Origin of the sequence: Georgenia wangjunii (assembly GCF_036421975.1) — a bacterium.
Classification (GTDB): Bacteria; Actinomycetota; Actinomycetes; order Actinomycetales; family Actinomycetaceae; genus Georgenia_A; species Georgenia_A wangjunii.
This window is the reverse complement of the sequence record NZ_JAZGON010000007.1, coordinates 111,846-169,516: the sequence shown is the minus strand read 5'-3', so window position 1 is coordinate 169,516 and position 57,671 is coordinate 111,846. Positions and strand designations below refer to the sequence as shown.

Genomic DNA, 57,671 nt, shown 5'->3' with positions numbered 1-57,671 from the left:
GTCGCCCACGCCCTGCGACGCATGGTCCACGGTGACCTCGCCGGCCTCTTCGACGGCGAGTCCACCGTCCGATTCGACCCCTCCGCACCGATGATTTCCCTCGACCTCTCCAGGGTCTCCGGAAACGACACCCTGCTGTCGCTGGTCATGACCTGTGCGTCGACCTGGATGGAAGCCGCCCTCCTCGACCCCGACGGCGGCCGCCGATGGGTCGTCTACGACGAGGCATGGCGGGTCATGCGCCACCCAGCACTCATCCAACGCATGCAGTCCCAGTGGAAGCTTTCGCGCGCATACGGCATCGCGAACCTCATGGTCATCCACCGACTCTCCGACCTCGACGCCGTCGGCGACCAACGCAGTGAAGCTCGCGCCCTCGCCCAAGGGCTCCTCGCCGACTGCTCCACCCGCGTCGTCTACCGCCAAGAATCCGACCAGCTCACGACATCAGCCGAGGCCCTCGGGCTCACAGACACCGAGCGGGACCTGCTTCCCACGCTCGGCATCGGACAGGGGCTCTGGCGCATCCGCGACCGCGCCTTCATCGTCCAGCACCAGATGACGCAGGGAGAACTCGGGGTCTTCGACACCACCGCGAGGATGGCACGAGGGGCCGCACCGGCTTCTCGTCACCCGGTCGTAGTGTCCGAGCACAGAATCTGAACTAGCAGCGGTCCTCTCGGGAGGACCGCCCGGCGCTCGGACAGGAGATCTGATCATGCCGACGAGGGAGCGCCCTGCATCCTCTCTCCGCGAAGTCTGAGCGGTAGTGTGCGGTGCGTGTCGGACTCGGAAGCTCTACTCGCCACGTGCGCAGGGGCCGGTGCGACGCTAGTCGCCATCGTCGGCGGTCTCCTCGTAAGCCGATACCTCACGCTAGAGAGTGAGGCGTTAGGAGCCAGGAAGCTGGCGCAGTCGCTAGAGGAGAAACTGAACGGCGCACGTCGTCGGGCCACCGAGTCTCAGGGCGACCATGAGCGTTACGCGCTGCGCGAGATCTTGACCGGCGACGACTTTGTTCGGCAGTTTCTCGGAGCTGTCCCCCGCGGTGGCTTGCCGACGGAAGCCGTTGCCGCGAGTATCAGCGTGGCCGGATTGAGCGCCGAGACGATTGCCGAGGTCACGAAGGAGTTTAACGCAGAGGCGAAGCGCGTTCGCGCATTTGACTGGGGGATGGTTCCGCACGCGAATAACCACGCCTACTGGGACGACTTCGCACGGGAGAACAACATTCGTCCTCAGATCGGGGAGATGTGGGAGTACCTCTACATCGAAATCTGCAAAAAGCGGCGGCCGCCAGAACAGCCCGGGCGCCTCGGCCTACCTGCGATGGACATGGCGACGATGGGCATCGTTTCCGTCCCGGAGCAGAACCGACGTCGCGACATTCGAAATCGGCTCATCGATGCCCGCGACCTGGACCGCGCGCAAGTTCGTCGTCTCGAGGTCGAGCTGGCAGCGGCGGTGACGGCGCGCGATTCGCTAGAACAGCCACCTGGACTCGTGACTGGCCTGGCGGTCCTCGCGTTCCTCACGGTCACAAGCGTGATCGTCCCCGTGCTTCTCCTGGCGCCGACGCCAGCCACGCTGACCTACCGCGGGGCGCTTGGGGTCGTAGGGCTCTTCATCGCCGGCATAGCCGTGCTGTTGTTGTACTTGGGAACCCACGTCCACCGCCTCCTGCGCGTCCGCGCCGCGGGATCAGATCACCCGAACGCAGACCGCCGCGGTCGCTAGAGCCTGCTGGCTCGCGCTGGGCAGACACGGCACCGGGATCAGTCCTCACGCCCAACCGCCGTGCCTTCGACAGGCCCAACGGCCGTTAGACGGTGGCCTGGCTCGCGCTCGATCCTGCCGCCAGCTCCGCCATCCTGGAGCCCCGTCGTTCGAGGCTGGACAAAGGGCCGTCCCGCTGTGGACGACACCGACAAGCCTTAGACTGGATGCGTTGGCTCCCACACGGTGACGGGCTTCCAGCACCAGCCAGCCCCCGGGTTGAGGCGCCAAGGGGTCGCCCTGGGGTCCGAACCCCCGGTCCTCGCCCGACGCAGGCAACCCAAATTCGACTGCGGCTAGATGCACTTCGATGGTCGTCAGGTCGAGGCGTACGAATTCCGGCCTCCTGCCATGCCGCGCCGGGCGAAACATTTGCCTTTGCACTGCCCGGCATCGGCGACCTGCGGGCCAGCCGACAGGTTAACTTCTGACGACGCGATCACCAAGCCCTAGGCGAGGAGTGCGACGGTTTCTCCATGATTCTTCTTCCACCAGGCTGCGAACAGTTCGTGGTGCTCGACGACGAGCGCCTTCATACGCTTCAACTGCTTCTGCCTTGCCCAAGGCGGTAGGTCGCCCTCGGGTTCACCGGTCTGGAGATTGATCTTCACGTACTGGCAGTCTGGTTCGGACTTCTTCAAAATATGCACATGTGCCGGCGGATGGTCATCCGGCCACACGTGAACGCTGATCCCTCCATCGAACTTCTTCCCCTCCGCAGTCAAAGCGGTAAGGAACCCCTCCTCGTCGAGGGCCATCGGCCAGTCGTCCTTGTTCTCGCCGAACTCGTACAACGCCATCCTCACGAGTCGCTCCAGGACGTCCTCAGCCTCTAGGCGCCCTTCAGCCTCGGCCAGTTCCCATCCCGCTGCCTCGCCGAGGGCCCTCCCCGCACGCTCGTACGGCGTAAGGTCGTCATCCTTCATCTGCCCAATCTACAGCCAAGGGCTTCATAGCCGTGAACGTTTGAGTGATCGGCGCGAGTTTCCGTCAGTACCGATGGTCACCGTTCCCAGTTCGGGATGCGCACGGCCGGCGGCTCGTCGCCGATGGCTGGTTGATGTGTCGCACGCGGTGCGCGGAACGCCGCCTCTCGGAAGCATGGTCTCCGCAGGTAGTTCACCGCGTTCCGCGCCCACTGGGCTGCATGAGGATCTGACAACGTGCAGCCTGGTTGGGCTCTCGGCTGCGGGAGCGCTAGCCGGTGTGCTTTGGGCGGGGGCGTGGGTCGCCGCAGTGGCGACCGGCAGAGTTCCGCCACGACTTGGCATCGGCGGGGCAGCCGCATTGCTGGCGAACCCAGCAGATCCGGCTGCCGCCTGGGGCACGCCGATGCCCGGCGCGGTCACGTACTGGGCACTCACCTCCGTCGTTCTGATGGCCACTGCGACGGTCATCGTCATAGTTGCGCGGTGGTGGCGCCGTTCGAAGCGCCGCGGTGAGGCGGATCCACGTTCGCTCGCCGGTATCGCGACGGCGGCGGAGGTCACCGCGGCAGCTGGCCTTCGTGCGGTTCGTCGTCGGGCCCGCCATGCTCGTCCCTCGCTCCACCGCCCGGTGGGGGTCGAGGTCGGTTACCGGCTGGGCCGCTCACGCGGAGTCGAGACCTGGGCCTCGGTCGAGGACTCCATGCTCGTTGTTGGTCCGCCACGGTCGGGCAAGGGCTTGCACCTGGTGATTCCGATGCTCCTGGACGCGCCGGGGGCGGTCGTCGCGACGTCGACGCGGCCGGACAACCTCGCCGTGACTTTGCAGGCTCGCCGCGCCGTCGGGCCGGTGGCGGTGTTCGACCCGCAGCGCCTCGCGCCCGGGGTTGCGGGCGGACTGCGGTGGTCCCCCGTCCGGGGGTGCGAGCTGCCCCAGACCGCGATGATCCGCGCCCGGGCCCTCGCCGCCGGCACCGGCATGTCCCGCACGGTCGAGGGCGGGGACTTCTGGCAGGGCCAGACCGAAGCCGTGCTGCGGTCCTTGCTGCACGCTGCCGTGCTCGGCGGGCGCTCCGCTCGGGACCTCTACCGGTGGTCGTTGGACCCGGCGACGGTGGCCGATGCCGTCACGATTCTCGCCCAGAACGGCGCCGCACCAGGCTGGGACGACGCCCTCGAGCAGGCGGCTCACTCTGATCCGCGGACGCGGGACTCGATCTGGCTCGGGGTGAGGCAGGCGCTCTCGAGCTTGGCCGACCCCCGTGTGCTCGAGGCCGTGTCTCCGCGACCCGGGGAGGAGTTCGACCCGACGTCGTTCCTGCACGAGCGGGGCACGTTGTTCGTCCTGGGGACCGCGTCGGGGGCCGGCGCGGCCGGGTCGCTGGTCGCGGCCCTGGTTGAGGACATGGTCGAGACCGCCCGGAGCCTCGCCGCGACCTCGCCCGGTGGGCGGCTCGACCCGCCGCTGCTGCTGGCTCTGGACGAGATCGGCAACCTCGCTCCCCTGCCGTCGCTGCCGTCGCTCATGTCCGAAGGGGGCGGGTCGGGCATCACGACGCTGGCGGTCCTTCAGTCCTTGTCCCAGGCGCGGGACCGGTGGGGTGAGCAGCCCGCCGGGGCGCTGTGGGACGCCGCCATCGCGAAGGTCATCCTCGGAGGCGGCTCCAACGCCCGCGACCTGGCCGACCTCTCCGCGCTGATCGGCGACCGGGATGAGTTCACCGACGCTGTCTCCCGCGGCGCGTACGGCGAGCGGTCGACCTCGACCAGCGTCCGACGGGTCCCCGTCATGGACACCTCCCGCCTGCGCACGCTGCCCTTCGGAACAGGGGTTCTGCTCCTGCGCACCGCTCCGCCCATCGTGCTCGACCTGGCCCCCTGGACCTCCCGCAAGGATGCGCGAGCTCTGTCTGCTGCCCGCGGCAGTGTCGAAGCCCAGCTGCGGACCGCCGCGGACTCCAAGGCCGCCACGGACTGCGCAGCGGGCGGGGGCACTCCCGGCGGTGAGACGAAGGACGAAGTGAGAGCCAAGCCCGCTCAGGACTCCGGCTCCTGCAGAGCCACCGGCGACTACTGACCTTCGAACGTCTGTACGGTTACACCCATGGTGCTCGGCGCAGACGGCGTTACCCCCTGGTGGGCGGCCCGCCAGATCGTCCTGAACGCGCGAGCAGTTCCGGAGCGGTTCGTGCGAGGCGCCTCACCGATCCCCGTGCTCGTGCGGTTGCACTGGTCCGACGACGGGGAGGAGTGGGTGCCGACGGCAGCGAACGCGTGGACCGTCCCGCTGGTCCTCGTCGAGGTCGACGACGCACGCTCCAACGTCCGTGGCCTGTGGGTTCCCGCGCGAGACATCCGCAGACGCGACATCTCGCGCTAGGACTACACGGCCTCAAGTCTCCCCACCCGCCCACAGTCGGGAACGCGGTGACCTGGGCTCCTGCCCAGGACGACATCGCGGGCTCACCTCGATCACTCCGGCTCTCCCTCCCGAACTGCCGTGCGCGATGCGATCGCTCTCCCCTCCGACACGCCCGTACCGGCACGAGGAGCGACCAACCATGACCGAGACACCCGAGTACGCACCGACTCCCGACGAGGGGACTTTCGGTGCCCACCTCGTTGCCCTTGCCCGGGGCCACCTGGCCGCCGCGCTGACGGCACTCCCCCGCACATCCGACGCTGCGCTCGAGGTGTGCGCGGCGTGGTCTGACCTCGAGGAGCCTGGCCGCCTCTCGCAGCTCCAGGAGGTCAGGCCCCTGCAGCAGCCTGCGGACTCACTTCGCCTCGCCCGTGACCTACTGCGCGATGCCACGGGCGCGGCCCTGGACGGCGGGCGTGCGATGGCGTGCGCTCGGGCGGTCCGCCACCTCGACGACGCGCTCGATGCCGTCGCCGCCCGGCCGCAGGCGGGTGGGGCGTGATGTACGAGACGCACATGGCCCGTGCCGCCCGCTACGCCGCGGTCGCACTGGCGCAGCGCCCCTCAGACGGGGCCGACGGCGACGCCCTCACCGTCCTTCACGACGACCTGGCGCTCGTGCTCGCCGAGATGAGCCAGCTCGTCACCGGGCTCGGTGTCCAGCACCAGGAGACCGTGCGCGTGTCCGAGCTCGCCAGCCACCCCGTCAAAATCATGCTCAACCAGCTCCACGCCATGGCCCACCCCGGGCGCCCGGTCGAGCACCGGGAGCCGCCGTCGCAGCGGTGGGCCGGCAGGCCCGAGAGCCCGGCTGCCGTGACCGATCCGCGCGGCGCCTGGAAGGGCCTCGCCGTCGAGGCATTCCTCGCCCGCCACGCACTCGAGAGCGACGACCGACCACTCACCAACACCCGCGCATGGACAGTCCTCGGCGACGTCGCCGCGCTCGCCGAGACCCTCGCCGTGGGCAAACGCGACCTCTTCACCCACACCGGATCAGGCGCCGAGCACACCGGTCGCGCAAGAGCCATACTCGCCTCCCTCGCCGTGGAGGCCCGGGAAGTCGCGCGTCTGGCCGCGGTCGGTGCCAGCACCGCCGATCGCGCGGTTCCCGGGACGGCGAACGCCCGCGGCGTCATCACCGTGCCACGCAGCAGCCGCCTCCCGGACGCCGTGGAGAACCTCGCCCACATCCTCGACCTCGACGATGCCTCCGCCCCCGACCTGCTCGCCGTCACCCGCGTCCTGGCCCAGACCAGCCGCGCCGCAGCCGCCGTCCTCAACACAGCTGCCGCAGCACCGCAGGCCGGAATCCCGGACCACCTCAGGGCAAGCGCCGACGTGCTCCTCGTGCACAGCGACCGCCTCGCCGAGGCCGTCACGGCGTACCAGACCAAGCTCGGCAGCATGAGCGCCGGGTCCCCGCTGCTCATCGCTCAAGCCCGCGAGATCGGCGCCATCGCGGTGCCCCGCCTGCGCTCCCTGGCCCACCGCCCCACCGAGGCGGAGGCGGCCTCGCCCGACCTCCTGCGCTACACCGAGGTCATCGCGGGCGTCACCGACGCCGTCCACGCCAAGTTCACCGCACTCGACTCCCGCCGCGAGATCCTCCTCCGTGACCGGTCGGAGGACGCGCCCCATGGGTGGCGCCGCCCCGACCAGGCCGACCTCGCTCACCTGACGGGCATGCTCAACCAAGCTGCAGCCGCCGCCCGCAACGCGCCGGCGCCGATCCGCACACGTTCCACGCCACCGGTCCCCGCGGCCACGATCGCCGCCGCCGGCGCGGTCCTGGACCTGCAGCGAGCCCTCCTGCACCGACAGAGCCAAGTCCGCCCCCACCGGCCCGCGACGTCGTACGTCGGGATCGACTACCGGCCCCCGCCACCCCAGCCATGAGTTCCGACCCGTCGTTTGCGGATCACCCGGCCGGCGTCGGTCCCGGCGACGCCGACCTCGACGCCCTGGTCGATCAGGTGCTCGGGCAGCGCCCCCGCCCGATCGACTGGTCCCAGCTCCGAGGCGACGAGCTCGAGGAGCAGTGGGAGGTGTTGGACCGGTGGGTGCGCTGGCTCGTCTGCCGCTACGCCCTCGACCACCGAGACATCCCGGCGTGCTGGTACACCCACGGCGACCTCGTCGAGGAGCTCTCCGCGCTGCGCACCGCCCACCACGGGGCGTTCGACCCCTCCGGCCCCGCCTCCGGCCCCGCCGAGTGGCACCAGATCCTCGCCAACACCCGCGCCCGCCTGCAGCTCTGGGTCGCCCGCACGGGCTGCCGACCCGCCGAGCACCGGCCACCCATCGCCCCCACCTGGGCTCACGAACCCGCGCCGCAGCATTACCAGCGCGCCTTTCGCGACCGCGCGACCGCACATGGCGCCGCCGAGGCGGCACTCGACCGTCACTGACGGTGCGCAGAACCGCACCTCTCTCCAGACGAGACAACGACCATCCGGGAGGCTCCGGTGACCACGACCCACACGCCCCGCGTCGTACCGGACATGCGCGAGGCCGCCCTGGCCTACGCGGCCGCCGGGGTGCCCGTGTTCCCCTGCGTCCCGGGCGGCAAGACGCCCCTGACAGACAACGGGTTTCACGGCGCCACGAGCGACCGGGCCCTCCTGACCGGCTGGTGGCGCTGGCGCCCCAACGCCAACATCGCCGCCCCCACCGGCGGCCCGGCCTTCGATGTCCTCGACGTCGACGTCCGCCCGACCGGCAACGGCTTCCACGCCTACAACCAACTCAAGGACGCCGGGCTGCTCGAGGGGTGGACCCGCGCGGTGCGCACCCCTTCGGGCGGGCTGCACCTGTACTTCCCCGGCACCGATCAGCGCAACGGGAGCCTGCCCGCCCACCACATCGACTTCCGGGCCACCGGCGGATACGTCCTGCTGCCTCCCTCGCTCGGGCAGGCGAAGACGTACAGCCGCCGCTACGTGCTCCTCGAGGCCCGGACCGCGCCCGGTCGCCCCCTGGACTGGGCGGCGGTCAGCGCTCTCCTCGAGCCGCCCGCCCGCCGCCGGGAGCCTGCACCTCCCAGCCGGGCGGCGGGTGTGGACCCCGTGCCGTGGCTCGCCGCCCACGTTGCCCGACAGCCCGAGGGCAACCGCGACAACGCGCTCTTCTGGGCCACGTGCCGCGCGGTCGAGGCCGACGCCCACGACCTCACTCCGCTCATCGGAGCCGCCGTCAGCGCCGGCCTCTCTGAGCGCGAGGCGACACGGACGGTCCGCTCCGCCCAGGACACGATCGCCCGCAGCACCGCGCGACCCGCCCGACCGACCGAGCCGCCAGCCGTTGTCCCGCTGGCCCAATGACCAAGGAGACCCAGATGACCGCCGCCGGCCCTGCAGCCGCCGCACCGCCGCGCCTGCTCCTGTCCGTCGCCGAAGTCGCCGCCGAGCTCGGGTGCGGCCGCGACACCGTCTACGCCCTCCTCACCTCCGGCGCGCTTCCGTCGGTCAAGCTCGCCGGCCGACTGCGCCGGATCCGCCGGACGGACCTGACCGCCTACGTCGACTCACTCGCCTCAAGCACCCCGTCGCGATGAGCGCCGATGCCCGCGGCACCCCGGTGACGAAGGTGCTCCTCGGAACAAGCCGCTCCATAGCGGCACAGTCGACGGCATCGAGGGCCTCGGTGTCCACGCGGGCACTTCGATAGCGGACCGCGCTGCCAGACACCTTAGTCTGATGGATGCGGCCCCACTTCAGGGTTGAAGAGTGCGTAGAGAGGCGGGATGTGGCACGAAGTTCGCTGCTGAGATCCCTGTTCGCCTCGTGGGCCTCAGGGAGCGACTCCGCCTTCCTAATCGCCGCTCGTTCAGTCATCGAAGACGAGCGTCGCAAGGGCCACCGCCTCCTGGCGACAGAGTTGGAGGATGCGCTTAGCGACTCCCGTCAGCCTGGCGCTCGCGAATCATTGTCGTTGCGGCCTGTGCCGAAGGGGCGTGATGAACGCCCTCTGCTGAGTCTGCTCAAGGCGCGGTGGTCGTTCGCCGACTTAGCGTACTCGGACGACGTAGCCAGCGCGTTGGACGACCTGGTGCAGGAGAACGAACGTCGGTCGCTGCTAGTCGCGCACGGCCTGCGGCCTCGCCAACGGGTGCTGCTTGTCGGCCCGTCGGGTTCCGGGAAGACGGCGGCCGCTCACGCGATCGCAGCGCAGTTGGGCCTCCCTGTCGCGTCTGCCAACTTGGCTGCACTGACGTCGTCGTACCTTGGAGAAACCGCTCGCAACATCGAAGCGGTCGTCCGCTTCGCGGAGTCAACCCCCTGCGTGCTGGTGCTTGACGAGTTCGACGCCCTCGCATCCGAGCGCGCCACTCCTGGGGATCACGGTGAGTTACGTCGCGTAGTGGCGACGGTGCTGCAAGCGCTCGAAGAAGTGCGCGGAGAATCGCTCGTGGTTGCGACTACTAACCATCCTCAGATGATGGACTCCGCGGTTTGGCGTCGCTTCGACGAAGTGATCCGACTGTCACATCCCTCCCTAGCAACGATTCGGCGGCTTCTCGCTCTGCGCCTGAACGGCCGTGCGGAGGGACTCGACCTCACTGCTTGGTCCCGACGCCTACGGGGCTCGTCGGCAGCCGAAGTTGAGCTGATCTGCCTCGATGCTCTGCGCCGCTCCGTTATCGAGGGGTCGACTCAGGTCTCAGACGCGCAGATTGAAGTGTCGATCGTGCGGCTCCGAGCGCGGCAGAAGGCAGTGCAGGCATCTCACCGCCAGGAAGACGCAAGTAGCTCACAGGTCCTATAGCGAGTCCCCCGTCCCGCTACCCGGGTTTGGGCATACATTCTTCCTGTGACGCAGGCAACCTTCGAATTTCCTGAGACCGCGCACTCACATCTCCGGCTCACCCGGCAGGTCCCGTCCGGACCGCGGGCGATGAAGGGACTCACGTTCGCGCCGACGGTGCGCCATCCCGACCAGCCCAAGCACGCTAGGACATTGCGGGATGACCTCACGCAGTTGCGGGCCATTCACGCTAGTCGTAGGAACGTCCTAGGTGTCAGCCCTGAGAACGTGGCAGTGTTCGAGTTCTCCGCTCCGCCGGATGAGAGCCGGTTGAGCGGCGCGGGCCTGACAGTCCTCGAGTGGTTTACGGATCGCGTTGTCGTCACCGCCCCTGGAGATCCCGGGATGGCCGGGCTGATTGAGCGCCTCGACCAATACCAGACCGGCCCCCGCCCGGCCGTTGCCGCCACCGACGGGGACCCCTCGGCAGAGGGGACCGTTGACAACGGAGAAGCGGATGCTCCGCCACGGCCCGCCCCGCACCAGGGACTGTTCGATGTGATCGAACACGTTCGTGCGCTCAGCATGGACGAGGTCCTAACTCCCGCGGCGAAAGAAGCGATCGCATCGGGGAGTATGACCGAGACGCTTACGCTCGACTTGCAGTGCTGGTGCCCAGAGGACGAGAAGGACGCGCGGCTGCGTCAGGAGCGCACGATGGCCGCTGTGAAGGCGGGTGGTGGCTCGGTGCTCGACAAGACCTTGCGACACCGCAGCGGCCTGTCGCTGATCCGTGTCGACGTCACGGCGTCGCTGGCCAGCGAACTCGTGCAACTTCCTGACGTGCGCCGGGTCGATCGCCTTCCGCGACCGGCGAGGACGCACGCAGAAGCGATTCGCGGAGGCGCCGACCTGTTACCGCTAGCGCTGGCGCCGGCCCGCGACTCCCCACTGATCGCAATAGTCGACAGCGGTGTGCGGTCGTCGCACCCACTTCTGAGTCCGGCGTTCGTGGGATCTTTCGCGGTCCAAAGCCTTGAAGCGGAACGCGACGGCAGCGGCCACGGCACGTTCGTGGCCAGTCTGGCGCTATACGGCAGTCTTGAACCGCTACTGGACCGCCCCAGTGAGCCTGTCACGCCTGCGGGCCGATTGCTCAGCGTGAGAGTCCTCGCCGACAACAACGAGTTCCCGCAGACCGAGTTGTGGGAGAACGACCTGCTGTGGGCACTTGAGACCGCTGCCGCGGAAGGTGCACGCATCATCAACCTATCGATCGGCGACCCGAGGCGACCATATGTGCCAGCCCGCCCTACACCGCTGGCCGCGGCGATCGACGAAGTCATCCGGCGACTCGACCTAGTAGTGGTCATAAGTACGGGTAACACCACCGCGCATATCCACGACATTGAAACACAGAACTACGACTTCACCGCCAGACTCCTCGACTTCGACGACACCGGGATGTTGGACCCCGCGACCAGCGCGCTCGCACTCACCGTCGGTGCGCTCGGGAGCGATGATGGGCAAGGCGCCCGAGAAGCTCGCACCAACATCGACGCTCGCCCTTTCGGCGCGGCTAACGTGCCGTCACCGCTGACCCGTAGGGGCCCAGGAGCGTCGAACATGATTAAGCCGGAGCTTGCCGCGCCCGGCGGCCACCTCGTCCATATCGATGCTGATCGGTACCCGCGTCTGTCGGTGTCCACCGGCGTCCTCGGTGCCAACGGAACTGATCCCGACAAGGTTCTCTCGGTCGATGTCGGGACTAGTTATGCCGCTCCGCTGGTTAGTTACATCGCCGCCCGCGCGCTCGGGGCGAATCCCGGGCTGTCCTCACGAGGGGTACGAGCACTCGTGCTCTCCTCGATCCACCCCCTGGGCCCATACCTGCTTCCCGCCAACGCATCCAGCGCGGAGCAGCAGCGTCGCCTCAACGGGTACGGCCGGGCTGACGCCGAGCGTGCCGCACACTCCAGCGACCACCGCGCGGTGCTTGTCGCGGAGGAGTCGCTCCAGGTCGATAACGTCCATTTATACGTAGTCCCCATTCCGTCAAGCTTCTTCGATTCCAGCGGCTGGCGCCGCGTGACTGTCGCCGTCGCTTTCGACCCCGAGACGCGGTCTACACGGCTGAACTACCTCGGCTCGAGGATGCAAGTTCACGTGTACCGCGGAGTAACGGTCAACGCAGTCGCCGACGCCTATCTCGCAGAGCGCCAGGCGCCAGTCAGTGCGCAGGAGGTTGCCGAGGACGATTCCCCCGACGACGCCCGGGTGACTGGACCAGCGGCGATTGCTCAGTTCCAGTTGGAACTGCAGCCGGTGCCGAAGTTTCGGAGCCGCGGCGCTCACCTGTACGGCACCGCACTGCGAAAGACGCGACTCGATCGCTCGGACGGGGAGGAGTACGTCATCGCCGTGCAAAGCTTGAACCGATGGCGCCCCCCTGAATCCATAGATCGTTACGCGCTAGCCGTCGTGCTAGAGCGGGACCGCGATCACGCACCCATCTATGGCGAACTCTTTGCCGCCCTGGACATCGAAACACTCGCCGAGGTCCAAGCGGAAGTCCGGCTGCAGTAGTCCGACTCGCGCCGCACCTTTGGGTGCACCCTCATGCACCAGCCGAGCGACGTCGCGGGTCTCCAGACTGTGGAGGACACCTGCGGAACCGAACAGAGACGACCCTGCTCGACCTTCCTCGTCACTCCTGCCGGACCATCGCGGACTCAACTGGCGCCTTGTCCGGGAGGCCGGGCAGGCGGGCTTCGAAGCGTAGGGGGCCGTCGCGTTGGGGGGTTAGGACGATCTCAACCTCCTCGACGCAACGTGTGCCGTATGTGATCACCTCTAGCAGCTCGATGCGGGTATCTCGCCGACCAACTTCTGACAAGGTGCCGCCAAAGGTAGGAATGACAACCCCATCTGGCCCCGCTGTGCTGGGGCGGATTCCTGTCACACCTACCTCGTCGCGCTCGACAGTCTCGGCCCGGACACAGTTCCTTGAGCTCGTGCGTGTGGCTCTGACCGAGATGTTGGCCACCCAGAACCTGGATGAGGTCGGCGTCGCCGTGCTGTGCCGGGAGCCAACGGTTTTAGTGTAGGGATTCCTCCCCGGCTTTGACACTGCGCAGGGCGTCGACGCCGCGGTCTCAGATGCGATCGATCATTGCGGCGGCGATGACCCGGTTGCCGAAGACACCGGCTGCCGGCCTGGGCGGCTGCGGCCGTGACTGGGGACCTCCGGCGCCCATGCTGGGGTGTCTCCGCGATCGGCGGCCCTGCCTGGCGCGACCTGCCAGCGTTGCCGCACCCATCACGACGCGAGCCGCATAAGTCGCGTGCCTGAAGATTCGTAGCGAGCCGCCAGGGCGATGCTGAGGAGTGCCAACGCGTGGTGAGAACGTGGCAGCTCGATCGGCATGCCCACCTCCATTCCCGATACACCGTTGCCGGTGAGGCGGGAGGATGCTCGCCTGGCTGTTCAGTAGCACTGCGCGACGGATCATCCGCCGCGCGCGTGACATCTCCAACGGGGGGGCGAAGTGGCCAAGCGCACAGCGGCGATTTTGATCGACGCCGGCTACGTCTGGAAGCAGGTGGCGAAGGCGGTCGGGAAGCAACACCGCAGTGACGTCTCGCTCAACGGTTACGGTGTACCTCTGGTAGAGGCGCTCGTTGAAGAGGCCGAGGGCGATGACATGCGCATTCTGCGCACCTACTGGTACGACGGCGCGCCTGATCGGATCCCGAATATCCAGCAGCGCGCTGTGGGCCGGGCACCGCGAGTCAAATTACGTGTGGGCAGTATGAGCAATGGCAGGCAGAAAGGCGTGGACCGCCTCATTCAACGCGACATCCTTGCTCTGGCGCAGAACAAGGCTGTGAACGATCTAATAATCCTCACCGGGGATCAGGACATGGAGGAGGAACTCGACATCGCAGGTCAGCACGGGCTGCTGATCCACGTGTGGGGTGTCGCCGACCGTGAGCAGCAGCACCAGATTTCCGGTCGACTTCTGCGAGTTGTCGACCACTGGAAGGTGCTGCCTGCGCACTGGGCGGCGACGTTCGTAGCGGACGAGACTGGAAAGAGCGTCGTTGACGACGTTCCCATTCCAGTCCCGTTGACATCCGAAAGCCAACTCGACGCCTTTCGTCATCGTGTTCTCGGGGCAACAGTTGAACTTGAAACGGCAAACATGGCCACCGAGATAGTCCCATGGAGCTCGGCCCAATTGCGGGAGGCGGGACGTGCCGCTTACGACGCCTTGAGCGAACAGTATGGAGCTGAGTGGACCGCTGTACGCAACGAGGTGGCATCGAGCACTTGGCGAACGACGAACGGTGACATCGTCCGTTCCATCCCTGGTCGGTATGACACCGAGCTGCTTGACACTGTCGAAGCGATCGTGGGTCAGCCGCTGTCTGACCCGTCTCAACGCGTGCACGTTCGGAATGGCTTCTGGGCCCGATTCGACGAGGACAACAGCCCGGCGCCTTGAAAAGGCTACCTTGACGCCCTGACCTGCCGGGAGGCTTCGGTTCTGTGGTGCGGCTCATTCTTGGCCTACTTCACCACCCACCGCTCCTCCGACGGCGGCACCGAAGCCATCAACGAATCATCGAACTCCATCGCTGCCTCACCCGCGGCTACCGCAACCCGGCACAACTATCCTCCGCATGCTCCTCGCCGCCGGCGGCCTCACACCGTGATCCCCACCGAATGAAACCACTGGCACCTGTTCGTGCAGCAGTCCCAATCCTCTGGTCGTTCGGTCTGGGCACCGTCGCCGATGGTGGCTTTACGGGTCTTTTCCCGCGCGATCCCGCGCAGGCCCTCTTGCCGCATGGGGCGTTCGACGGTCACCGGGCGACGTTGATGCCTTAGTCGCTCCTGACGAATCGGCCGTGCCCAGACCCATCCCAAGGAGTTCTGCGACGACATCGTGGTGGTCTACCGAGTTGACTTCCATGCGCAGCGGACGCGAACCAGGTCCTACGCCTCGGCCAGAGCCGAGAGCGCGTCGGCCATCTGCTCATCACGTGCCGCCACAGCGTGCTGGTAGCGCATGGCGATACCGGGTGTGGCGTGTCCGGCTCGAGCCTGGAGCTCGGCCAGCGTTGCGCCTGCCTGCGCCAGCATGGTCAGCCCGGTGTGCCGCAGATGGTGGAAGCGGAGTGACTCGGGGAGCCCGGCGCGTATTGCTGCTCGCTTGAACGTGTCGGCGAACGTGGGGCTGTAGATCTGCCGGTCGATGCCGGCGCGCGCGGGGAACAGCAGCCCGTGGCTGCCCGGGTTCGCATAGGTAGCGAGGTGTTCGTCGATGGCGGGTCGGATGTGCGGAGGGATGGCCACGGCGCGGACGCCGGCGTCCGTCTTTGGTGGTCCGACGATCGGCTGGGAGTTGACCCACGTCACTCCCCTGCTGATCTGCACGGACCTTTCGCCGATGTCGCCGCGTCTCAGCTCGAGGAGCTCGCCGGAGCGGAGCTGGCACCAGGCGCCGAGGTAGATGCTCAACCGCAGGTGGTCCGGCATCTCCTCGGCAAGGGCGCGGACCTCGGCCGGGTTGAGGACGACCGGCTGGACGACGGCCCGGCTGCCGCTGCCTCCTCGGATCCGGCATGGGTTCGTCGGGACCAGGCCGTCGTCGACGGCGCTGTTGAGCATAGTCTTCAGGAGCGCGTACGTGCGTGCACGGAGCGTGGGGCGATGCGGCAGGAGGCCGGCGAACCAGCGCTCGACCTCTTCCCGCGTGATCTGCGGCAGTGGTCTTGGCCCGAGGGCCGGGAGGATGTGCCGGTCGAGGTAGTGGCGGTAGACGTGCGCGGTCGTGGGGCGCAGCGGTTCGCCCTTGGAGTTGCGCCTGCTGACGAGCCAGCGCTCGGCGTACTCGGCGAGAGTCACCCGGGAGGCGATCGTCGCCGGTCGGAGGAGACCTTGGACGATGAGGGTGCGTTGGGCGGCGAGCCAGTCCTGGGCGTCGACCTTGCGCGCGAACGTCGTCGGCCCGTTGACGTACTGCCGGGGGAAGGCGTCGGGCACCTGGTACCGGGCTCGGTACCGACCTGAGGGCAGCTTCGTGATCTGTCCGAACCCCGCCCGCTTGCCTGCCATCTCGGCCCCCGCCGTGTCGCATACGTGTCGCATACGTGTCGCACACGTGTCGCAGCGAACGATACACGGCACGTAACTCGGGGGTCGTCAGAACGCGGAAAACGCGGTATCTGCCCAGGTCAGAGGGACAATCGATGACATTCGGCGACACGCCGTTCATACCCGGGTAATCGCTTCGAATCCTACTCGGGGCATCGTCGTAACCGGTGCTCTGCCGTGGCGCGCCGCGCCGGGCGCACAGCGGGCGGGCGGCGGGCGGCGGGCGGGCGCAAGCAGGCTGCCCGGCAGTTGCGCGGCGGGCGCACGGCGAAATAGCGATCAACAGCACCGCCGTCGGACGCCTGGCCGCTAGCCTGAGCCGACCTACCGAGGAGACGGCGATGAGACGGACACGACCGAGCGGCGCGAGACGGGCACGACCTGCCGTGGCGGCGGGCGCCGCGGCACTGGCCCTCGTGCTGGGCGGGTGCAGCGGGGACGACGCCTCCGACGACGCCTCGACCGCGGAGCAGGCGACGACGGCCGAGGACTCGAGCGGGAAGCCAACGGCGGACGACCCGTCCGGCGACGACGCTCCCGGCGCGAGCGGCGCGGCGGCCCGCGACATCGATCCCGACGACGTCCTCGCCGAGGTTTCCTACATCCTCCCCGGCACGGAGGACGAGGTGACGGTCGGCGTCCTGCCTCTCGAGGTCGAGGGTGACGTCATGACTCTGCGCCTCGTGTTCACCCCGAACTTCGCCTCCGTCGAGGACGACGAGCCGGTCGCCGTGTACGACATGTACCCGAACAACGCCATGAAGTTCCGCCCCGTCCTCGTGGACCGGGAGAACCTCAAGGAGTACTCCCCCGTCAGCAACATGGCGTTCGACTGGACTGCGAGCACCGTCGAGCTCGAGGCCGTCAACGGCGAGCAGGTCGTCTGGTGGGGCGTGTACGCGGCGCCCGAGGACGACATCGACACCTTCGACCTGCGGCTGCGCGACTCGCTGCCCGAGTACACCGGCATCCCGGTCCCGTGAGCCACCCCGCCTCCCGCCGGCCACGGGCCGCCGCCGCTGCCCTCGCCGCCGCCGTCGCGATGACCGGTGCGACCGCCCTGGGCGCCGCAGCGGAGTCCCCCGACGACCTGCCCGCCCCCACCGCCGACCAGCTCGCGGCCGCGGTGCACGCCTGGGACCCCGCCGGCTCGGTGCAGCAGTGGCAGGTAGCGGGCAGCGTGCGCTCGCTCGAGACCGTCGAGACCGAGGGCACGGAGACGACGATCTCCCTCGCCACCGACATCCTCTTCGCCTCGCAGAGCTACGACCTGCCGGCCAGCGCCGCCCCGCGCATCGCCGAGCTCCTCGCCGACGTGCCCGAGGGCGCCGCCGTCCAGGTGCACGGGCACACCGACTCGCTCGTCGGACCGATCCCCAACGACGAGCTCTCGCGCAACCGCGCGCAGGCCGTGGCCGACGTCGTCGCCGCCGCGCGGCCCGACCTCGCGCTCGAGGTCGCGGGCTTCGCGGACGCCGAGCCGGCCGTGCAGGAAAACCCGGACGACCCGAGCACGTACGCCGCGAACCGCCGCGTGGAGATCGTCTACGGCGACTGAGTGGCTCTGCCTGCGAGTCGGGCGGCCGACGACCGCTGTCCGGGCCCCGGGGCGCCCGCCTCCACGACACGACCACCGGGCGGCCCACCGTGGCCCACCGTCGCACCCCGGACACCGGACCGGCCCGCTACGGCCGTCCGGCGACCATGAGGTCCGTCGGGCGACCGTTGCCGAGGGCCGTCGGGTCCAGTCCGAGCGCGGCCGCGACGGACGCACCGACGTCGGCCAGGGAGGTGAGGACCTCGCCGACCCCCGTGGCCGCCCGCCCGGGGGTGACGGCGAGGACCGGCACGTACTCGCGCGTGTGGTAGCCGTGCCCGATGAGCGGGTCGTTGCCGTGGTCCGCGACGACGACGAGGAGGTCACCGGGGTCCCGCAGGGACGCGACGAGCTCGGGGACCGCCGCATCGACCATCTCGAGCATGGTGACGAAGCGGCCGGGGTCCTGCTGGTGGCCCGCGAGGTCGGTCTGCTGGACGTTCGACACGACGAGGCCCCCGCCGGTGGCCGCCCGCAGCGTGTCGGTGAGGATCTCCTCCGTCTCGACACCGGGCAGGCGGGTCACCTCCGCGTCGGTGACGAGGATGTCCGCGGCCTTGCCGACGAGCGTGACCGGCAGCCCCGCCCGCGCCGCAAGCTCGGGCAGCTGGCGGCTGTGGTCGATGTCCGCGCCGAGGTGCTGCACCTGGAGCCCGCCGTTGCGGTAGAACCCGCTGGCCGGGGTGTCCATGCCGATCGTGCCGAAGTCCCCCGGCCGCACGGACTCCGTGAGGGGCCGGTCGGAGCGCCCACCGACGGCGATGACCCGCGCGACGGGCGCGACAGCGCGCACTGCTTCCGCGGCGGCGAGGATCTGCTCCCACGGTACGAGCTCGAGCCGCGCCGAGACGTTCCAGTTGAGGCCCGGGTCCGCCTCGAGATTGTCGTGGACGAGCATCGCGTCGTCGACGACGATGACCGGCTTCCCGTCGAGGAGCGCCGTCCGGTGCCCCGCCTCCTCGAGGGCGGCGCGCACCTCGTCGATGCGCTGGCTCAAGGGGCAGACAACGACGCGGGACATGTCCGCGCCCATCATCGTCTGGTGCCCGGCGAAGGTGTCCGCGCCGGGGTAGCCGAGTGCGCTGCGGCGGGCGGTGGCCCGCACGCCGGCGGTCTCGATGGCTAGCCCTAGGTCGGGCCGCAGGGCGGCGAGGCCCAGGCCGGCAAGGTGCCGGACGTCCAGCTCGCGCCCACGCGTCTCCCGCGCCCAACGCACCAGGGACCCGAGGGTGTCCGCCCGGGCGTCCTCGGTCCGCAGCATGCCGGCGTCCCCCATCGCCCCGATGCCGAACCCGTCGAGGACGAGCACCGTCGCGGTCATACCGTCTCCTCCGGGACCGCGTTGCCGAGCGAGTCGAAGATGCCGTCGACCACCGGCCGGCCGCTGGCGATTCCCGAGACCACGGCCACCCGCGAGCGGGTGACGAAGATCTGCGTGCGGAACGCCATGAGGGCGACCTCGCCCAGCACGGCCGGCTCAGACCCTGAGTCGAGGTCGAAGCGCCTGTAGTAGTCGATGTTCTCCCCGGGGGCTGTGGCGAGGTGGCCGCGGCGGGCGCGGTCGCCGGAGCCGACGAGCACGTTCCTCGCGCGCCCGCGGGCGTAGAAGCCGCCGCCGAACAGCGCCGCCCGCGGCCCGACCTGCGCCACCTCGGAGACGTAGACGAGCGCCGGCCGCTCCTCGAGGTCGTCTCGGACCACGTGCTCGGGAGTGGTCCCCGTGAGGGCGTGCCCCGGCTCGACGTGCGTCGCGCCGGCCGCGGCCAGGAGGGGGATCGTCGAGCAGCTCGAGTGGCTCGGCAGGCTCACGACGGGCTCGACCCCGTAGGCGCGCATGACCTCTGCCGCCGCCATGACCCGGTCGAACGTCGGGGTGAGCGTTGTGACGCCTGTGCGCGCGTCGAAGAGGACGCACGGGAACCCGGTGACACCGGCGACCCGCACGTGGGCGAGCCGGGACGCACGCTCGAGCACGGCCAGCACGTCCGCCGCCTCGATGCCGCCCTCCTGGCCGGGGTACGTCGTCTCCGGGTCGCCCGCGATCCGGAGGATGACGTCCTGGACGGTCCCGAGCTCGGCTGCGGCGGCGTCGACCGCCTCGAGGTTGGCGACGTCGTAGACGGTCGCGTACGCGGGGCGGGCGGACAGGACGCGGGGCAGCGAGCGGCGCGGGATCTGGACGAGGTGGCCGACGTTGCCGAGGCGGGCGCCTGCGCGGAGGAGACCGGACACCTCGCGGACGTCGATCGCCGCGGCGCGCGGGATGGCTTCCGCGATCGTCGCTGCGAGGAGGGGGTTGCGCCCGATCTGCTTGACGACGAACCACGGCACGACGCCGTGCGCAGCCGCCGTGCCCGCGATCGCCCGGGCGTTCTCCGCGACCGTGTCGCGGTCGATGACGTAGGTGTCGGGGTCGATCTGCCCGCGGGCATGGAGCTCGTGCGCCACGTCGATGAGCGCGGGGTTACGGTGCTGGGTCGTTTCGAGGAACACGGGAGCCTTTCAGGCCGCGAGAGACCGGCGGAGGATGTCGACGACGAGGTCCGCGCTCGCGCGCATGGGGTTGATCCGGAGGGTCCAGTCGCGCAGCTCAGGCTGGGCCTCGAGCGTGGAGGAGGACATCCGGTACACCATCGGCGCGATCTCGTACCGCGAGTTCGAGCCGACGGGGTACGGAGCGGCACCGTTCTCCGCGGCGCGGCGCCGGACGTCGTCGGCGGTGGGGGTCTCGAGGAGGGCGACGACGCACAGGTCCTGGACGTTGGCGACGGCGGCGTCGGCGATGCCGGGAACGGCCCCAGCCCTGAGGGCCTCCGCTAGGCGGTAGACCTCCTCCGACTGGCGCGCCCAGTTGAGGGGCGCCGAGACGAGGGCCTGGAGCGCCGCGATCGCCTGGTGGCCCTGGACCTGGCCGCCGCCGGAGTAGTTGGCCGCGTGCGCGGCGGCGACGACGTCGGCATCCCCGAGGACGACGCCGACGCCCTCCGGGCCGTGGAGCTTGAAGAGCGAGAAGGCCGACGCGGCCGCGCCGTGCTCGACGCCGATCCCCGGTGTGCGTACGACGGCGTAGTTCTCGTCGACGACGACCCGGCGGCCGTGCTCGCGAGCGAGCGCGACGACGTCCATGGGGTTGAACGCGTCGGAGAGTCGCTGCCGGGTGTGCTGGACGTACACCCACCGGGGGCTCGCCGGATCGGCGAGCGCGGCGGCGATCGCGTCCGCGTCGTCCATGTCGACGCGGACCGGCTCGACGAGGGCGTCGCGGAACGTCGTCGCCGTCGTCGAGTAGTCGGGGGCGTCGTGGAGGAGCAGCCTGCGCTCGCCCTCGCGCCAGGGGCCCGCCGAGAGCGCGGCGCGGATCGCGCCGGTGCCGGCCCCTTGGACGAGGCACGCGTCCTCGGCGCCGAGCGCCTCGGCGAGGACCCGCTCCACCCGGGCGGTGGTCTCGGGCCGACCGAGACCGGGGACGACGCCGACGTCCGCCCGGAACAGGGCCTCCCCGGGCAGCGACGCGCACGTCGCCGCGACGAGCCGCTGCTGCAGGGCGAAAGCGCCAGCGGTGTCCAGCGCGGGGAGCGGGGTAGTGGCCGGCAGGGTGGGGCGCCCCGCGGTGCTCGGCGTCATGCCGTCAGTCCTTTCGTGTGCGTAGCGCCACCGGTGGGCGGCGTCCCGACGTGGTCGCGCCCGCTGAGCCAGCGCAGCGCGTTGGCGCGGTAGAGGTCGCCGAGGGTGGTCTCGTCCACGCCCGCCGCCCGCAGCCGGGCGGCGAACGGGCCGAGGACGTGCCGGAAGCCCTGACCGCCGTGGGCGGTGAGGTAGCCGTGGCGCGAGATGTCGTTGCTGAGGAGCACGTGGCGACCGAGGCCGCGCTCGAGGAGCGCGAGGACGAGCCGCAGGCGCACGCCGTCCGGCTGGTAGGAGTCCTTGCCCGCCGTGTCGAACGCGACGTACGCCCCGGCCTCGGCGAGGGCCACGTGCTGGGCAGTGGCGTCCGTGAGGTCCTGGTGGCCGATGCTGATCCGCTGGGGTTCGACCCCAGTGCCGAGGAGCAGGTCGAGCTGGGCGAGCGCTCCGCGACCAAGATGGGCGTGCGTGGACACCGGGCGGCCCGTCGCGACGGCCGCGCGGCCCGCAGCGAGCAGGCTCACCCGCTCCGCGGTGGACGGCTCGTCGCCGTGCGTGCCCACCTCGCCGATGACGCCGGCGAGGGCGTCCGTGCCGTCCAGGCCCACGGTGAGGTCGGCCACGAGGAGCTCGGTCGCGGCGCCGACGTCGTCCCCCGGCTCGCGCTCCGGGTGGAAGCGCTCGTAGTACCACCCGGTGCTGGCCACCACCGCGACGCCGGAGCGCTGCGCGATCGTGCGCAGCGCCCCGACGTCGCGGCCCATGCCACGGCACGTCTGGTCGACGACGAGCGCCAGGCCCTCGTGCTCCCTCGCTGCGGCAAGCTCTGTGCTCACGAGGTCGGGGTGGTCGAGCACGCCGGCCCGGTCGGTCTCGGTACGCAGGTCGATGGCGAGGTGCTCGTGCGGGAGCACGACGCCGTCGACCTCCTCCGGCGAGAGCGGGCCGTCGACGGTCTGGATCGTCATGATGCGCCCCCCGCTCAGCCGGCAACGGGGGTGAACAGCCCCACGAGGTAGAGCAGGTTGAGCACGATGCCGCCGACGATGACGGCGGCGGGTCCGGCGGCCATCCGCACGACGGGGCGGCCGATCGCGTCGTTGAGCAGGTAGAGCCCGCCGACGATGAAGATGCCGAGGCCACCACCCATGGCGAGGGCCGCCATGAGGGAGCCGACGAGGATCGCGACCTGGAGGGACTCGTGGATGGCGTTGCGGATGTGGTCGGCCGAGTCACGCACGGAGGGCCAGCGCTGCAGCCACTTCCCGAGGGCGCTCAGGGCGATGACCTCGGCCCAGAAGATGAGGGCGCCGACGACGAACGCCACAGCCAGCGCGACGGCGGGGTTGTCGATGACGTGCCCGAGGAGGTATCCCGCCGGGTAGACGAACGTGAAACCGGCTAGGGCGTACGCACCTGAGGCGAGCGCCGTCGTGGCGATGAGGGGGATGAACCCGAACGCCCGATAGAAGTCGACCTGGGCGGCCTCGACGATGTTGCCGTCGGCGATGAGGAAGCTCGTCGCCTCCCCGCCCGCGAAGATGTGCGTCGCCGACAGCGCCGCGACGAGTCCGCCGAGGATCGCGAGCCAGGGCACGTTCTTGCGCAGCCGCTCAGCGTTCGGGCCGAAGAGCTGGTTGACAGCCTCCTCGGAGGAGGCCTTGGCGGCGGCCACCTCGACGCGGGTCGCCTCGTCCATGCCGGCCAGCGCTGCGACCTCCACCCGCTTGTCGGAGCGGTCCTTCGTCAGGGCGAAGACGAGCAGGAGGATGACGCCGATCGCCATGGCGAGGGAGCCGGCGAACATGCTCGGGAAGAGGACGGTGGAGGCGACGATGACGGCAGCCTCGGCGCCGAACGTGATGAGGCCCCTGGTGCGCCCGAACTGCCGCGCCACGGCGATGACGGGGAACATGGCGAAGAGCCACAGGATCGGCGTGCCGATCTGCTGGAGCGCCGTGATGAAGTCGACCGGGAGCTGCTGGGCGGCGCTGTTGACTGCGGAGAGTCCGTAGGCGCACACCGCGCCCCACGCGAGCCCGGCGGCACCGGCGAGCCACCGCCACGGCGCGAGCAGGCCGAGGATCTCGGCAGGCAGGAAGATGAGCCACGGGTTGAGGACGCCGGTCGAGAGCGCCATGGGCGCGCCGAGGCCGAAGATGAAGCCCGCGGAGAGGCCGAAGACGATCGTCGCCGTCGCCATCCGGCTCGTGTTGCCGCGGATGAAGTCGAGCATGAAGGGGCGGGCGCCGTCGTTGAAGACTGCGAGCCCGTAGTGGGCGATGACCGCGGCGAAGGCGGTCGTCACCATGACGATGACGGACTGCCACGTGGCGAAGCTGACGCTGCCGCCCGCGTCGGCAACGGCGGAGAGGACGGGGGTGATCACGAGTCCGATTCCTTACGCATGAGGGCGTCCCACAGGACCGGAACGGCCTCGGCGATCTGGTCGACGGAGAAGCCGAAGGCGACCTTGCCGGCTGCGAGCGCCGCGTCGACGCCCTCCGCCGTGGGGACGTGACGGGCGAAGGTGTGGCACTTGTCGCCGCCCAGCATCCCGACGAGGACGCCGAGGCTCGCGCCGGCGCCCGTGTGGCACGTACCGAGGTAGTAGTCGGCTTGCCCCGTCTTCAGCTTGATCGCGGCGTCCATGTCGCTCCCCACGACGACGACGTCTGTGGGCCGGACAAGGGTCTTGAGGACGTCGGCGACCTGGGACTTGCCGACACCTCCGGCGATGATTCTCATCAGTTCTCCTTTGAAAGATGCTGTGCGAGCACGGCGAGGTGGATGGTGAGGTACTTCACCTCGGCGTCGGGCAGGGCGCGGCCGAGGCGCTGGCGCGCCCGCTCGGCGAGTGCGCCGGCCCGCGCCAAGGCCGTCGGGTCCTCCGTGAGGACCTGGTCGAAGACGGCGTCGCTCGGGGCGTCAACCGGGTCCTCGTCGCCGAGGAGCCGGCTGAACGCCATGACGGCGTGCGAGACGAACATCCCGGCGCTGTCGTCGCTGAGGCGGCCCGCCGGGTCCACGCGGACGAGCTCGTCCTCGACGAGGTCGACGACGCCGGCGGGGACCTCGTCCATCGTGCGGAAGAGCTCGAGGCGCTGGCGGAGGGTCGGGTCCATGGTTCTCCTAGTAGGTGGGCGTGGTGCGGCCGTCGACCACGCCCGCGGCGATCGCCGTGACGGCGGGGTCGGTCAGGGCTTCCCGGACGCCGACGGCGACGGGCTGCTCCTTGCGCATCCGCACGACGACGGCGCGTGTGTTGTCGATGCCCGCCGCCTGCGGGAGCGGGTGGACGTCGATGGGCGCGGTGATGTGCGCCCGGACCTCGTCGGCGTTCCACACGGTCGCGTCGATAGCGCCGGAGTGGAACGCGTGGTCGAGCTGGTTGTAGGAGACCTCGACGAGGCGCTCGGGGGGCAGCTCGCCGAAGACCTGCTCGACGAGCGCGAGAAGGTCCGCGGACGAGCGGTCGACCGCGACGCGCAGCGTGGGGTCCTGCGGGTCGCGCCCCTCGCTGACGATGACGCAGTGCGAGTGCACGTAGGTCTCCGGCCCGAAGTCATGGACGACCTCGACGTCCGGCTCGTACGAGGCGGCGAGTGCCGAGAGGACGACGAGGTCCGTGCGATCCTCCCGCAGCGCCCCGACCCGCTCGACGGAGCCGCGCATGAACATGAGCGACATCGGGATGCTGTGGTCCCGGAACGTCGCGTGCAGGCCCGTCGCGAGTCCCTCGTAGCGTCGCGAGTACGGAAGCGGCATGGCGATGGTGACGGTGCGATGGCCGGCGAGCTCCCACAGGAGCGGGTGGTCGATGGCGTCGATGAACGTCCCGAGGTGCCCGCGCGAGCGAAGGGCGAGGGCACCCGCCTGCTCGAGCGCGGCAAAGGCGGCCTGGACGGTGCCCTTGCCGCAGTGGAGCTGGGCGGTGAGTCCCTCGACATTCGGGATCCGGTCGCCGAGCTCGTACCCGGAGAGCATCTCGGCGAGCTGCGCGGTGACGTATCCGACGCGAGACATGAGGATCTTCGGCAGGGCCATGCATCGGACAGTATCCGGATTACTGGATTCTGTCACGCGCCGATGTGACGCGCGCCGCTCCGGGGGTCACGACGGCGATGCACGACGACCGCGTGAGCCCATTCCCGGACGAGGCGGGGCCGTCGCCGGCCCCCGCCCCCCGGTGGGTCAGCGCGTGACGACGACGTCGGACCACCTCTCGTCGTCGACGGTCACCTCGTGGACGTCGCCGACGAGCTCGACGCGCCCCTCGAGCACCCGCTCAGCGCACGAGCGCCCGATCCACAGGTCGACCGCCCCCGGCTCGACGACCCGGCGCATCCGCCGGTCGCTGAACGCGAGGCGCGTCGTCGGCACGGTGAGGTCGACGGTGGCGCTCTCCCCCGGCGCGAGCTCGACCCGCGCGTAGGCGAGCAGCTGCGCGACGGGCCGCGTGATCGAGCCGACGACGTCGTGCCCGTAGAGCTGGACGACCTCGACGCCCGCCCGGTCGCCGTCGTTGCGCACCGTGACGCGCACCCCGATCGACCCGCCGGTGGGGACCTCCTGCTGGCTCACGCGGAAGGCCGAGTAGGCGAACGAGGTGTACGACAGCCCGTGCCCGAAGGGCAACGCGGGCAGCGTCGGCACGTTGCTCACGGACGACGCGCCGCCGAGCCGGGCATGGAGGTAGGAGTAGGGCTGTGCGCCCGCCGAGCGCGGCAGGGTGACGGGCAGCCGCCCGGACGGGTTGACGCGCCCGGACAGGACGCCCGCCACCGCCGCGGCACCCTCCTCGCCCGGGAAGAACGCCTGGACGACGGCGGCGCACCGCCCGAGCGCCCAGTCGACGGCGTAGGGGCGGCCGGTCACCATGACGAGGACGACCGGGGTCCCGGTCGCGAGGACCGCCTCGACGAGCTCGCGCTGGACGCCGGGCAGCTCGAGGTCGTCGCGGTCGCAGCCCTCCCCGCTCGTCCCGCGACCGAAGAGCCCGGCCTGGTCCCCGACGACGACGACCGCGACGTCGGCCTGCGCGGCCGCCTCGGCCGCCGCCGGGATGCGGGACCGGTCCGCGTCGTCGACGGCGCATCCGTGCGCGTACGTCACCGTGGCGCCGGCGAGCTCGGCGCGCAGCGCGTCGAGCACCGTGGGCACGTCGATGCCGAGCTCGGTGCCCGGGTGCTGCCCGAGGACGTGGTTGGCGAAGGAGTAGCAGCCGAACAGCGCCTCGGCGCGGTCGGCGTTGGGGCCGACGACGGCGACCCGGGCGGGCTCCCGCAGCGGGAGGGTCCCGTCGTTCGTGAGGAGCACGACCGACTCCTCCGCGAGGCGGGCGGCGAGCGCCCGGTGCTCCGCCGGGTCGAGGTCGACGTCGCCGTCGGGCTCGGCGGAGAAGTCGTCGTCGAGGAGGCCGAGCGCCTCCTTCTCGCGCAGGACCCGCGCGAGCGCCCGGTCCACGAGCGCGACGGGGACCTGTCCGGACTCGACGGCCGCGGTGAGCGGCGCGAGGTAGGCGTTGCCGGTGGGCAGCTCGACGTCGATGCCCGCGGCGAGCGCCTGGTGCGCGGCGTCGGCGAGGTCCTCCGCCACGGCGTGGAGCGTGTGGAGGAAGGCGACGCCGAAGTAGTCGGCGACGACCGTGCCGTCGAAGCCCCACCGCTCGCGCAGGAGCCCGGTGAGCAGCTGCGCGTCGGCAGCGGCCGGCATGCCGTCGACGTCCGTGTAGGAGTGCATGACCGAGCGCGCCCCGCCGTCGAGCACGGCCATCTCGAACGGGACGAGGAGGACGTCGGCCACCTCGCGCGGGCCCGCGCTGACGGGGGCGAGGTTGCGCCCGGCGCGCGAGGCGGAGTACCCGACGAAGTGCTTGAGGGTCGCGATGACCCCGGCGCTCTGCATGCCGCGGACGTAGGCGGTGCCGACGGTGCCGACGAGGTAGGGGTCCTCGCTGATGCACTCCTCGACGCGACCCCAGCGCGCGTCGCGGACGACGTCGAGCACCGGGGCGAGGCCCTGGTGCACCCCGAGGCGCGCCATGCTCTCCCCGATCGCGGCCCCGACCTGCTCGACGAGGTCCGCGTCGAAGCTCGCGCCCCACGACAGCGGCGCCGGGAAGGTCGTCGCCTTCCACGCCGCGAGCCCGGTGAGGCACTCCTCGTGGGCGATGGCCGGGATGCCGAGGCGGGTGCGGGTGACGAGCCAGCGCTGGGCGTCCCGCAGGGCGCGGCGCCCGACGGCGGGCTCGACCGGCCGGGTCCCGAAGACCCGGGTGAGGTGGCCGAGCCCGTTCGTGGCGAACGTCTCGAACTCCGGTGCCGTCTCCCCCAGCATGGCGTCCTGGAGCGGGGCGACGACCTCGCCGTCCGCCCCGGCGCCCACCCACAGACCCACGATCTGCGCGAGCTTCTCCTCGAGCGTCATCTCGGCCATGAGCGCGGCGACGCGCTCGCTCGCCGGGGCCCCGGCTGCGCGCTCGGTCCACACCTGTACGTCTGCCACGGTTCTTCCTTCGTTCTCTGTGTGATCGGGGCCGAGATCAGCCCTTGACGGCGCCCTGGAGCCCGTTGACGATGCGCTTCTCCATCGCGAGGAAGAAGACGAGCGCGGGGATCATCGCCAGCGACGTGAAGGCGAGCACGCCCGCGGTGTCCTGGGCGTACTGGCTGGAGAAGCTCGCCACCCCGAGCGGCAGGGTCTGCGCGGCCGGGTCGTTGAGGATGAGCAGGGGCAGGAGGTAGGCGTTCCACGACGCGACGAACGCGAGGACCCCGACGGTCACCATCGCGGGCCCGGACAGCGGGATGAGTATCCGCCAGAAGAAGCCGATGCGGGAGGTGCCGTCGAGCATGGCCGCCTCCTCGAGCTCCTTGGGCAGCGCCATGAGGAACGGACGCAGGATGACGATCGTCATCGGCAGGGCGAACGCCGCCTGCGGCAGCGCCACCCCCCAGAACGTGTTCGTCAGGCCCATGTCCCGCAGCATGAGGAAGAGCGGGATGATCGCCACCGTCAGCGGGAACAGCAGCCCGAGGGTGAACATGAGGTTGAGCGCCTCGCGTCCCCGGAACCGGTAGCGCGCGAGCGGGTAGGCGGCCATGACGCCGAAGACGACGACCATGGCCGTCGTCACGAGGGCGACGATGGTGGAGTTGAGGGCGAAGCGCCAGAACGCTCCCGACGTGAGGACGTTCGTGTAGTTCGTCAGCACCCACGGGTCGGGCAGGCCCACCGGGTCCGCGGCGAGCTGCGGGGTGGACCGGAAGCCGCCGAGGATCGCGTAGATGACGGGGCCGAGGGTCGCGGCGAGGACGACGAACGCCGCGGCGTACACGAGCGGGTTGCCGCCGCGGAACGCGTTGCTGCTGCGGCGCCGGCGGGGCGTCGTACCGAGGACCGCCGGGCGGCCGGGCGCCGGGGTGGTGACGGGGGCGCTCATCGCTTCACCTTCCGCGGGGCGGGGGCGTCGGGGTTGTCCCGGCGCAGGACGAAGAACTGGTAGAAGGCCGCGATGACGAGCGAGATCCCGAAGAGGAGCACCGCCACCGCGGACGCGTAGCCGTACAGGCTGCGGTCCGTGCCCTGGTTGATGAGGTACGTCGCCATCGTCATCGTCGAGTTGGCGGGTCCGCCCTTCGTGAGGATCCAGACCATGTCGAAGAGCTGGAGCGACCCGATCATCGACAGGAAGCCCCACGTGCGGATCGTCGGGCCGAGCAGCGGGATCGTGATCCGGCGCTGCACCTGCCACCACGACGCGCCGTCGAGCTGGGCTGCCTCGTACAGGTCCGTCGGGACGCCCTGGAGGCCGGCGAGGAAGAGGATGATCGCCAGCCCGAGGTACTTCCACGTGAGGACGACCATGACGGTGTAGAGCGCGACGTCCGGGTCGCCGAGCCACAGCTGGCTGAGCCCGCCGAGCCCGAGGGAGTCGAAGAGGGCGTCCACGAGCCCGCCCGGCTGGAGCATCATGAGCCAGATGACGCCGGCGACGACCTCGGCCAGGACGTACGGCACGAAGATGACGACCCGCATGATCGTCCGGCCCCACATCTCCCGGTTGAGCAGGAGCGCGATGGCCAGGCCGAGCGGGAGCTGGATGAGGATCGACAGGACGACGATCGTGAGGTTGTGCATGACGGCGTCGGTGAAGACGTTGTCGCGCAGGGCGCTCGCGTAGTTCTGGAACCCGATGAAGTCGTCGAGCGGGCCCAAGCCGTTCCAGCGGAACGTCGAGTAGCGCACCGCCTGGACCACCGGGACGACGACGAAGACGGCGAACAGGGCGAGCGCAGGGCCCACGAAGAACGCGATCTCGAGCCGCTTGCGCCCGGACATGGAGAGCGGACCGGAGCCGCGCCGACCTCCCGCGGCACGCGAACCGTGGGGTGTGGTGGCAGTGGCCGCATCCGCCCGGGGGGCGGTCACGTTCTCTGCCACGTCACTCACGCGTTGTCTGCTGCGGCCTGCGAGGCGTCCACGATGTCCTGCGGCGTGGCCTGGCCCGCGAACATGAGGGCGATCGCGTCGTTCATCGCGCCACCGACGTTCTCCCCGAACAGCGTGTCCAGGTAGAGCTGGACGTAGGGGGCCTCGTCACGGACCGTCACGAGGTCGGCGAGCGCCGGGTTGGTGATCGACCCGGTCGCGTTGGGGTTGGTCGGCACACCCATGTCGAGCTCGGCGAAGCCGGTCTGGACCTCGTCGCTGAGCATGTGCCGGATGAAGTCGACGCACTCGGGCGGGGCGTCCGCCGAGCAGGCCCAGGCGTCACCACCGCCGAGCGGCGCCGCGGGGTCGCCCTCGCCGCCCTCGACCGTCGGGAACGGGAACCAGCCCGTGTTCTCGCCGAGACCCTCGTTGTCCTCGGTCAGGCCCTGCATGACGCCGGGCTCCCAGTGGCCGGCGAGCTCCATGGCGACCCTGCCGGTGGCGAGGAGGCCGGAGGCGCTCGTCGCGCCCGTCTGGGCCGGGGTGCCGAGGAAGCCGGAGTTGAACGGCTCGGCCGCGACGAGCTCCTCGAGGTCCTCACCGGCGCGGATGAAGCACTCGTCCGAGAAGTCCATGCTCTCCCCGGCAGCGACGAGCGTCTCCTCGCTGCACTCGCGGACCGCGAAGTAGTACCAGTAGTGGGCTGCGGGCCACTTGTCGCCCGCGCCCACGGAGATCGGCTCGACGCCGGAGTCCTTGAGCGCGTCGATCGCCGCGTAGAAGTCGTCCATCGTCTCGGGGGCCTCCGTGATGCCGGCCTCCTCGAACATCGCCGTGTTGTACCAGAACCCGACGACGCCCACGGAGAACGGCAGGGCGTAGGTCTTGTCCTCGTACTGCCAGCCCGCGACCGAGGGGCCGATCATCTCGATCTCCTCGGCCGCGACCTCGCTGAGGTCCATCGTCAGGCCCGCCTCGACGTGGGAGGCGAGCTCGCCGCCGCCACGCTCCATGTACACGTCCGGCGCGTCGCCGGTCTGGAACGCCGCGTCGAGCCGCGTGAGCATGTCCTCGTGCGCGAGCGCACTGATCTCGATGGTCACGCCCTCGTTCGCGGCCTCGAAGTCGGCCGCGACCTCCTCGTAGTACGCCTTGCCGGGGTCGGAGTTGGAGTTGTGCCACCACGTGAGGGTGACGTCGCCGCCGCCCCCGCCGCCGGTGGCGGTCGATCCGCCGGCACCGTCGGTGTCGCTGTCACCGCCCCCGCACGCTGCCAGCATCATGGCCGCACTGGCCCCGAGGGCCACGGTGGACAGGAAACGCCTGCTCGCCATAGTGAGCTTCCTTCGTCGTCGTTGACTGCAAGAACGCGGCGAGCATCGCACGGCCGCTTCTAGGGTGTCAATCGTTATCGATAACGGTTTCGTTACAGCAGGCAGCACGGTATGGTCGCGCTGTGAAGGAGCAGCTTGAGCGCGTGACCATCCACGACGTGGCCCGGACCGCAGGTGTGTCCGTCGCGACCGTCTCCAAGGTCATCAACGGCCGGTACGGGGTGGCGATGGCCACCTCCGAGCGGGTGCGGCGCGTCATCGAGGACCTCGGCTACGAGTCGAGCCTCGTCGCCCGCAGCCTGCGCAGCCACCGGACGAACGTCATCGGCATCCTCGTGGCGGAGTTCGAGCCGTTCAGCACGGAGATCCTCAAGGGCGTCTCGAGCGCGATCGGGGGGACGGGCTACGAGCTCCTCGCTTACTCCGGCGGCGGGCGCGCCGGCAAGCCGGCGGGCTGGGAGCGGCGCTACCTCTCCCGTCTCGGCGGCACCCTCATCGACGGCGCCATCCTCGTCACCCCCACGGTCGTCGACACCGGTGGGGCCGTCCCCGTCGTCGCGATCGACCCTCACGCCGGCCCGGCGGGGATGCCGACCGTCGACTCCGACAACGTCACCGGCGCCGTCACGGCCACGGAGCACCTCCTGGCCCTCGGCCACCGGCGGATCGGTTTCCTCGGCGGGCGCGACGACCTCGAGTCCTCCCGTCTGCGCGAGGAGGGTTACCGGACCGCGCTCGCGGCCGCCGGCGTCGCCTTCGACCCCGAGCTCGTGCGCGTCGGTGGGTACCGGCGCGAGAGCGCGCGGGAGCCGGCACGCGAGCTCCTGTCCCTCGCGGAGCGCCCGACGGCGATCTTCGCGGCGAACGACCTCTCGGCCATCGCGACGATGGACGTCGCCCGCGAGCTGGGCCTCGACGTGCCGGGGGACCTCTCCGTCGTCGGGTTCGACAACGTCCCCGAGTCCGCGCTGACGACTCCCCCGCTGACGACGATCAGCCAGCCCATCCAGCGGATGGGCGCCGAGGCGATCGACCTGCTCATCCACCTCATGGACGGCACGGCCGAGCGCAGCACCCATGTCCAGCTGCCCACCGAGCTCGTCGAGCGCGGCACGACGGCGCCGCCGGCGCGCCGGGGCTGAGCGTCCTCCCGACCCACCCAGACCGACCCACGCCCAGGCGCCCTGACCGGGTCCGCTCCCGGCCCGCGCCCCGTTCCTCGACGAGGAGGACCCATGTCCCCGTTCCGCACGCCCCCCGCGCCCGACCCGTCGCTGCGCCACCGCTCCGCCGCGGCGACCCTCACCGTCCGCCGGGCCGACGGCACCCCGCTCGCCGACGCCGAGGTGCGCGTCGAGCAGACCCGGCACCGGTTCGCCTTCGGGAACATCGGCTTCGACTTCATCGGCTACGCGAACGGTGAGACTGAGGCGGACCCGGACAGCCCCTTCGGCGGGGCGGCACCCGCCCACGGCGCCGAGCTCGCGCGCCTGTGGCTCGACGTGTTCAACACGGCCACCCTGCCGTTCTACTGGGCGGGCTTCGAGCCGGAGCGCGGCTCGCCGGACACCGCCCGGCTGCGCCGGGCCGCGGAGTGGTTCGTCGAGCAGGGCGCCGCGGTCAAGGGCCACCCGCTCGCGTGGCACACGCTCGCTCCCGACTGGCTCGCCGACCTTCCCACGGACGACGTCGAGGAGGCGCTGCGCGGGCGCATCCGCCGCGAGGTCGCCGGCTTCGCGGGCGTCGTCGACACGTGGGACGCCATCAACGAGGTCGTCATCATGCCCGTGTTCAGCAACGAGGAGCGCCGCAACGGCATCACGCGCCTGTGCTGGGAGCGCGGGCGCATCGCGACGATCCGTCTCGCGTTCGAGGAGGCGCGGGCGGCGAACCCGTCGGCGACCCTGCTCCTCAACGACTTCAACCTCTCCCCCGCGTACGAGTGCCTCATCGAGGGCGTCCTCGAGGCCGGGATCGAGGTGGACGCCCTCGGCCTGCAGAGCCACATGCACCAGGGCTACTGGGGCGAGGAGAAGACCCTCGAGATCCTCGAGCGGTTCTCCCGCTTCGGCCTGCCGCTCCACCTCACCGAGAGCACGCTCCTGTCCGGGGACCTCATGCCGCCGGAGATCGTCGACCTCAACGACTACCAGGTGCCGAGCTGGCCCTCGACCCCCGACGGCGAGGCCCGTCAGGCGGAGGAGATGGTGCGGCACTACCGCACGCTGCTCTCCCACCCCTCGGTCGAGCCGATCACGTACTGGGGCCTGACGGACGACGGCGCGTGGCTGGGCGCCCCCGTCGGGCTCGTGCGCGCGGACGGCACGCCCAAGCCCTCGTACGACGCGCTGCGCGGTCTCGTCAAGGGAGAGTGGTGGCTGGCGCCGACGACGCTGCGCACCGACGCCGAGGGCCGTGTCCGCGTGAGCGGCTTCCTCGGGGACTACGCGCTGACCGCGGGCGGCACGCGGGCGACGTTCGCCCTCGACACCCCGGGCGACGTCGACGCCGAGGTGACGCTCCCGGCCTAGGCGCGTCGGGCCGGCTGCGCGGGAGCCTCGTCCGGGGTGAGCGCCGCGGCCCCGCCGACGCGGTACGCGCGCGTGCCGAGCGCGAGGACGGCGACGCTGACGAGCGCGGCGCCGAGCATGACGCTCGTCATCGCCACGCCGGTGCCGCCGAGGACGCCGACGAGCGGGGCGACCGCCCCGCCGAGCGCGCCCTGGATCGAGCCGATGACGGCGGAGGCGGTGCCCGCGCGGGAGGAGTGGCGCGAGATGGCGACGGCGGACGCGTTGGCCATGACCGTCGAGAGGACGGCGACGGCGAGCCACAGCGGGACGAGCAGGCCCACCACTCCCCCGGCGTGCGTGGCCGAGACGACGACGAGGGCGGCGGTGCATGCCGCGACCACCGGCAGCCCCGCCCGCAGGAGCCGGACCGGCCCGACCCGCCGCACGAGCGAGGCGTTGACCTGCGAGCCGACGATCATCGACGTCGCGCCGAGGCCGAAGACGAGCGCGAACTCCTGGGGGCTCAGCCCGTACTCCTCCTGGAGGACGAACGGCGATCCCGTCACGTAGCTCATGAGGACCGCGAGCTGGAGTCCCGGCAGGAGCGCGAGAGCGAGGAAGTCCCGGTCGCGGAGCAGGTCGCTGTACCCGCGCAGCGAGGACATCAGGCTCCCCGTGGCCCGCCGCTCCGCGGGCAGCGTCTCCGGCAGGGAGCGGGCGAGCCAGAGCAGGAGCGCGGCTCCCATGACGGCGAGCACCCCGAACACGGCGCGCCAGCCCCACGCGTCGGCGATGACCGTCCCGGCGAGCGGGGCGAGGATCGGGGCGACGGCGATGGCGATCCACAGCCGGGAGAGGAGCCGCGCCGCCTCCGCGCCCCGGTAGCGGTCGCCGATGACGGCCATGGCGGTCACCGACGCGGCCGCACCGACGACGCCCTGGAGCACCCGCAGCGCGACGAGCTGGCTGATGGTCCCGGCGAAGACGCACAGGACCGCGACGACGGCGAACGCAGCCAGCCCGGCCATCGCGGGCCGGCGGCGTCCCACGCGGTCCGACAGGGGCCCGAGGACGAGCTGGCTCAGCGCGGCGCCGATCATGACGGACGTGATCGTCAGCTGCACCGCTGCCGACGTCGTCGCGAGGTCCGTCGCCACCTGCGGCAGCGACGGCAGGTACATGTCCGTCGCGGCCGCCGGCAGGAAGGCGAGCGCCCCGAGGAGCACGATGAGGCCGCGGTGCCGGCCGGCGGCCGCGCCCGCCCGGGGAGGATGCCCCGCCCGGGGAGGACGGGGCGCGGTCACCGCCGGGTGGCGGTCAGCTCGCGCACCGCGGCGTACTGCTCCCGCACGGCCGGCACCGGCTTTGCCGAGTAGGTCTCGGCATCGGCGGACGAGGTCCACGCCGGCGGCACATCGGCCCCGGAGAGCACCCACGCGGCCTGGCGGGCGGCGCCGTCGGCCACGTACTCGCCCGGGGACGGGACCGTGACGTCGAGCCCGAGCACCGCGGGGGCGATCCGGCGGACCGCCTCCGAGCGTGCTCCGCCGCCGATGAGGACGAGCCGCTCGACCGGGACGCCCTGCGCCCGCAGCGCGTCGAGCCCGTCCGCGAGCCCGCACAGCATGCCCTCGACGGCGGCCCGCGCGAGGTGCGCCGGGGTGAGGTTGCCCAGCCGCATGCCATGGAGCGCGCCGGTGGCGTCGGGGCGGTTGGGGGTGCGCTCACCCTCGAGGTAGGGGACGAGGACGAGGCCGTCGGCCCCGGCGGGCGCGGACAGCGCGAGCGCGCTGAGCCCCTCGTGGTCGACCCCGAGGAGGTGGGCGGCCGCCCCGAGCACGCGCGAGGCGTTGAGCGTCGCGGCGAGCGGGAGGAAGGCGCCCGTGGCGTCGGCGAAGCCGGTGACGAGACCGGTGCCGTCCGTCGTCGGGGTGGACGAGATCGCCGAGACGACACCGGAGGTCCCGATCGAGACCGCGACGTCGCCCGTGCGCATGCCGAGGCCGATGGCGGCGGCGGCGTTGTCACCGGCGCCGGGGCCGAGGACGAAGCCCTCCCCGCGCAGGGCGACCTCGCCGGGGCCGACGACGCGCGGGACCGCGACCTGACGTCCGAGGCCGAGCTCGAGGAGGTCGAGCCGGTACTCCCCCGTGATGGGCGACCAGTAGCCGGTGCCGGAGGCGTCCGACCGGTCGGTCGTCAGGGCGGCGAGCCCCTCGGCGCCCGAGCCGGGGCCGTACCCGGCGAGGCGCCACGTGAGCCAGTCGTGCGGGAGGGCGACGGCCGCGACCCGCTCGGCGTTGGCGGGCTCCGCGTCGCGGAGCCAGCGCAGCTTGGTGACGGTGAGCGAGGCGACGGGCACGGAGCCCACCGCCTCGGCCCACGCCCGGGCGCCCGCCTCCGCGTCGCCGTCGCCGAGCTCGCGGACGAGATCGGCGGCGGCGGCCGCGGAGCGGGTGTCGTTCCACAGGAGGGCGTCGCGGACGACAGCACCGTCGGCGTCGAGCACGACCATGCCGTGCTGCTGGCCGCCGACGGCCACGGCCGCGACGTCGTCGAGACCGCCGGCCTCCGCGACCGCCTCCTGGAGGGCGTCCCACCAACGGTCCGGGTGCACCTCGGTGCCGTCGGGATGGGACGCCCGCCCGGAGCGGACGAGCGCGCCCGTCTCGGCGTCGCGGATCACGACCTTGCACGACTGCGTGGACGAGTCCACGCCCGCGACGAGCGTCATCGCTCTTCCTCCTCCTGCCCGGCGGTGACGCCGGGCTCAGTTCCGATAGGTCAGCGGGCCCCGAGCGCGTGCTCGAGCGCCAGCTGGTTGAGGCGGACGAACCCGAACCCGTGCGCGGCGACGGCGTCGACGTCGAGGTCCTCGTACGCCGAGCGGTCGGCGAGCAGGTCGGCCAGGGTCTCGCCCTCGCCGATCGTCGGCTGCGCGAGCTCGAGCACGCCGGACGCCTCGAGCGCCTCCTGGACCTCCGGGTCCGCGCGGAAGGCGCGGGCCCGCTCGCGGAGCGCGAGGTAGGACCGCATGTTGGCGCGCGCGGACTCCCACACGCCGTCGAGGTCCTCGGTGCGGGAGGGCTTGTAGTCGAAGTGGCGCGGGCCGTCGTACGTGGGGCCGCCGCTGGGGAAGCCGTTCTCGACGAGGTCGACGGTGGCGAACGCCGAGAAGAGGTCGCCGTGGCCGAAGACGAGGTCCTGGTCGTACTTGATGGACCGCTGGCCGTTGAGGTCGATGTGGAAGAGCTTCTCCGCCCACAGCGCCTGCGCGATGCCGGACGTGTAGTTGAGGCCCGCCATCTGCTCGTGACCCGTCTCCGGGTTCACGCCGACGATGTCGCCGTGCTCGAGCTCGGCGATGAAGGCGAGCGCGTGGCCGACGGTCGGCAGGAGGATGTCGCCGCGGGGCTCGTTCGGCTTGGGCTCGATGGCGATCTTCAGCCCGTAGCCCTTGTCCTTGATGTAGGCGGCGACGGTGTCGATGCCCTCGCGGTAGCGGTCGTGCGCGGCCTTGAGGTCCTTCGCCGCGTCGTACTCGGCGCCCTCGCGCCCGCCCCACATGACGAACGTCTCGGCGCCCATCTCGGCGGCGAGGTCGACGTTCTCGATGACCTTGCGCAGGCCGAAGCGGCGCACGCGGCGGTCGTTCGAGGTGAACGCGCCGTCCTTGAAGATCGGGTGGGCGAAGGTGTCGGTCGTGACCATCTCGACCTTGACGCCGGTCTCGTCGAGCGCGGCCTTGAACTTGCGCAGGATCTGCTCGCGCGTCGCGGCGTCGGAGCCGAAGGGGATGACGTCGTTGTCGTGGAAGGTCACGTAGGCGGTGCCGAGCTCGGCGAGCTTACGGACGGAGTCGGCCGGGTCGATGGCCGGGCGGGACGCGCCGCCGAACTGGTCGCGCGCCTCCCAGCCGACCGTCCAGAGGCCGAACGAGAACTTGTCCTGCGGGGTGGGTGTGAGGTCCATCGTGTCTCCTCGTCGAGATTGTTGTACGGTCGAACTTATGCGGCGCGGGGCGCGGGGTCAAGCCCTGCACCCGATCGGGGTGTCGCGCGCGTGACCCGGAACCCATCCTGGGTCCGGCGCGGCGTCCCGTCGACCCGGCTTGTGCCATCACCCCGCCGGCCGCGGCTCACGCATGGCGATCGAAACCGTTATCGATAACGGTTGCCGCGCCGCCCGACGGCGCGTAGCGTTCCGATCTCCTGGCCTAGCCACATCGCAAAGGAGCGACGTTGAGACAGCGCAGAGCATGGACACTTCTCGGCACCTCACTACTGGCACTCGGCCTCGCCGGCGGCCCGGTGGTGGGCACCGCCCCGTCGTCGACCGCCCAGGCCGACGACGTCTCACCCGCGCCGGCCGCCGTCGGCGACCCGGAGGTCGTCGTGAGCAATGACTTCGAGGACGGCTCGTGGGAGCCGTGGATCCTCAGCGGGAGCCCGGAGGTCTCCGTCGTCGACGTCGACGGCACCAGGGCCCTGCAGATCGCGAACCGCGACGCCGACTACGTCGGCATCCAGACCCCGGCGGGCGCCCTGGAGGAGGGACGCGAGTACACCTTCTCCATGCGCGCCCGCCTGGCCGACGGCACGACCGGCCCGGCCGGCATCCGGTTCGTCATGAAGCCGGACTACACGTGGATCGGCAGCACGACGATGGACGCCGGTGCGTGGACGACCGTGACGGGGACGCTGACCGCGCCCGCCGACGGCCAGGTCTACATCGGCACCGCCGACCTGCCGGTCGGCGCCTACACCTACCTTCTCGACGACCTCGTCATCACCGCCGCGCCCGCCGACGGCGGCGGCGGCGACGACTGGGAGCCCACCCCCGCCCCCCTGTTCGTCCCGGGCGGGGCGACGAACCCCGTCGAGGCGCAGGTCTCCACCGCCCGCGGCACGGGCGACGTCGCGGCACTGACGTTCGACGACGGCCCGAACCCGGGCGAGACGGACGCGCTCCTCGACTTCCTCGGGGAGAACGACCTCACGGCGACGTTCTGCGTCATCGGCGAGAACATCGAGGCCGACGGCGGGGCAGAGCTCCTCCGCCGGATGGTCGCCGAGGGCCACACCCTGTGCAACCACACGACGAGCTACGCCGACCTCGGCGCCGCCTCGCACGACGCGGTCGAGGCGGACCTCAAGGAGAACCTCGCGATCATCCGCGCGGCGCTCGGCGACCCCGACTACCCGGTCCCCTACTTCCGCGCGCCCAACGGCAGCTGGGGCGTCACGCCCGAGGTGGCCGTCGCGCTCGGGATGCAGCCGCTCGGGCTGGGCAACCTCATCTTCGACTGGGACGGGAACGACCTGTCCGAGGCGACGCTGACCGCGAACCTGCGCGAGGCCGTCACCCCGGGCGCGGTCGTGCTCGTCCACGACGGCGGGGGCGACCGCACGAACAGCGTCGCCGCCGTCCGTACCGTCATCAGCGAGCGCCTCGCCGCCGGTTGGACGTTCACGCTGCCCACCGGCGGCCTCACCGACGCCGTCGCGCCGCTCGACCTCGAGTTCGACTTCGAGGACGGGCTGCAGGGCTGGACCCCGCGCGGCGACGCCGAGGGCGAGCCCACGGTCGCCGTCACGACGGCGGAGGCGCACGGCGGGGCCCAGGCCGCCCTCGTCAGCGACCGCACGTCCCAGGGCGACGGCATCGGCTTCGACCTCACGGGGCTCGTCGAGACCGGCGTGACCTACGAGATCTCCGCCTGGGTCAAGATGGCCGCGGGCGAGGAGACGGACGACATCTGGCTCAGCCTCCAGCGCACCGCCGACGGCGCCGACGCGTTCGACACCGTCGCCCAGGTCCCCGGCGTCACGTCGACCGGCTGGACCGAGGTGAGCGCGACGTACACCATGCCCGCCGCGGACTCCGCGCGGGTCTACCTCGAGACGAGCTACAACACCGGCGGCGCCGGCGACTTCCTCGTCGACGACGTCCGCATCAGCACGCAGGCGCCGTCGCAGGTCGAGGACCTCACGCCGATCAAGGACACCGTCGACTTCCCCGTCGGCGTGGCCATCGACCAGCGCGAGACCATCGGCGCCTCCGCCGAGCTCACCACCCGGCACTTCGACCAGCTGACGCCGGAGAACCACATGAAGCCGGAGGCCTGGTACGACGGGACGACGTTCCGCACGCACCCCGAGGCCACCGCCATCATGGACTTCGCCCAGGAGGAGGGCCTGCGCATCTACGGCCACGTCCTCGTGTGGCACAGCCAGACCCCGGCCTGGTTCTTCACCGACGCCGCCGGTGCGCCGCTGACGACGAGCGAGGCCGACCAGCAGGTGCTCCGCGACCGGATGCGCACGCACATCTTCAGCATCGCCGAGACCCTCAGCGACGACTACGGCCTGTTCGGCAGCGCGGAGAACCCGCTCGTCGCCTGGGACGTCGTCAACGAGGTCGTCTCGGACAGCGGGGAGTTCTCCGACGGGCTCCGGCGCAGCGAGTGGTACCGGATCCTCGGCGAGGAGTTCATCGACCTCGCGTTCACCTACGCGGACGAGGCGTTCAACGACGTCTACGCGGACCCGGCCGCCGACCGTCCCGTCACCCTGTTCATCAACGACTACAACACCGAGCAGGCCGGCAAGCAGGACCGGTACCACGCGCTCGTCGCCCGGCTCGTCGAGCGCGGCGTCCCGGTCGACGGCGTCGGTCACCAGTTCCACGTCAGCCTCGCCATGCCGGTGCAGGCGCTCGAGGACGCGATCGTCCGCTTCCAGGGCATGGGCCTGACGCAGGTCGTCACCGAGCTCGACGTCACGACCGGCACCCCGGTCACCGCGGCGAGCCTCGTCGAGCAGGGCTACTACTACCGCGACGCGTTCCGGGTCTTCCGGGCGCACGCCGACGACCTCTACGCCGTCACGGTGTGGGGGCTCATCGACACGCGCAGCTGGCGCAACAGCAACGGCGCGCCGCTGCTCTTCGACGGCAACCTCCAGGCCAAGCCGGCCTACTACGGGGCCGTCGACGGCGACCTGCCCGCGCGCCAGCGCGCCGCGTTCGTCTTCGCCGGGAACGTCGCGCTCGACGACGACGCCTTCGACGCCGTCGAGTGGGACCAGCTTCCGCGGCACGTCGTCGAGGACGACGCGCTCGACGAGCTGGCGACGTTCCAGCTCCGCTGGGCGCCCGACCACCTCACCGCGCTCGTCGCGGTCGCGAACCCCGGCGACGCCATCGAGCTCGCCCACGGCGGGGAGGTCGTGACGTTCAACCGGGACGGCACCGGTGACGTCGACGGCGTCGTCGAGGAGGTCGACGGCGGATGGCTCGCCGTCGTGCACCTCCCCCTCGACGGCGGGGCCGAGGGCGACACGCTCGCCTTCGACCTGCGCGTGCTCGACGGCGACGCGACGGTCGGGTGGAGCACGCCCGGGACGTTCGCGCAGCTGACCCTCGTCGAGCCGCTGTCCTACGTCGAGGTCCACGAGACCGCTGCCGCGCCGGTCATCGACGGCGAGGTCGACGAGACGTGGGCCACGACGACGGTCGTGACGACGGACAAGCAGGTCGAGGGCACGAGCGGTGCCACGGCCGAGGTCCGCACGCTGTGGCGGGACAACACCCTCTACGTCCTCATGGACGTGACCGACCCGGAGATCAACACCGCCCACAGCGACCCGTGGGCGCAGGACTCGGTGGAGATCTACCTCGACGCGGGCAACTACAAGAACGGCCCGTACCGCTACGACGACACGCAGATCCGGATCAACGTCGACAACGTGACGTCGTTCGGCACCGGTGACGTCGCCTTCCAGGAGGGCCGCCTCGAGAGCGCGACCACCCTGACCGAGACCGGCTACCGCGTGGAGGCGGCCGTGAGCCTCCTCGAGGAGGGCGGCCTAGGCACGTTCCACGGCGTTGACTTCCAGGTCAATGACGCCGGGCTCGTCGACGGCGTCGCGACGCGCACGTCCATCCGCAACTGGGCCGACCCGACCGGGGCCGGCTACCAGAGCACCGCGCGGTGGGGCGTGGCCCAGCTCGTCGGCATGCCGACCGAGGTGCCCACCGAGACACCGACGGAGACCCCGACCGAGACGCCGACGGAGACCCCGACGGAGACTCCGACCGAGACGCCGACGGACATCCCGACGGAGACCCCGACCGGTGGACCGAGCCCGACGACGCCGGGCGGCCCGACCGGCCCGACGGGTCCGGGTGCGGGTGGTCCGACGCCGGGTGGCGGCGGGCTGCCGGTGACCGGTGTCGAGGGGCTGGCGCTCCTGCTCGCCGCGCTCGTCCTCCTCGGTGGCGGGACGGCCCTCGCCGCCCGCCGGAAGGCGATCGCCGAGTAGGTACGGCTCCAGGTGAGTGAACGGAAGGCCCCGCCGGGCGATCAACGCCTGGCGGGGCCTTCTGTCGACTGGGCGCGGTCAGACGGGCACGAGCGGGACGTGGGGCGGCGCCGGCAGGTCGACGCTCACCCAGTCGCCCGCGGTCACGGTGCCGCTGCCGGTCGCGGTCGCCATGACGCCGGTGAGCCGCTCGACGGCCCCCTCGGCGTTCTTGCGCACCACCTTCTTGAGGAGCCCCGGCTGGAAGTCGTCGATCTGCCAGCAGGGGTTGCGCAGGCCGGTCACCGTCACCTCCGCGTCACCGATGGTCAGCCGCGTCCCCTGCGGGAGCGACAGGAGGTCGATCCCGCGCGTCGTGATGTTCTCGCCGAGGTGCCCGGGCGCGACCTCGTGGCCGAGGCTGCGGAGGAGGTCGAAGAGCTCCTCGTGGATGAGGTGCACCTGCCGCAGGTTCGGCGCCTCGGCGGTGCGCCGCGCGCGCGACCGGTGCTTGACCGTCGCACCGGCGTGTGCGTCCCCCTCGATGCCGACGCCCTCGACGATCCGGATGGCGTCAACGGGCTCCTTGCTGAAGTTGTGCACCGGGCTGCGGTGCACGGCGACGACGGTTCCTTCCACGGCCCTATCGTTCCACCCACCCGTCGCCTGGTCGCCCGACACGACGGCGATCGAGCGCTCCACGTGCCGCGCACCACGATCGTCACTGCGGCGCAACGGCGGGGAAACAGCGCGTCCCCATGCTGGCCTCATGAGCACCCACGTCTCTCCTGCCGACCTCACGTGCGAGGTGTGCGGCCGGATGCCCGAGCCCCGCAAGACCCGGATGACGGCGGCCACCGTGCTCGCGATGCTGCCGCTCGAGCTGCTCGTCCACGCGCTGGTCCTCCGCAGCGACCTGTCCCTGCCGCTGAAGGTCCTCACGCTGACCGTCACGGCTACCGCGCTGGCGATCTGGGTCGCCGAGCCCTCGGTCATGCGGATGCTGCGCCGCTGGCTGCACGGCCCGGTGCTGAAGACCCGCAGCCGGTACGCCGGCGCGGAGGCGCTGTGGCGCATCCGCACGCGGGTGGAGGACCGCCCCGGGGCGCTCGGTGCCATCACCCAGGAGCTCGCGCTGCTCGGCGGGAACATCCTCGCCGTCCACGTGCACCCCGCGCCCGGCGGCCCCGTCGACGAGTTCATCGTGGCCACCCCGGGCGACGTCACGCCGCGTGCCCTCGCCGACGCGGTTCACGACGCCGACGGCGAGGACCCCCAGATCTGGCCCACCACGCCGCTGTCCCTCATGGACGGACAGACGAAGGCGCTCGACCTCGCGGTCCAGGTGGCGTCCGACCCGCACGTGCTGCCGGACGCGCTCGCCGAGCTGCTCGACGCCGAGCCCGTCAGCGGATCGCCCGGGGCGCCGGCGTCCTACCTCACCGCCGGCGCCACCATCCTCAAGGTGCCAGCCACCTGGGACGGGGCGCACGCCTTCGCCCGGCCCGGTCGGCCGTTCACCATGGCGGAGTCCGCCCGGGCGCACCGGCTCGCCGAGCTCGCCGAGGTGGTGGAGCGTGGCCGCACGGAGCGGCCCGGGCTGCGCCCCTGATCTTGGCGAGCTGTCGTGACACTGCGCGGCCGGTCAGGTGGCGCGGGACGCGCCTGCCGGCGGCGCCGGCGCCGGCGTCGGCAGGATCCGGGAACTCGGGCCGGGGCTTGCCTGTCGTGCGGGGAACGGAGGACGCTGGTCACGAGGACGACCGACTCGACGGAGACCCCATGCGACCTCGTTCCGACGTGTGGCCGGTGACCTTCTTCGCCGCGACGACGGCGTGGGGCGCCGTCGTCTCGGCGCGGGAGGACGTGCCGGGCGAACCACTGCTCGTCCACGCTCCGGGCTCGATCGCGCGGCAGGTCGCGGCGGGTTGGGGCGCGGGCTTGTCCGCGCCCTGGCCCATGGTCGCTCTCGCGATCGCGCACACCGTGCGCGACCGGCCCGACGGTGCCGCGGACCGCGTCCTCGTCGCCCTGGGCGTCTGCGTGTGCCTCGGTACGGCCATCGAGCCCGTGACCTGGGGCCGGCGAGCCCGTTCCCGCGGCGTGGCATCCGCCGTCGTCCTCAATCTCTTAGCCGCCGCCGCGTTGATCCGGGCGGGTTCGCGGCGCGGCACAGGAACCGTGGGCACGCAGGTCCGTTCACCGCAGATGCCGACGTCGATCGGGGAGTCGTCCGCGTCGGTCGCGCGCTGTGACGGGCACGACGTGAGGACAACGCACCAAGGCCAGGAGGCAGCAGTGTCCCTACGACGCCGCCCACAGCAGGCGCGTCACGTCGTCGTGCTCGGCGGCGGTCTGGCCGGGTTGTTCGCGGCGGCGGCGTCGGCACGCGACGGGCGGAGAGTGACAATCCTCGAGCGCGACCGGCTGCCCGAGCGCCCGGCGCCCCGGAACGGTGTCCCGCAGGGCCGGCACGCGCACGTCTACCTCTACCGCGGGTTGCTGGCGGTCGAGGAGCTGCTCCCCGGCTTTAGGGCCGAGCTCCGGGCAGCCGGCGCCGTCCCGCTCGACACGGGCGAGGTCGCGTGGCTCGGGGAGAACGGCTGGGCGCCGTCCGGCCGGCAGTTCGAGGTGCTCTCGGGGACGCGGCCGCTGTTCGAGCACCTCGTCCGGGAGCGGGTCCGGGCGCTGCCCGGTGTCGAGGTGCGCGACGGCACGCAGGTGCGCGGGCTGCGGCGCGGCGGACCCGGCGGCTCCGCGTGGCAGGTGGTCGTGGACGGCTCGGAGGTCCCGGCAGACCTCGTCATCGACGCGACGGGGCGCACGTCGCGCCTGCCGGCGTGGCTGGCCGCGGCCGGTCTGCCCAGCCCCGCCGTCTCCGAGCTCGACGCGCGCATCGGGTACTCGACCCGCATGTTCACGATCGACCCGGAGCGGCTGGCCGTGCCGGGCATCGTCCTGCTGCAGACGCCCGCGCACCCGCGCGGCGCCATCGTCCTGCCGGTGGAGGACGGACGGTTCGTCGTCGGCGAGATCGGCTCCGGCGAGGACCGGCCGCCGCGCGACGCCGAGGGCTTCACCCAGTTCCTCACGACGCTGGGGGACGACGCGGTCGCCGAGCTGGCGCAGTCCGGGGAGCCGGTGACGGAGGTCGCGGTTCACCGCCAGACGGCGAACCGCCGCCACCACTACGAGCGACTCCGCCGGTGGCCGCCCGGCCTGCTGGTGCTCGGGGACGCCCTGTGCGCGTTCAACCCCATCTACGGCCAGGGCGTCACCGTGGCCGCACGCGAGGCCGTCCTTCTCCGGAACGCGCTCGACGCCGGGCTGCGGCCGGGCGGCGAGCGACGGCTGATCCGCCGCTTCTGCCGCATCGCAGCGGTGCCGTGGTCCATCGCGACGAGCGAGGACCTGCGGTACCCGGCGAGCACGCGGAACGTCTCACCCCTGCAGGCAGCGCTCGGCGGATGGGCGCGGGAGGTGGACAAGCTCGCCACGCGCGGTGACCCCGTCGCAGGGCAGGTGCTCGGCCGGGTCTACCACCTCGTCGGATCGCCGCTCCACCTCTTCCGGCCCGACCTGGTGGTGCGCGTGCTGCGCGCCCGGCGCCGTGGTTGGGGACCGCCGCAGCCGCGGCCCGAGATCACCCGGGTGCCCGCGGGGTAGCCGGCCGACCGTGGCGGGTCCGCGCGCCGTCGGGGTCGGCGTGCTGACGGAGGCGTCGCGTCCCCGGCGCCTTGAGTGGTGCGGGGGGCGACCGCCCGACGCGCGTTCACCGGTGGCACTCCCCCGCCACTCGTGGCCACCATGGACGATGACCAACCGCCTGAGCCGCGCAACGAGCCCCTACCTGCTCCAGCACAAGGACAATCCCGTCGACTGGTACGAGTGGGGCGACGAGGCCTTCGCCGAGGCACGCCGTCGGGACGTCCCGCTGCTCATCTCGGTCGGCTACGCCGCGTGCCACTGGTGCCACGTCATGGCGCACGAGTCGTTCGAGGACCCGGCCGTCGCCGAGCTCATGAACGCCGGCTTCGTCAACGTCAAGGTCGACCGCGAGGAGCGTCCCGACGTCGACGCCGTCTACATGGCGGCCACGCAGGCGACGACCGGCCAGGGCGGTTGGCCCATGACAGTCTTCGCCACGCCCGACGGTGAGCCCTTCTTCTGCGGCACGTACTTCCCGCCGCGCCCCGTGCAGGGACTCCCCGCCTTCAGCCAGCTGCTCGACGCCGTCGGGCGCGCCTGGAGCGGGAACCGGGACGGCGTCGTCACCTCCGCCCGCGAGCTGAGCCGGGGCATCGCCGCCCAGGCGAACCGGGCGTTCCCCGGGGCCGGCGAGCCGCTCGGCGAGGAGGAGACGGCCGAGGCGCTGACCGTGATCGAGCGCTCCTACGACACCAGGCGCGGCGGCTTCGGTGGGGCGCCGAAGTTCCCGCCGTCGATGATGTGCGAGTGGCTCCTGCGCCGCCACGCCCGCACCGGCGACGACCTCGCCCTCGCCATGGCCGAGCACACGCTCGAGCTCATGGTCCGCGGCGGGATGTACGACCAGCTCGCGGGAGGCTTCGCGCGGTACAGCGTCGACGCGGACTGGGTGGTCCCCCACTTCGAGAAGATGCTCTACGACAACGCGCTGCTCCTGCGTGTCTACCTCCACTGGTGGCGCCAGACCGGCTCGCCCCTCGCCCGCCGGGTCACCGAGGAGACGGCGCAGTGGTTGCTTGCCGAGCTGCGCACGCCGGAGGGCGCCTTCGCCTCCTCCCTCGACGCGGACAGCGACGGCGCCGAGGGCACCTTCTACGTGTGGACGCCGGCGCAGCTGCGCGACGAGCTCGGCGACGACGACGGAGCGTGGGCGGCCGGCGTCTGGGACGTGACCGACGCCGGGACGTTCGAGCACGGGTCCTCCGTCCTGCAGCTGCGGGCGGAGCCCGACGACCCGCAGCGCTACGCCGCGGTTCGACGTGCCCTCAAGGAGGCCCGCGAGCAGCGGACCCGACCGGCACGGGACGACAAGGTGGTCACGTCCTGGAACGGCTTGGCCATCGCGGCGCTCGCCGAGGCCGGCGCGCTGCTCGAGCGTCCGGAATGGGTGGAGGCGGCAGAGACGGCGGCCGCGTTGGTCCTCGACGTGCACCGGGTGGGTGCGGGCGCCTCCGCTCAGTCGTCGGGCACGTCGGTGGACGGCGACGGCGGGTCTCCGTTGCGGCTCGTCCGCACCTCCCGTGACGGCGCCGCGGGCACGAGCCCGGCGGTGCTCGAGGACTACGCCGGCCTCGCCGAGGGCCTCCTCGCCCTGTACGCGGTCACCGGGACCGAGCGGCATGCTCGTGTCGCAGGTCAGCTCGTCGAGGCGATCCGGACGCGCTTCGCGGGTGACGACGGCACGTACTTCGACACCGCCGCCGACGAGACCGACGCGGCGTTGGCCCGGATCACCCGCCCGCGTGACGCCGCCGACGGCCCGACCCCGTCCGGCCACGCCCTGGCCGCCGGGGTGCTCCTCACGTACAGCGCCCTCACGGGCGACCTCGACATCCGCGCCGAGGCCGAGGCAGCCCTCGCGCACGTCGCGCCGATCGCGACGGCGTACCCGCGGGCCGCGGGGTGGGCGCTCGCGGTGACCGAGGCGGCGCTCGACGGACCGCGCCAGGTCGCCGTCGTCGGCCCGACGGACGACCCCCGCACGCGCGAGCTCCACCTGACGGCGCTCCGCTCCCCCGCGCCGGGCCTCGTCGTCGCGCTGGGCGCCGGGACTGCGACAGACGCCGACACCCGTAGCGGAGACGTTCCCGCGGGAACGCTCCCGGCGGTCGAGCTGCTCGAAGGACGCCCCCTCGTCGACGGCCAGCCGACTGCCTACGCCTGCCGCGGCTTCGTGTGCGACCTCCCGACGTCCGACCCCGCCGTGCTCACCGGCCAGGTCGCACCGGGCTCCGCGTAGCTGGCGCCGCGACGCGCTCCTCGCTCGGGGCGCGCACGTCGCGGCCCGCGGCGCGGCCCCAGTGTCCCCGGTGCCTCCTAGGGTGAACCGGTGATCAGAACCGTCGCGATCGAGAACTACCGGTCCCTGCGCGAGATCGCCACGACGCTCGGGCCGCTCAACGTCGTCACGGGTGCGAACGGCAGCGGGAAGACGAGCTTCTACCGGGCGTTGCGGCTGCTCGGCGACTTCACGCGCGACGGCGCAATCTCGAACCTCGCGCGCGAGGGCGGCATGCGCTCAGCTCTCTACGCCGGGCCGCGCTCGAAGGGGCCGGTCACGATGCGGCTCGGCTTCGCGAGCGACGACTTCTCCTACGCCATCGACCTCGGGCTCCCGCAGCCCTCCAACCCGCCCATCGGCTTCCCACGCGACCCCGAGATCAAGACCGAGGCCGTCTGGTCCGGCGAGGTCCTGCGCCCCTCAACCTTGCTCGCCGACCGGCGCGGCCCCCGCGTCCGCACCCGCGACGACGACGGCGAGTGGCGCACCGCCGAGTGGCAGCTCGGCGTCCACGAGTCGCTCATGTCCGCCATCGCCGACCCCACCGAGACGCCCGAGCTCTTCGCCGTCCGCGAGCAGGCGAGCCGCTGGCGCTTCTACGACCACTTCCGCACGGACGCCGACGCCGCGGCCCGCCGTCCGGGACTCGCCACGTACACGCCCGTCCTCGCCGCCACCGGCGACGACCTCGCGGGCGCCCTCCTCACGATCGACCGCCTCGGCGACCGCCGCGCCCTCCACGCCGCCGTCGGCTCCGCCTTCGAGGGATCGACGCTCGAGCTCGCGGAGGACGACGACGGCACCTGCCGCATCCGCCTCCACCAACCGGGCCTGCAGCGGCCGCTCGGCGCACCGGAGCTGTCCGACGGCACGTTGCGCTTCCTCCTCCTCGCCGCCGCCCTGCTCTCGCCGCGGCCACCCGGCCTGCTCGTCCTCAACGAGCCGGAGTCGAGCCTCCACCCGAGCCTCATGCCGGCACTCGGCGCGCTCGTCGTCGACGCCTCGACCCGGTCGCAGGTGGTCGTCGTCACCCACTCCCCCGACCTGGTCCGCGCCCTCCGCTCCGACGACGTGACGCTCATCGAGCTCACCAAGGCCGACGGCGTGACGACCATCGCCGGGCAGGGACTTCTGGACGCGCCTCGCTGGTCGTGGCCCGCGCGCTGACGGAGGGCGAAAGGGGGGCCGGGCCGTCGCGACCAGACTGTGACGTGGTGACGGGGCGGACGAGAACGTCCGCCCCGTCATCACTCACCGCTGCTCAGCGGCTGCACCCCTTGTCCGCGTACTCGGCCGTGAAGGACAAGGTGAGGCCCTCGCCGTCCGGGGCTCCGCTGACCGACACGTGCACCACTCCGGCCTCGATCGCGGGCAGACGCGTCGAGAACGCTCGGAGCACGGACCGCCCGGGCTCGACGTCCGTGACGGTGTGCGTCCCGTAGGCCGTCTCCACGTCGACGTCGACGGTGGACGCCGAGTCGTTGGTCACCCGCGCGACCAGCGTGACGCGCCCGGCGGTGCACCGGGTCTCCGCGAGCACGGTGGCGGGCAGCGGGGTCGGGGCCTCGTCGACGACGACCGTGAGGGCCACGGCCGCGGACCGGCGCTCGCCGAAGCCCTGGGTGAGGTCGGCCTCGTACGTACCCGCCGCGGCGTCGTCGAGGTCGAGGATGCCCTCGAGCGTCCACGTTCCGTCCTCGCCGACGACGGCCTCGCCCGAGACGGAGCCCTCGGCGCGGATCGTCGCACCCGGGTGGCCGGTGCCGGTGAGCGCGGGAAGCGGCTCGCCCTCCGTGATCTCGATCCGGGTCGTCGCGGGCTCGAAGCGGGAGACGTCGGGCCGGTCGATGAGCCAGTCACCCGGCTCGGTCGCGCGGTCGATGATCCGCACCTCACCGACACCGCCGTGCCAGCCCGAGCCGATGAGGTCGTTGCTCAGCGCGGCGCCGATTATCCATGGGAAGTCCTCCTCGAAGGCCATCCCGTTGCCGTCGGTGATGTTGCGCAGGATCGGCATGCCGTCGACGTACATGGTCACGGCCCCGTCCTCCGGGGTGTTGACGATGGCGAGGTGGTACCAGTCGTCGGAGGTGATCTCGCCGGACCACGCGGTGCGGTCGCCCGTGCGGGGATCCTCCGGGACGACGGTCCACTGGAACTCACGCAGGTTGGAGAAGCCGATGGAGGCCGGCGACGCCGTGTAGTCGGTGATGCGCGGCATGCCCTCGAGGCGCGACCGGTTGCCCGTGCGCGCCAGGGCGCGGGTCCACGCGTTGTCGGTGGCGTTCCACTCCTCGGAGATGTTGATGAACGCCTCGATCGTGTAGCCGTCGCTCAGGTCGACGTTGTTGACGGGAACACCGGTCTCGGTGCTGAAGTAGCTGAACCGGTTGGCGGGGCGCGAGGAGTTGGCGAAGCAGATGCCGCTGGACGACGCCGAGAAGGCGTGGCCCTGGCACAGGGTGACGTCCTCCTCCCGCGCCGTGGGCGAGGTCGCCACCGGGCCACGGGTCATCGCCTGCTCGGCGAGGACGACGTCGGGGAGGACGCTGCCCTCGGGGAGCACGTCGCCGATCTCGGCGTCGACGAGGTTCGGGCGCCAGTGCGCGACCGTGCCGTCCACGCGCGGGTAGTCCTCGACGGACCCGGGCAGGTCACGGCTGACCGCGGGAACGCCCTCGAACCCGTCGAGGATGATGTCGCGGGCGCGCTGGGTCAGCGACGGGTACTGCCCGTCGCCGGGCTCCCAGTCGGGGTTGAACCCGGAGAAGCGCTCCTTGAAGTCCACCTCGAGGGTGAACTCCTCGTTCGGGGCGTCGAGGAACGGCTGGTCGTACACGGTCAGCGCCTCCTGCGGCTTCCACACCACCCAGGGCGAGGGCGCCGAGACGTGGATCGCGTCGTTGGCCAGGTCGAACTCGAAGAGACCGAGGAAGCCGTTGCCGCCCTCGTAGTTCATCTGCCAGTCCTGGAGGACCTGAATGACCTCGTTGCCGTTGTCGTTCTCCAGGGTGCGGTACGCCGAGCCGTGGTTGTGGCCGGAGATGGTGAGGAAGATCTGGTCGTTCGAGCGGATGAGCTCCTGCCAGAGCCGCTCTCCGTTGGCACCGGTCACCGCCGTCACCCCGTCGGAGTCGACGCCCAGGATCTCGTGCGACGTGAGGATCGTCGGCAACGTCGGGTGCTCGGCCATGACGTCCTCGGCCCAGGCGAGGGTCTCGTCCGAGACCCGCCAGGCGAGGGCGAGCATGAGGTACTCCTGCCCCTCGGCCTCGAAGACGTGGTACTCGCTGAAGCCGCTCTCGTCCCGACCCGCGTCGGTGGACTGGGCCAGTGCCCGCTGCGGACCGAACCACCGCAGGTACGGCTCGTTGACGCCGAGCTCGCGGTCGGGGACGCGCGTGTTCGTCAGGTCGTGGTTGCCCGGCAGGACCGAGTACGGCAGCCCGGCCCCCTCGAGCGCCCGGTGCGCGGCATCGGCGGCGACCCACTCGCGCTCGACCGAGGCGCGGTCCACGAGGTCACCGAGGTGAGCGACGAGGGGGATGTTGAGGTCCTCGTGGACCTCGGCCAACCACTCGGCCTGCACCTGGTAGGGGTTGCTGCCGTAGCGCGGCTGGAACTGGTCGGCGGCGTAGCGGGAGTAGAACTGGGTGTCCGGCAGGGTGGCGAGGGTCCACCGGGAGCTCGTCTCGTCCGCCGGCTCGATGTCGGCGGTGGCGGGCACCGCGAGGGCACCCGCCATGAGGGCGGTCAGCGCGACGGCCGCAGCGGTCGTGAGGGGCCGTCGTCCGGATATGCGCACGGTTCTCCGATCAGAGGGAAGGAGGGCGCGCGAGCACGCGCGTCAGCGCCGAGACAACCAGGCCCCGTGGAACAACGCGGGAGCGAGCGATGACGAGGCCGTGAACGGGACGTGGACAACAACCTGTCCTCGGCGCCGTTCGTTCTCTCACCTGGTCAGGCCCACGGTGAGCGCCGCGGCGCCGAGGAGGCCGGCGACCGTGCGGACCCGGTTCGCGCGGCCCCATGAGCGCAGGTACCGCTCCCACATCGCCCCGGTGCGCTCCGCGGCGAGGGCATCGTTGAGCGGCACGTTCCGGGCGATCGTCGTGCCGATGACGCCGAGAAGAAAGGTGAGGCTCCCGCCGACGAGCAGCGCTGCCCGAACGCCGTCGTCGGTCCGCGCCCCGAGGACCACCACGGCCACCGCCAGCGCCGCGGTGCCGAACATCGCGATCATGAGGGGCGGACGGACGGCCGTGACGTTGATGGCGCGCATGGCGTCGGCGCCCCCGTCGCCGGGGAGCCGGGCGAGAGCGCGCAGGACGAAACCGTCGAACGTGAAGAACACCCCACCGACGGCCCCGCTGCCGACCGCAGCCAGCACGACCAGGACGGTCTCGACAGCGATCATCGGGCCACCGCCTCGCTCGCCCGTCCGCCTGCGCCTGCAGCCATCACGCTCACGGGCCGGGCTGCTGGCCTGTCGTCCGCAGCAGCCCGCCGGGTGCGGTCGGCGCTCGTGCCCCTCTGGGTCACCATGGGGCTATGCAACTCGCGCGCCCCCTCTCCCGTCCACACTGCCGGCGCGCATCTACCGGACCCCAACCGGGCGAGCGCGAGCGACGGTTCGGCAACGGCATGGTCGAGGTGACCGACGACGACGTCGCGCAGCAGTAGCCGGCCGGACGACCGGCGCCGCCGTAAGGGACGCGAAAGCCCCGCCGGACGGATCCGGCGGGGCCTTCTAGCGTCGAGCGGTGAGGGCGTCGCCCTCCAGGGCCGGCAGGACCGGCCACCACCAACGGGGTCAGACGGTGGCCAGGGTGCCGATCTTGTGCACGCGGATGGAGTTCGTCGTGCCGGTCTGGCCCGGGGGCATCCCGGCGACGAGCACCACGCGGTCGCCGTCCTCGGCGAGGCCGGAGGACTTGAGGAGCTGGTCCACCTGGGCGACCATGTCGTCCGTGTGCTGGACCTCGGGCACCTCGTACGTCTGCACGCCCCAGCTCAGCGCGAGCGTGTTGCGGGTCGCGGTGAGGGGGGTGAAGGCGAGCAGCGGGATGGACGAGCGCAGGCGCGACATGCGGCGCGCCGAGTCACCGGACTGGCTGAACGTCACGAGGAACTTCACGCCGAGCGTCTCGCCGATGTCCGCGGCGGCCCGGGTGATGACGCCACCGGAGGTGTGGGGGCTCGAGCCGAGGGGCGCGATGCGCTCCCCGCCCTGCTCCTCGGTGTTCTCGATGATGCGGGCCATCGTGCGCACGCACTCGATCGGGAACTTGCCGACGCTGGTCTCACCGGACAGCATGACGGCGTCCGCGCCGTCGAGGATGGCGTTGGCGCAGTCGGAGACCTCGGCGCGCGTCGGGCGCGGGCTCGTGATCATGGACTCGAGCACCTGCGTGGCAACGATGACGGGCTTGGCGTTGCGGCGGGCGAGCTCGACCGCGCGCTTCTGGACGATCGGGACCTGCTCGAGGGGCAGCTCGACACCGAGGTCGCCGCGGGCGACCATGATGCCGTCGAACGCCGCGACGATCTCGACGAGGTTGTCGACGGCCTGCGGCTTCTCGATCTTGGCGATGACGGGGATCTTGCGCCCCTCCTCAGCCATGATCGTGTGGACGTCCTCGATGTCCGCGGCGGAGCGGACGAAGGACAGCGCGATGACGTCCGCGCCGACGCGCAGCGCCCAGCGCAGGTCCTCCTTGTCCTTCTCGGACAGGGCGGGGACGCTGACGGCCACGCCGGGGAGGTTGATGCCCTTGTGGTTGGAGACCGGGCCGGCTACCTCGACGCGGGTGACGACCCGCGGGCCGTCGACCTCGAGGACGCGGACCGCGACCTTGCCGTCGTCGATGAGGACGCGGTCACCGGGCTGGCAGTCGCCGGGGAGGCCCTGGTGGGACGTCGAGGCGATCTCGGCGGTGCCGGGGACGTCCTCGGTGGTGATCGTGAAGGTCTGCCCCTCGACGAGCTCCACCTGGCCCTCGGCGAACCGCCCGAGGCGGATCTTCGGCCCCTGGAGGTCGACGAGCACCGCCACCGCACGGCCCGAGGCCTGGGCGGCCGCCCGGACGTTGTGGTAGACGCGCTCGTGCGCCTCCACATCTCCGTGGCTCCGGTTGATCCGAGCGACGTCCATGCCGGCGTCCACCAGCGCCTGGACCTGGTCAGGGGACTCCGTTGCCGGTCCCAACGTGCACACAATCTTGGCTCTACGCATGGGCACCAGCCTACGGCCTTTCAGTGAGGGACCACGTGGGACGTCCGCCATCAGACATTGATCGAGACCGTGGTAGGGCCGATCGGGGACGGAAGTTCGGTCCGGCCGCTGAGATACGTGTCCACGGCGGCGGCCGCGGCCCGGCCCTCGGAGATGGCCCACACGATGAGCGACTGCCCGCGCCCGGCGTCACCGGCGACGAACACGCCGGGCACCGTCGTCGCGAAGTCGTCGTCCCGCTCGATGCGCCCGCGCTGGTCGAGGCCGACCTTGAGCTGCTCGACGAGCCCGTCGCGCGGCACGCCGACGAAGCCCATGGCGAGCAGGACGAGCTGGGCCGGGATGAGGCGCTCGGTGCCCTCGACCGGGACCGGCCGCCCGGAGCTCATGTCGACCTCGGTCACCCGCAGGTGCGTGACGGAGCCGGTCTCGCCCTCGCTGAGGAACTCGACGGTGCTCGTCGCGTAGACGCGCTCGCCGCCCTCCTCGTGGGCGCTGGAGACCCGGTAGATCATCGGGTACGTGGGCCAGGGCTGGCCGGCGGGCCGCTCCTCGCTCGGGCGCGGCATGATCTCGATCTGCGTGACCGAGCGCGCGCCCTGCCGGATGGCGGTGCCGAGGCAGTCCGCCCCGGTGTCGCCGCCGCCGATGATGACGACGTCCTTGTCCGTGGCGAGGATCTGCCCGGGGACCTCCTCGCCGTGGACGACTCGCGTGGCCTGGGGCAGGTACTCCATCGCCTGGTGGATGCCGCTCAGCTCGCGCCCGGGGACGGGCAGGTCGCGGGCGATCGTCGAGCCCATGGCGAGGACGACGGCGTCGTACCGCTCGAGGAGCTCCTCGCCCGTGAGCCCGCCGGGCGCGCCGACGTCGCTCGAGGGGCGGAACCGCGTGCCCTCCGCCTCCATCTGCGCGAGACGGCGGTCGACGTGGATCTTCTCCATCTTGAACTCGGGGATGCCGTAGCGCAGGAGCCCGCCGATCTTGTCGGCCCGCTCGTGCACGACGACGGTGTGCCCGGCCCGGGTGAGCTGCTGCGCGGCCGCGAGGCCCGCCGGCCCGGAGCCGATGACGGCGACCGTCTTGCCGGTGAGCCGGTCGGGGATCTCGGGGGTGACGAGGCCCTCCTCGAACGCGCGGTCGATGATCGCCTGCTCGATGTTCTTGATCGTCACCGGCGGCTGGTTGATCCCGAGCACGCACGAGGACTCGCACGGCGCCGGGCACAGCCGGCCCGTGAAGTCCGGGAAGTTGTTCGTCGCGTGGAGGCGCTCGATCGCACCGTTGACGTCGTCGCGCCGCGTGAGGTCGTTCCACTCGGGGATGAGGTTCCCCAGCGGGCAGCCGTTGTGGCAGAACGGGACGCCGCAGTCCATGCAGCGGCTCGCCTGGCGCTGGAGCGCACCGGAGTCGCGCCGCTCGTAGACCTCGCGGTAGTCGAGGATGCGCACCGGCACGAGCCGGCGCTCGGGGAGCTCACGCTCGCGGTGCTTGAGGAATCCGCGCGGGTCAGCCATGGGAGGCCTCCAAGATGGTGTTCCAGACGTCGGGCGACCCGGCGTCGAGCCCCTCGTCGGCCGCCTTCGCGAGGGCGGCGCTGACGGCCGCGAACTGGCGCGGCAGGACCTTCGTGAACCGGGCGCAGGCTGCGTCCGGGTCGGCGAGCAGCTCGGCCGCCCGCCGGGAGTCGGTGTGCTCGAGGTGGCGGTGCAGGAGGTCGAGGACGATGTTGCGGTCCTCGGCGTCGAGCGGCGCGAGGATGAGCTCGCCCTGGGCCACGGCCGGGCCGTTGACGCGCCCGGGGTCGAGGTCGAGCACGTAGGCGGTGCCGCCGGACATGCCGGCGCCGAGGTTGCGCCCGGTCGATCCGAGGACGACGACGGTCCCGCCCGTCATGTACTCCACGGCGTGGTCACCCACGCCCTCGACGACGGCGGTCGCACCCGAGTTGCGCACGGCAAAACGCTCCCCCGCGCGCCCGGCGAGGAAGATCTCCCCGCTCGTGGCGCCGTAGGCGATGACGTTGCCCGCGATGACGTTCTCCGCCGCCGTGAGGTGGGCGCGCTCGTCCGGCCGGACGATGATCCGCCCGCCCGAGAGGGACTTGCCGACGTAGTCGTTCGCGTCGCCGAGCAGGCGAAGCGTGATGCCGCTGGGCAGGACCGCCCCGAAGGACTGCCCGGCCGAGCCGGTGAGCGTGATGTCGATCGTGCCGTCGGGCAGGCCGGCGGCGCCGTAGCGCTTGGTCAGCTCGTGGCCGAGCATCGTGCCCACCGTGCGGTTGACGTTGCGCACCGGCGCCTCGATCCGCACCGGCGTCCCGTCGGCGAGCGCCGCCGCGGCCTGCGCGATGAGCTGCACGTCGAGCGCCTTGTCGAGGCTGTGGTCCTGCGTCTTGACCTGGTGCAGCGCCGAGCCGGGCGCCGGCTCGACCTTCTGCAGGACGGGAGCGAGGTCGAGCCCCGAGGCCTTCCAGTGGTCGATGGCGTCACGGGCGTCGAGCAGCTCGACCTGGCCCACGGCCTCCTCGATCGAGCGCAGGCCGAGGGAGGCGAGCAGCTCGCGCACCTCCTGGGCGATGTACTCGAAGAAGGTGACGACGTACTCGGCCTTGCCCGAGAAGCGCGCGCGCAGCTCGGGGTTCTGCGTGGCCACGCCCACCGGGCACGTGTCGAGGTGGCACACGCGCATCATGACGCAGCCCGAGACGACGAGCGGTGCCGTCGCGAACCCGAACTCCTCCGCGCCCAGGAGCGCGGCGACGACGACGTCGCGGCCGGTCTTGAGCTGGCCGTCGGTCTGGACGACGATCCGGTCACGCAGGTCGTTGAGCACGAGGGTCTGCTGCGTCTCGGCGAGGCCGAGCTCCCACGGCGCGCCCGCGTGCTTGAGGGAGGTGAGCGGGCTCGCGCCCGTCCCGCCGTCGTGCCCCGAGATGAGGACGACGTCGGCGTGCGCCTTGGAGACGCCCGCGGCCACGGTGCCCACGCCGACCTCGCTCACGAGCTTGACGTGGATGCGCGCCGACGGGTTGGCGTTCTTGAGGTCGTGGATGAGCTGGGCGAGGTCCTCGATCGAGTAGATGTCGTGGTGCGGCGGCGGGGAGATGAGGCCGACGCCGGGCGTCGAGTGCCGCGTCTTGGCCACCCACGGGTACACCTTGGTACCGGGGAGCTGACCGCCCTCGCCCGGCTTGGCGCCCTGTGCCATCTTGATCTGGATGTCGTCGGAGTTCGTGAGGTAGTCCGCCGTCACGCCGAAACGTCCCGAGGCGACCTGCTTGATCGACGAGCGCCGGCGCGGGTCGTGGAGACGGTCGGTGTCCTCGCCGCCCTCACCGGTGTTCGACTTGCCGCCGAGCATGTTCATCGCGATCGCGAGGGTCTCGTGAGCCTCGGCGGAGATCGACCCGTAGGACATCGCGCCGGTGGAGAACCGCTTGACGATCTCCGAGACCGGCTCGACCTCCTCGATCGGGATCGGCGCGCGCCCGCCCTCCTTGAACGCGAAGAGCCCGCGCATCGTCATGAGCCGCTTCGACTGCTCGTTCACGCGCTCGGTGTACTGGCGGAAGATGTCCATCTTCCGGTGCCGGGTGGAGTGCTGG

44 protein-coding genes (2 of these 44 cut by a window edge) are annotated in these 57,671 nt (G+C 71.5%); 21 read left to right on the top strand and 23 right to left on the bottom strand.

The window, feature by feature from the left end; all coding sequences use genetic code 11:
- On the top strand, positions 1 to 663 hold the end of the coding sequence (locus V2J63_RS11865; protein ID WP_331231268.1) for a VirB4 family type IV secretion system protein. 858 nt of this gene lie to the left of the window's left edge; the window shows 663 of its 1,521 coding nt (coding positions 859-1,521); the start codon falls outside the window, past its left edge; its stop codon occupies positions 661 to 663.
- Between the two features lie 117 nt (positions 664 to 780).
- The gene (locus tag V2J63_RS11860) at positions 781 to 1,737 is read left to right on the top strand and encodes a hypothetical protein (RefSeq protein WP_331231249.1); all 957 of its coding nucleotides are present in this window, start codon (positions 781 to 783) and stop codon (positions 1,735 to 1,737) included.
- A gap of 488 nt (positions 1,738 to 2,225) precedes the next feature.
- Here V2J63_RS11860 and V2J63_RS11855 read toward each other — a convergent pair whose 3' ends face one another.
- Positions 2,226 to 2,702, bottom strand: a complete 477-nt coding sequence (locus V2J63_RS11855) for a DUF4160 domain-containing protein (RefSeq protein ID WP_331231248.1) — start codon at positions 2,700 to 2,702, stop codon at positions 2,226 to 2,228.
- Positions 2,703 to 2,775: 73 nt separating this feature from the next.
- Between V2J63_RS11855 and V2J63_RS11850 the strand changes: the two genes are divergently transcribed.
- From V2J63_RS11850 to V2J63_RS11805, 10 genes are all read left to right on the top strand, one after another.
- A complete protein-coding gene (locus V2J63_RS11850) occupies positions 2,776 to 4,779 on the top strand; it encodes a type IV secretory system conjugative DNA transfer family protein (RefSeq protein ID WP_331231247.1) in 2,004 nt (667 codons plus the stop codon).
- Positions 4,780 to 4,806: 27 nt separating this feature from the next.
- A complete protein-coding gene (locus V2J63_RS11845) occupies positions 4,807 to 5,082 on the top strand; it encodes a hypothetical protein (RefSeq protein WP_331231246.1) in 276 nt (91 codons plus the stop codon).
- A gap of 181 nt (positions 5,083 to 5,263) precedes the next feature.
- Complete coding sequence (locus V2J63_RS11840) at positions 5,264 to 5,626, top strand: hypothetical protein (RefSeq protein WP_331231245.1); 363 nt, start codon at positions 5,264 to 5,266, stop codon at positions 5,624 to 5,626.
- Positions 5,626 to 7,023, top strand: coding sequence for a hypothetical protein (locus V2J63_RS11835; RefSeq protein ID WP_331231244.1), 1,398 nt, complete (start codon positions 5,626 to 5,628; stop codon positions 7,021 to 7,023). The genes V2J63_RS11840 and V2J63_RS11835 overlap by 1 nt, the downstream gene beginning before the upstream one ends.
- Positions 7,020 to 7,535, top strand: coding sequence for a hypothetical protein (locus V2J63_RS11830; protein ID WP_331231243.1), 516 nt, complete (start codon positions 7,020 to 7,022; stop codon positions 7,533 to 7,535). Before V2J63_RS11835 ends, V2J63_RS11830 begins: the two co-directional genes overlap by 4 nt.
- A gap of 57 nt (positions 7,536 to 7,592) precedes the next feature.
- Entirely contained in the window at positions 7,593 to 8,447 is an 855-nt protein-coding gene (locus V2J63_RS11825; RefSeq protein ID WP_331231242.1) for a bifunctional DNA primase/polymerase, read from the top strand.
- On the top strand, positions 8,444 to 8,680 hold the full coding sequence (locus tag V2J63_RS11820) for a helix-turn-helix domain-containing protein (protein WP_331231241.1): 237 nt from the start codon (positions 8,444 to 8,446) through the stop codon (positions 8,678 to 8,680). The genes V2J63_RS11825 and V2J63_RS11820 overlap by 4 nt, the downstream gene beginning before the upstream one ends.
- Positions 8,681 to 9,174: 494 nt before the next feature.
- The gene (locus V2J63_RS11815) at positions 9,175 to 9,891 is read left to right on the top strand and encodes an AAA family ATPase (RefSeq protein WP_331231240.1); all 717 of its coding nucleotides are present in this window, start codon (positions 9,175 to 9,177) and stop codon (positions 9,889 to 9,891) included.
- A gap of 45 nt (positions 9,892 to 9,936) precedes the next feature.
- Complete coding sequence (locus tag V2J63_RS11810; protein WP_331231239.1) at positions 9,937 to 12,456, top strand: S8 family peptidase; 2,520 nt, start codon at positions 9,937 to 9,939, stop codon at positions 12,454 to 12,456.
- A 962-nt stretch (positions 12,457 to 13,418) separates the two neighbouring features.
- The gene (locus V2J63_RS11805) at positions 13,419 to 14,378 is read left to right on the top strand and encodes an NYN domain-containing protein (protein WP_331231238.1); all 960 of its coding nucleotides are present in this window, start codon (positions 13,419 to 13,421) and stop codon (positions 14,376 to 14,378) included.
- 494 nt (positions 14,379 to 14,872) lie between these two features.
- On the opposite strand, the gene V2J63_RS11800 is transcribed toward V2J63_RS11805, so the two are convergent.
- Positions 14,873 to 15,994: a tyrosine-type recombinase/integrase gene (locus V2J63_RS11800; protein WP_331231237.1), complete on the bottom strand. Its 1,122-nt coding sequence runs from the start codon at positions 15,992 to 15,994 to the stop codon at positions 14,873 to 14,875.
- Positions 15,995 to 16,374: 380 nt separating this feature from the next.
- Between V2J63_RS11800 and V2J63_RS11795 the strand changes: the two genes are divergently transcribed.
- Together V2J63_RS11795 and V2J63_RS11790 are read left to right on the top strand one after the other, a co-directional pair.
- Positions 16,375 to 17,016 (top strand): hypothetical protein, encoded by a 642-nt coding sequence (locus tag V2J63_RS11795; protein WP_331231236.1) that lies wholly within the window; start codon positions 16,375 to 16,377, stop codon positions 17,014 to 17,016.
- A complete protein-coding gene (locus tag V2J63_RS11790; RefSeq protein ID WP_331231235.1) occupies positions 17,013 to 17,591 on the top strand; it encodes an OmpA family protein in 579 nt (192 codons plus the stop codon). Before V2J63_RS11795 ends, V2J63_RS11790 begins: the two co-directional genes overlap by 4 nt.
- Positions 17,592 to 17,718: 127 nt before the next feature.
- On the opposite strand, the gene V2J63_RS11785 is transcribed toward V2J63_RS11790, so the two are convergent.
- From V2J63_RS11785 to V2J63_RS11730, 12 genes are all read right to left on the bottom strand, one after another.
- Positions 17,719 to 18,951, bottom strand: coding sequence for a phosphopentomutase (locus V2J63_RS11785; protein ID WP_331231234.1), 1,233 nt, complete (start codon positions 18,949 to 18,951; stop codon positions 17,719 to 17,721).
- Positions 18,948 to 20,123 (bottom strand): alanine racemase, encoded by a 1,176-nt coding sequence (locus tag V2J63_RS11780; RefSeq protein ID WP_331231233.1) that lies wholly within the window; start codon positions 20,121 to 20,123, stop codon positions 18,948 to 18,950. The genes V2J63_RS11785 and V2J63_RS11780 overlap by 4 nt, the downstream gene beginning before the upstream one ends.
- Before the next feature lie 9 nt (positions 20,124 to 20,132).
- On the bottom strand, positions 20,133 to 21,254 hold the full coding sequence (locus V2J63_RS11775) for an aminotransferase class I/II-fold pyridoxal phosphate-dependent enzyme (protein WP_331231232.1): 1,122 nt from the start codon (positions 21,252 to 21,254) through the stop codon (positions 20,133 to 20,135).
- On the bottom strand, positions 21,251 to 22,222 hold the full coding sequence (locus V2J63_RS11770; protein ID WP_331231231.1) for a phosphotriesterase family protein: 972 nt from the start codon (positions 22,220 to 22,222) through the stop codon (positions 21,251 to 21,253). Before V2J63_RS11770 ends, V2J63_RS11775 begins: the two co-directional genes overlap by 4 nt.
- A 14-nt stretch (positions 22,223 to 22,236) precedes the next feature.
- A complete protein-coding gene (locus V2J63_RS11765) occupies positions 22,237 to 23,643 on the bottom strand; it encodes a YhfT family protein (RefSeq protein ID WP_331231230.1) in 1,407 nt (468 codons plus the stop codon).
- Complete coding sequence (locus tag V2J63_RS11760) at positions 23,640 to 24,005, bottom strand: DUF2620 family protein (RefSeq protein ID WP_491062042.1); 366 nt, start codon at positions 24,003 to 24,005, stop codon at positions 23,640 to 23,642. Before V2J63_RS11760 ends, V2J63_RS11765 begins: the two co-directional genes overlap by 4 nt.
- Positions 24,002 to 24,379: a hypothetical protein gene (locus V2J63_RS11755; RefSeq protein WP_331231228.1), complete on the bottom strand. Its 378-nt coding sequence runs from the start codon at positions 24,377 to 24,379 to the stop codon at positions 24,002 to 24,004. Before V2J63_RS11755 ends, V2J63_RS11760 begins: the two co-directional genes overlap by 4 nt.
- Positions 24,380 to 24,386: 7 nt before the next feature.
- Positions 24,387 to 25,301: a GntR family transcriptional regulator YhfZ gene (yhfZ, locus tag V2J63_RS11750; protein WP_331231227.1), complete on the bottom strand. Its 915-nt coding sequence runs from the start codon at positions 25,299 to 25,301 to the stop codon at positions 24,387 to 24,389.
- Between the two features lie 147 nt (positions 25,302 to 25,448).
- Positions 25,449 to 27,761, bottom strand: a complete 2,313-nt coding sequence (locus V2J63_RS11745; RefSeq protein ID WP_491062238.1) for a beta-xylosidase/alpha-l-arabinosidase — start codon at positions 27,759 to 27,761, stop codon at positions 25,449 to 25,451.
- A 37-nt stretch (positions 27,762 to 27,798) separates the two neighbouring features.
- Complete coding sequence (locus V2J63_RS11740; protein WP_331231226.1) at positions 27,799 to 28,698, bottom strand: carbohydrate ABC transporter permease; 900 nt, start codon at positions 28,696 to 28,698, stop codon at positions 27,799 to 27,801.
- Complete coding sequence (locus tag V2J63_RS11735; RefSeq protein ID WP_434056321.1) at positions 28,695 to 29,597, bottom strand: carbohydrate ABC transporter permease; 903 nt, start codon at positions 29,595 to 29,597, stop codon at positions 28,695 to 28,697. Before V2J63_RS11735 ends, V2J63_RS11740 begins: the two co-directional genes overlap by 4 nt.
- 107 nt (positions 29,598 to 29,704) lie before the next feature.
- Positions 29,705 to 31,024, bottom strand: a complete 1,320-nt coding sequence (locus tag V2J63_RS11730; RefSeq protein WP_331231225.1) for an ABC transporter substrate-binding protein — start codon at positions 31,022 to 31,024, stop codon at positions 29,705 to 29,707.
- A gap of 122 nt (positions 31,025 to 31,146) precedes the next feature.
- Here V2J63_RS11730 and V2J63_RS11725 point away from each other — a divergent pair, with 122 nt between their 5' ends.
- On the top strand, positions 31,147 to 32,166 hold the full coding sequence (locus V2J63_RS11725) for a LacI family DNA-binding transcriptional regulator (protein WP_331231224.1): 1,020 nt from the start codon (positions 31,147 to 31,149) through the stop codon (positions 32,164 to 32,166).
- 93 nt (positions 32,167 to 32,259) lie between these two features.
- A complete protein-coding gene (locus V2J63_RS11720; RefSeq protein WP_331231223.1) occupies positions 32,260 to 33,555 on the top strand; it encodes an endo-1,4-beta-xylanase in 1,296 nt (431 codons plus the stop codon).
- On the opposite strand, the gene V2J63_RS11715 is transcribed toward V2J63_RS11720, so the two are convergent.
- From V2J63_RS11715 to xylA, 3 genes are read right to left on the bottom strand one after another with little or no spacing between them, the layout of a single operon-like run.
- Positions 33,552 to 34,841: a multidrug effflux MFS transporter gene (locus V2J63_RS11715; RefSeq protein ID WP_331231222.1), complete on the bottom strand. Its 1,290-nt coding sequence runs from the start codon at positions 34,839 to 34,841 to the stop codon at positions 33,552 to 33,554. The genes V2J63_RS11720 and V2J63_RS11715 overlap by 4 nt on opposite strands.
- Positions 34,838 to 36,271, bottom strand: coding sequence for a xylulokinase (locus V2J63_RS11710; protein WP_331231221.1), 1,434 nt, complete (start codon positions 36,269 to 36,271; stop codon positions 34,838 to 34,840). Before V2J63_RS11710 ends, V2J63_RS11715 begins: the two co-directional genes overlap by 4 nt.
- A 50-nt stretch (positions 36,272 to 36,321) precedes the next feature.
- Positions 36,322 to 37,509 (bottom strand): xylose isomerase, encoded by a 1,188-nt coding sequence (gene xylA / locus V2J63_RS11705; RefSeq protein ID WP_331231220.1) that lies wholly within the window; start codon positions 37,507 to 37,509, stop codon positions 36,322 to 36,324.
- Between the two features lie 269 nt (positions 37,510 to 37,778).
- On the opposite strand from xylA, the gene V2J63_RS11700 reads away from it, so the two are divergent.
- The gene (locus V2J63_RS11700) at positions 37,779 to 41,861 is read left to right on the top strand and encodes an endo-1,4-beta-xylanase (RefSeq protein WP_331231219.1); all 4,083 of its coding nucleotides are present in this window, start codon (positions 37,779 to 37,781) and stop codon (positions 41,859 to 41,861) included.
- Positions 41,862 to 41,939: 78 nt separating this feature from the next.
- Here V2J63_RS11700 and V2J63_RS11695 read toward each other — a convergent pair whose 3' ends face one another.
- Positions 41,940 to 42,479 carry an MOSC domain-containing protein gene (locus V2J63_RS11695; protein ID WP_331231218.1) on the bottom strand — a complete coding sequence of 180 codons (540 nt, stop codon included), beginning with the start codon at positions 42,477 to 42,479 and terminating at the stop codon, positions 41,940 to 41,942.
- 130 nt (positions 42,480 to 42,609) lie between these two features.
- Between V2J63_RS11695 and V2J63_RS11690 the strand changes: the two genes are divergently transcribed.
- The 4 genes from V2J63_RS11690 to V2J63_RS11675 all read left to right on the top strand — a co-directional run bounded on the left by V2J63_RS11690 (position 42,610) and on the right by V2J63_RS11675 (position 48,996).
- On the top strand, positions 42,610 to 43,452 hold the full coding sequence (locus V2J63_RS11690) for an ACT domain-containing protein (protein ID WP_331231217.1): 843 nt from the start codon (positions 42,610 to 42,612) through the stop codon (positions 43,450 to 43,452).
- 170 nt (positions 43,453 to 43,622) lie between these two features.
- Positions 43,623 to 45,506 carry an NAD(P)/FAD-dependent oxidoreductase gene (locus V2J63_RS11685; RefSeq protein WP_331231216.1) on the top strand — a complete coding sequence of 628 codons (1,884 nt, stop codon included), beginning with the start codon at positions 43,623 to 43,625 and terminating at the stop codon, positions 45,504 to 45,506.
- Positions 45,507 to 45,654: 148 nt separating this feature from the next.
- The gene (locus V2J63_RS11680) at positions 45,655 to 47,787 is read left to right on the top strand and encodes a thioredoxin domain-containing protein (protein ID WP_331231215.1); all 2,133 of its coding nucleotides are present in this window, start codon (positions 45,655 to 45,657) and stop codon (positions 47,785 to 47,787) included.
- A 90-nt stretch (positions 47,788 to 47,877) separates the two neighbouring features.
- Positions 47,878 to 48,996, top strand: a complete 1,119-nt coding sequence (locus V2J63_RS11675; protein WP_331231214.1) for an AAA family ATPase — start codon at positions 47,878 to 47,880, stop codon at positions 48,994 to 48,996.
- A 94-nt stretch (positions 48,997 to 49,090) separates the two neighbouring features.
- Here the strand turns inward: V2J63_RS11675 and V2J63_RS11670 are convergent, their stop codons facing one another.
- From V2J63_RS11670 to gltB, 5 genes are all read right to left on the bottom strand, one after another.
- Entirely contained in the window at positions 49,091 to 51,634 is a 2,544-nt protein-coding gene (locus tag V2J63_RS11670) for a LamG-like jellyroll fold domain-containing protein (RefSeq protein WP_331231213.1), read from the bottom strand.
- A gap of 147 nt (positions 51,635 to 51,781) precedes the next feature.
- Positions 51,782 to 52,246, bottom strand: a complete 465-nt coding sequence (locus V2J63_RS11665) for an anthrone oxygenase family protein (protein ID WP_331231212.1) — start codon at positions 52,244 to 52,246, stop codon at positions 51,782 to 51,784.
- Between the two features lie 396 nt (positions 52,247 to 52,642).
- Positions 52,643 to 54,064, bottom strand: coding sequence for a pyruvate kinase (pyk, locus tag V2J63_RS11660; RefSeq protein ID WP_331231211.1), 1,422 nt, complete (start codon positions 54,062 to 54,064; stop codon positions 52,643 to 52,645).
- Between the two features lie 50 nt (positions 54,065 to 54,114).
- Positions 54,115 to 55,581 carry a glutamate synthase subunit beta gene (locus V2J63_RS11655; RefSeq protein ID WP_331231210.1) on the bottom strand — a complete coding sequence of 489 codons (1,467 nt, stop codon included), beginning with the start codon at positions 55,579 to 55,581 and terminating at the stop codon, positions 54,115 to 54,117.
- Positions 55,574 to 57,671, bottom strand: partial view of a glutamate synthase large subunit gene (gltB, locus tag V2J63_RS11650; protein ID WP_331231209.1) — the end only. Its footprint extends 2,477 nt past the window's final position; the window shows 2,098 of its 4,575 coding nt (coding positions 2,478-4,575); the start codon falls outside the window, past its right edge; its stop codon occupies positions 55,574 to 55,576. The genes V2J63_RS11655 and gltB overlap by 8 nt, the downstream gene beginning before the upstream one ends.

Coding starts and splice junctions, on each gene's coding strand:
- V2J63_RS11690 (WP_331231217.1), top strand. CDS start 42,610: ATGAGCACCCACGTCTCTCCTGCCGACCTCACGTGCGAGGTGTGCGGC.
- V2J63_RS11795 (WP_331231236.1), top strand. CDS start 16,375: ATGAGACGGACACGACCGAGCGGCGCGAGACGGGCACGACCTGCCGTG.
- V2J63_RS11850 (WP_331231247.1), top strand. CDS start 2,776: ATGGTCACCGTTCCCAGTTCGGGATGCGCACGGCCGGCGGCTCGTCGC.
- V2J63_RS11730 (WP_331231225.1), bottom strand. CDS start 31,024: ATGGCGAGCAGGCGTTTCCTGTCCACCGTGGCCCTCGGGGCCAGTGCG.
- V2J63_RS11835 (WP_331231244.1), top strand. CDS start 5,626: ATGTACGAGACGCACATGGCCCGTGCCGCCCGCTACGCCGCGGTCGCA.
- V2J63_RS11740 (WP_331231226.1), bottom strand. CDS start 28,698: ATGAGCGCCCCCGTCACCACCCCGGCGCCCGGCCGCCCGGCGGTCCTC.
- pyk (WP_331231211.1), bottom strand. CDS start 54,064: ATGCGTAGAGCCAAGATTGTGTGCACGTTGGGACCGGCAACGGAGTCC.
- V2J63_RS11755 (WP_331231228.1), bottom strand. CDS start 24,379: ATGGACCCGACCCTCCGCCAGCGCCTCGAGCTCTTCCGCACGATGGAC.
- V2J63_RS11710 (WP_331231221.1), bottom strand. CDS start 36,271: ATGACGCTCGTCGCGGGCGTGGACTCGTCCACGCAGTCGTGCAAGGTC.
- V2J63_RS11735 (WP_434056321.1), bottom strand. CDS start 29,597: ATGTCCGGGCGCAAGCGGCTCGAGATCGCGTTCTTCGTGGGCCCTGCG.
- V2J63_RS11775 (WP_331231232.1), bottom strand. CDS start 21,254: ATGACGCCGAGCACCGCGGGGCGCCCCACCCTGCCGGCCACTACCCCG.
- V2J63_RS11685 (WP_331231216.1), top strand. CDS start 43,623: ATGCGACCTCGTTCCGACGTGTGGCCGGTGACCTTCTTCGCCGCGACG.
- V2J63_RS11680 (WP_331231215.1), top strand. CDS start 45,655: ATGACCAACCGCCTGAGCCGCGCAACGAGCCCCTACCTGCTCCAGCAC.
- V2J63_RS11830 (WP_331231243.1), top strand. CDS start 7,020: ATGAGTTCCGACCCGTCGTTTGCGGATCACCCGGCCGGCGTCGGTCCC.
- V2J63_RS11800 (WP_331231237.1), bottom strand. CDS start 15,994: ATGGCAGGCAAGCGGGCGGGGTTCGGACAGATCACGAAGCTGCCCTCA.
- V2J63_RS11770 (WP_331231231.1), bottom strand. CDS start 22,222: ATGACGATCCAGACCGTCGACGGCCCGCTCTCGCCGGAGGAGGTCGAC.
- V2J63_RS11665 (WP_331231212.1), bottom strand. CDS start 52,246: ATGATCGCTGTCGAGACCGTCCTGGTCGTGCTGGCTGCGGTCGGCAGC.
- V2J63_RS11845 (WP_331231246.1), top strand. CDS start 4,807: ATGGTGCTCGGCGCAGACGGCGTTACCCCCTGGTGGGCGGCCCGCCAG.
- V2J63_RS11855 (WP_331231248.1), bottom strand. CDS start 2,702: ATGAAGGATGACGACCTTACGCCGTACGAGCGTGCGGGGAGGGCCCTC.
- V2J63_RS11720 (WP_331231223.1), top strand. CDS start 32,260: ATGTCCCCGTTCCGCACGCCCCCCGCGCCCGACCCGTCGCTGCGCCAC.
- V2J63_RS11785 (WP_331231234.1), bottom strand. CDS start 18,951: ATGACCGCGACGGTGCTCGTCCTCGACGGGTTCGGCATCGGGGCGATG.
- V2J63_RS11655 (WP_331231210.1), bottom strand. CDS start 55,581: ATGGCTGACCCGCGCGGATTCCTCAAGCACCGCGAGCGTGAGCTCCCC.
- V2J63_RS11840 (WP_331231245.1), top strand. CDS start 5,264: ATGACCGAGACACCCGAGTACGCACCGACTCCCGACGAGGGGACTTTC.
- V2J63_RS11820 (WP_331231241.1), top strand. CDS start 8,444: ATGACCAAGGAGACCCAGATGACCGCCGCCGGCCCTGCAGCCGCCGCA.
- yhfZ (WP_331231227.1), bottom strand. CDS start 25,301: ATGGCCCTGCCGAAGATCCTCATGTCTCGCGTCGGATACGTCACCGCG.
- xylA (WP_331231220.1), bottom strand. CDS start 37,509: ATGGACCTCACACCCACCCCGCAGGACAAGTTCTCGTTCGGCCTCTGG.